The organism is Amycolatopsis melonis (genome assembly GCF_040064235.1).
Taxonomy (GTDB): Bacteria; Actinomycetota; Actinomycetes; order Mycobacteriales; family Pseudonocardiaceae; genus Amycolatopsis; species Amycolatopsis melonis.
Genome location: NZ_JBDZYD010000011.1, coordinates 335727 through 384344, shown reverse-complemented (window position 1 = coordinate 384344; position 48618 = coordinate 335727). Strand labels below are relative to the sequence as shown.

The window sequence follows — 48618 nt, the reverse complement described above, 5'->3', positions numbered from 1 at the left end:
CCGGGACCGGGATCCGACCCGGCCGGGCGCGGTCGGCCGGTCGGAAAGAAGGTGGTTTCGCATGGTTTGCCCCTGGGGGTACGCCGGACGCGCGCAAGGGCGTCACGAGACGTGAATGAGTCACGGATTGCGTACTGGAGCAGGAGATCCGCGACGTCCAGTTGATCTTGATCTGGACGCACGTGTCCCCGGCTGCCCGGTGACGGGTCAGTCGGGGGAGGTGGTGGGCAGGGCGGCTTCCCTGCCGGCGCCGTCGACGTCGTGGTCGCGGCTGGTGCCCATCAGCTTGAGCTGGGTGGTGGTGACATCGTCGGTGTGGACGGCGAAGGGGTGGCGCGCACCGCCGGGGCCGTCGTGGCCCGCCGAGGCGGTGGGAGCCGGCGCGCTGGGGGCGGTGCTGCCCCCGGGCAGGCCGGGAGTGGAGTCGCCGCCACCGTCCCGCGCGTGAACGCCGGAGTCCCGCGGCTGGTCCGGAACCACAGGCAGCGACGCCCGGTGCCGGACAACGGGCCGCACGACCACAGCCCGGCCGGTGGTGGCCTGCGGCGCCGCGGTCACAACGACAGTCTCGACAGGCGCGGCGGCGGCGGTTTCGGCTGCGGGGACGACCCCGCTGACGGTGCCGTTCACCAGGCCCGGGACGGTCACGACGACGCCGCCGGAGTTCGAGCTGCCGCCGAAGACGGGACCCAGCACGTCGTCGAGCGGAAGCAGGACGGGCGCATCGGGCTGCCCGGCGGGCGGCTGGGTGAGCGGCGCGAGCACGGTGTGGGAGAGGGTGTCGGTGACGACGCCGACGGTGCTCGTGACGGTGTGCAGCGTCCCGCCGACGACGTCCAGGACGCCGCCGAGGAGCCCGCCGAGCAGGCCACCGTCGGTGGTCTTCTCGACGGCCGGTTCCTCGGTGACGGGGGCGGGCTTTTCGGTTGCCGGCGAGGTTGCCTTCGCGGGGGCGATCTGGAGGATCGCCGGGGCTTCGCTCGCCGGTTGCGTTTGGTCGGCTGCGGGGACTTCGCTCGCCGGGCCCGTGGAGTCGGGCTGGTCGGCTGCCGGGGCGTCGCTCGCCGGGCTTCCGGCCGCCGACTGGGTCTGGTCAGCTGCCGGGCTTTCGCTCGCTGGCTGGGTTTGGTCGGCTGCCGGGCTTCCGCTCGCCGACTGGGGCTGATCGGCCGCTGGGCTTTCGCTCACTGGCCGGGTTTGGTCAGCCGCCGGGTTTTCGCTCGCCGGCTGAGTCTGATCGGCCACCGGACTTCCGCTCGCCGGCCGGGTCTGGTCGCCCGCCGGACCCGTGGACCCGGGTCGGCCGGTCGACGGAACTCCGCTCGCCGGGCCCGTCGACTCCGGTCGCCCGGTCGCCGGGGTGTGTCCGCCTGGCTGGGTTCCGTCGACCACCGGGCCCGTAGGCCGCGTCCCCTCAACCTCCGGCGTCGAGCCGATGTCCGTCTTCGGCGGCGCCGCGCACGTGGCAGCGTCGGTGTCGCGATGGCTCTTGCGGTACTTGCCGTGCCCGACCGGCTGCCCACCATGGTCCACAGTGGAGATTGCGGGCGCTTCCGGGCACGGCGGCTGCTGAGTGGCCGCGGCGGTGCTGCCGGACAGCGCGGCCCCGAGCAACCAGCCCGCGAGCGTCAGCCCACCGGCGACAAGGATCTTCGTGGCGGGCCGCTGCAAAGCCACGGCCCATGGCCGCGGCGCGCGCCCGCGCGCGTGAACGAAGTGTCCTTCACCCGCAGTGAGCGCAGGCTGAGCGGAAGCGCTGCGGCGTGCGTTCGCCGTGCTGCTCACCGCCACCACCACCGTCCGCGCCTGAAGCTCTCGCGATGCACGCTCGAGTCTGTTGTTGCTGGGGTCTTTCTCCGGCCAGGTCGCAGTTCCCCCGGGGCTGCACTCTTTCTAGCACCGCTCGGGAGTCTTTCATCTCTCCCGCCTTCGATCCAGCCCGTAAGGCCCAACGGCCCTACCGGGCAAGGTATCTGCGGCCGACAAGTTGATCACTCTCAGTGCCGTTCGGCGGCTTGCTTGCGGCCATTCGGAGGAGTGCCGTCTGGTGCCCGTCCGGTGGTTGACCTGATGTTTCCCCGTCGCCCTATCGCGGTGCGTGCCGGTTCGGTGGCTTTCCGTGCCAGTGCTTCACATTCGGGCACGTCTTCCGCCTACCGTCCGCATCGTGGGACGACTGGGCCGATCGGGGACGCCCATCGGCTGCAGTCCGTGATCATGAACCGCCGTCGTGGACGTCGGAGCGGTCGCGGATGATCGCTCAGCGTCACCACGGCGCCGGGCAAACGGCGGACCCGTCGCCGCCCGCCCCCGCGGAACCGCCGCGAGGGCGTCCCGGCGGTCGTCAGACCAGTTTGCGCAATCGGGTGACGCCCTCGTCGATGACCTCGTTGCGCTTGCAGAACGCGAAACGCAGCAGATGTTTCCACTCGTCCGGGTGATCGGTGAACACCTTCACGGGAACCGCGGCGACACCCACGCGGCCCGGCAGCTCCCAGGCCAGGTCGGCGGCGTCGGTGAAGCCCAGCGGCCGCACGTCGACGCAGACGAAGTACGTCCCGGCCGTCGGCCGGACGGTGAAGCCGGCGTCCGCGAGGCCCGCCGACAACCGGTCGCGCTTCTCCCGCAGCGAGTCGCGCAGGCCGTCGACCCAGGGCAGCTCGTGGTCGAGCGCGTATGCGACGGCCGGCTGCAGCGGCCCGCCCGAGACGAAGGTGATGAACTGCTTCGCCGCCTTCACCGCCGCCACGAGTTCCGGCGTCGAGCACACCCAGCCGATCTTCCAGCCGGTGCAGTTGAACGTCTTGCCCGCGCTCGAGATGCTCACCGTCCGCGGCCGCATCCCGGGCAGCGTGACCAGCGGGATGTGCTCGGCGTCGTCGAACACCAGGTGCTCGTACACCTCGTCGCAGATCGCGATGAGGTCGTGCTCGACGCACAGCGCGGCCAGCGCCTCCAGCTCGGCGCGGGTGAACACCGTCCCGGTCGGGTTGTGCGGCGAGTTCACCAGGATCGCCCTGGTCCGCGGCGTGACCGCGGCGCGCAGGCCCGCGACGTCGAGGCCGAACCGCCCGTCCGGGCCTTCGACCAGCCCGACGACCCGGCGCTGCGCACCCGCCATCGCGACCGCGGCGGCGTAGGAGTCGTAGTACGGCTCGATGACGATGACCTCGTCGCCGGGCTCGGTGAGCGCCAGCAACGCCGCGGCAATGGCCTCGGTCGCGCCCGCGGTGACGAGGATCTCCGTGTCCGGGTCGTACTCGGTGCCGTAGCGCAGCCGGTGCCGCGCGATCGCGGCGCGCAGCTCGGGCCGCCCTGGCCCCGGCGGGTACTGGTTCGCCCCGCCGAACAGCGCGTTCTTGGCGGCTTCGAGCATGCCGGCCGGGCCGTCGGTGTCGGGGAAACCCTGGCCGAGGTTGACGGCGTCGTGCCGGACCGCCAGCGCCGTCATCTCGGCGAAGATGGTCGAGGTGAACGGCCGGAGCCGGGGGACGAGAGCAGGTTCGCGCACGATCAGCCATCCTCACGGACAATGGCGTCGTGGAGCAACTGACCCCCGCGAAGGTGACGCCCGCCGACCCACCGGGCGGCGCGGCCGGTGAAGAGCAGAAGCGGCGCGCGCTGCGCAAGATGAAGCTCGTCGCGCTGTCGTTCCTGCTCGGCGCCACGCTGGTGTTCCTGCTGACCAGCTGGGCGCAGGCGAGCGGCTGGCCGGGCTGGGTCGGCTACGTGCGTGCCGCGGCCGAGGCGGGCATGGTCGGCGCGCTCGCCGACTGGTTCGCCGTCACGGCGCTGTTCCGCCATCCGCTGCGGCTGAAGATCCCGCACACGGCGATCATCCCGAACAAGAAGGACGCGCTGGGCAACAGCCTCGGCGACTTCGTCGGGTCGAACTTCCTGTCCGAGGAGGTCGTGCGCGACAAGCTCCGGCGCGTCGAGATCGCGCGCCGGCTCGGTGCGTGGCTGGCGCAGGAGGAGAACGCCGAGCGCGTGACGTCCGAGCTGGCCACGGTCGTGCGCGCGGCGGTGAAGGTGCTCCGCGACGAGGACGTCCAGGCGATCATGGAGCAGGCCGTCGCGCGGCGGATCATCGACAAGCCGTGGGGCCCGCCGCTGGGCAAGATCCTCCAGGGCGTGTTCGCCGACGGCGCGCACCACAAGCTGGTGGACCTGATGTGCGACCGCGCGTACGAGTGGGTGCGCGACAACCACACGACGATGCTGCGCGTGGTGTCCGACCGGGCGCCGAGCTGGTCGCCGAAGTTCGTCGACGAGATGCTGGCCGACAAGGTCTACGGCGAGGTCCTGTCGTTCGCGTGGGCGGTCAAGACCGACGTCAACCACCCGATGCGGCTGGCGCTGGACAAGTTCCTCGCCGAGTTCGCCCAGGACCTGCAGACCGACCCGGACGTGATGGCCCGCGCGGAGCAGGTGAAGGGCCAGATCGTGCACCACGAGGAGGTGCAGCGGCTGATCGGCTCGGCGTGGAGCACAGCGAAGGAGATGCTGCTCACCGCGGCCGAGGACCCGTCGAGCGAGCTGCGCCGCCGCGTCCGCCGCGGCCTCGTGTCGCTGGGCGAGCGGCTGATCTCCGACGACCACCTGCGGTCGAAGGCCGACGGCTGGGTCGAGGGCGCCGCGGCGTACCTGGTGCGGAACTACTCGCGGGAGATCACCACGATCATCACCGACACGGTCGAGCGCTGGGACGCCGAGGAGACGTCCCGCAAGATCGAGCTCCAGGTGGGCCGCGACCTGCAGTTCATCCGGATCAACGGCACCGTCGTCGGCGCGCTCGCCGGGCTCGTCATCTACGCGGTGGCGGAGCTGCTGTTCTGACCAACCTGGCGCTATACCACACCTGAAGCGGGTTGAAACCAGTTGTCCACAGGAAGCTGAGTTATCCCCGGGGTTATCCACAGGTTTTCACGGTGATGGCCTAACGGCTGTCCACAACGTGTGGGGGCAGCGGGGGCCGGGGCGTGGATATGTGGTGCTTTGTCCCCGAGTTGTCCACAGCCGTTCGAGGGTCCGCCGCTCGGATGAGGCTCAGCCGGCGGCGGCGCGGGCGCGCCAGCCGCGTGCCTTCTCGCGGTTGCCGCAGACGCGCATCGAGCACCACGTCCGCGAGCGGTTGCGCGATTCGTCGTAGAACGCCCACAGGCAGGTGTCGGCCGGGCAGATCTTCAGCCGGATCCAGTCGCCCCGGACGACCAGCCGGGCGCAGGCGGCGAAGACCGCGCCCACGACGTCGTCGGCGACCAGCACCGGCCCCTTGTCGGTGAGGGAGATCCGCGTGCCGACGTCGACGCTGCCGGCGGTCAGCCGCGGGTCGCCGATCGCGGCGCGCAGGGCGTCCCGCGCCGCACGCGCGTCGCCCGCCGGATTGGCCTGCAACCCGCGCGCGGTCGCCCACTCGTGCCACTGCCCGGGGTCTTCGAGCAGGTCAGTGCCTTCTTCGACGTTGACCGTGTTGAGGAACTCCACCACGAGAGAGGCGTCGGTGTGCACGAAACCAGTGTACGGCGGAGAGTGGTTGCCTCCGCGTGTGCTAACCCACATAATGCCTTTGATGGTTACTCGTGATCGAAGGGAGCGACGATGAGTGCGGTACCGACGCTGGGTGTGGTGGCCCTCGACTGCCCGGACCCGGTGGCGCTGGCCGGGTTCTACCGCGCGGTGCTCGAGTGGGACGCGCCCGAAGTCGCCGAGGACGGACACTGGGTGACGCTGCCCAACCCCGCGGGCGGCGCGGGCATCGCGTTCCAGCGCGTGCCCGACTACCGGCCGCCGGCGTGGCCGTCGGCGGAGAACCCGCAGCAGCTGCACCTGGACCTGAACGTCACCGACCTGGAGGCGGCGCACGAGCGGGTGCTGGGGCTCGGCGCGAAGCTGCTGGACGACACCCCGAAGACGTTCCGCGTCTACGCCGACCCGGCGGGCCACCCGTTCTGCCTCTGCGCGTGCTGACGCGTTTTTGCGTAGGCTCGGCTGCGTGATTTGTCCGAAGTGTCAGAACCGGATGCAGACCGTCGACAAGAACGGCATCCACATCGACCAGTGCGAAGGGTGTCGCGGGATCTTCCTCGACCGCGGTGAGCTGGAGGCCATCGCCGGTGCGGAGAGTTCCTTCTACGGCCACCAGCCACCGCCGTACCAGGCCCCGACGGCGCACTACGGCCGTCCCGACTCGCCCCGCCCCTACCGCGGCGGCTACGCGGACTCGCCGCGTCCGCACCGGGGCTACGCGGATTCGCCGCGTCCGCACCGGGGGTATTCGGACTCGCCGCGCCCGTACGGGCACGGCCACCGCAAGCGCAGCTTCCTCGAGAACCTCTTCGACTGAGGTGGGCCTCGACCTGCGGATCTGCCCGGCCTGCGGCGACCGGGCAGACCGCCCGGTCGTCGTAGGCGACCTGCTGCGGTGCACGCGCTGCGGCCACGAGTGGCCGTTCCGGAAGCTGCCGCTGTTCGCCCTGACGGGCCCGAGCGGCGCGGGCAAGTCGACGCTCGGCCCCCTGCTGGCGTCCCGCTTCGCGGGCGAAGCGGTGGTCCTGGAACAGGACGTCCTCTGGGCGGGCGCGCTGCGCGACGACGTCCCGGCCTTCCGCGCGACGTGGCTGCGCATGGCGGCGATGCTGCACCAGAACGGCCGCCCGGTGGTGCTGTGCGGAACGGTGGCACCCCCGGAGTTCGAGCCCCTGCCGGAGCGCGCGTTCTTCAGCGACATCCACTACCTGGCGCTGGTAGCCACACCGGCATCCCTGCGTGCCCGGCTGCGGGCGCGTCCGGCGTGGCGGGAGTGGGACGAGCCGCGGATCGAGGAGATGCTGGAGTTCACCGCCTGGCTCCAGGAATCGGCCCCGGAGCTGGGTGTCGACCTGTTCGACACGACAGACGTCCCCGCCGAGGCGGCGGCCGACCACGCGGAGAAGTGGATCCGGGCTCGGCTCCCCGCATGACATGAATGACTCGTTCATGTCGCCGGACGAGGTGAACGAGTCGTTCACGACACCGCGGCGCGGCTACCCGGTCCTGCCGGGCTGCACTCGCGTGGCGACACCGCGTCGGCGCGGCCGCCCGGTCCCGCCGGGCTGCACTCGCGTGGCGACACCGCGGCGGCGCGGCCGCCCGGTCCCGCCGGGCTGCACTCGCGTGGCGACACCGCGGCGGCGCGGTCACCTGGTCTCGCCGGGCCGCACTCGCGTGGCGACACCGCGGCGGCGCGGCCGCCCGGTCCCGCCGGGCCGCATTCGCGTGCCAACGGCGTTGCCGGGCCGGGGTCAGCCGAGCGGCCAGCGGCGGCCGTCCGGTGAGTCGAGCCAGAACTCCTGCCGGTCGCCGTCCACCGTCACGCCGAACCGGTCGCGTTCCGGCTTGCCCAGCTCGCACCACTCGACGTAGGCCGCTTCGGCGAGTTCCCACAGCGCCCGCGGGCCGCCCTGCGCCACCTCGTCGGCGCCGCCGCGCTTGCGGTGGCGGACCCACGAGCCGTCCGGGTGGACCAGCGCGATGCTCGGCGCCTCCTCGTCGCCGCCGTCCCGCACCACCCGGACGCCGGGCAGCGCCAGGCCGGCGAAGAACTCGAACTGCCTGCGCGGCTGGACCACCGTCGACATCGGCAGCCGCGTCTGCTCCCAGTCACCGCGCGAAGGCATGGGCAGCGGCACCGTCTCCGGCAGCCGGTGCGCGCGCAACGGCATGAACCGGCCGTCACTGGCCAGGACCCGGCCCTCTCCGGTGCCGTCGTCGCCGGCGACGAGCCGGATCAGCCCGGCGCCGATCGGCCGGTTCAGCGTCGTCACGATCAGCCCGCCCGGTTTCGTCTGCGCGAGCCAGGCCGGCGGGATCGACGACACCGAAGCAGTGCACAGCACCCGGTCGAAGAGCGTCCCGGCCGGGAAGCCGAGTGCGCCGTCGCCGACCGCGCACGCCGGGCGATAGCCCGCCTCGGCCAGCCGCTCGCGCGCCTGCGCGACGATCACCGGGTCGATGTCCACTGTGGACACCCGATCGGCGCCGCACCGGTGGCTCAGCAGGGCGGCGTTGTACCCCGTGCCGGTGCCGATCTCGAGCACGCGCTGCCCGTCGCGCACCCGCAGTTCCTCCAGCATGATGGCCATGATCGACGGCATGCTCGACGAACTCGTCGGCGTGCCCGCCACCGGCCCGGTGCGCCGGGCGAGCGCCCAGCGGTCCGGGTCGTCGTCCAGCTGGGTCACCAGGACGTCGCGCGAGTAGACGGTCTCCAGCCAGCCGGGATCACCGCGCTCGACCGCGGCCCACAGCCCGCCCGCCGGCGCGAAGAACCGCGGCAGGAACACGTGGCGCGGCACCGCGCGGAAGGCGGCGATCCACTCCGGGGCGTGCAGGACGTCCTCGTCGAGCAGGTGCTCGACGAGGCGCCGCCGCAGCCGGGCCGAGCGCGTCATGGGTCCACGGTAGCGGTGCGCATCACACCCGATGGTTGCAAGCAGAGTGCTTGCAATTGCTAGCACGTCGGCGTAGCGTCGGAGATGTCGCGAGGAGGTGACCGGATGGCAGAAACCGGTGGGAACCAGCACGGATCCGGCGGTCCCATGGAGAAGGTCGCGGACATCGCTTCCGACATCGGCGAGTACATCCGCCAGCAGCGCAGCAACGCGAAGATCTCGCTGCGCCAGCTGTCGAAGCTCGCCGGCGTGTCCAACCCGTACCTGAGCCAGATCGAGCGCGGGGTGCGCAAGCCCAGCGCGGAGATCCTGCAGCAGATCGCCAAGGGCCTGCGCATTTCGGCGGAAGCGCTGTACGTGCAGGCCGGGATCCTCGATCTGCCCACGGGTGGTCCGGTGGGCGACGCGATTCGCGCCGACGCCGAGCTGACCGAACGGCAGAAGCAGGTCCTGCTCGACGTCTACGAGTCCTTCCGCAGGGAGAACGCCGCGGCACGGCCGGCCGCCGAGTCCGCTCCCGCCACAGACACCCCAGACACCACTTCAGCCGCAGCCACCAAGGAGTCAGCATGACCACCCCGAAGACCGAAGACGTCAAGAAGGCCGTCGCCACCGCACTGGACCAGGTCCGCACCCCGCTGCTCGCCGCGCTCGGCGCCGGCAACCTGGCCACGCACGCCGTCACCGACGCCGTGGCGAAGGCGAAGGAGAACGTCGCCAAGGGCAGCGAGACCGCCCGCAAGAACCTGCAGGAGCTGCCGACCGACGTCGAGAGCCTCCGCGAGAAGCTGGACCCGGCCGAGCTGCGCAAGGTCATCGACGAGTACACCGAGGCCGCGCTCAAGCTGTACAACAAGCTGGCCGAGTCGGGCGAGCAGGCGTGGGACAAGATCGCCGCGCAGCCGCAGGTCAAGAAGGCCATCGAGCAGCTCGAGGAGGCCCTGACCGCCGCGCAGGGCCAGGTCGAGGACGTCACCAGCGAGGTCCGCGAGCGCGTCGACGGCGTCCTGGCCAAGGTGACCAAGCGCACCCGGTCGGCAGGCGAGAAGGCCGCCCGCAAGGTGACCGAGGTCGCCGGCGAGACCGCCGACGCCATCGAGGAGCTGGGCGACGACGTGGCCCACGAGACCCGCTCGGCCAGCCGCAAGGTCGCGAACAAGACGGCCCCGAAGACGGCCGCCCCGGCCCGCCGGACGACCACCAGCGCCGCCGCGAAGAAGCCGGCCGCGCCGAAGACCGACAAGTGACGACACCGTGAACACCCGGCCCCGCCCCCGGACCTCCGGCGGCGGGGCCGGGGTCGTTCGCGCGGTTTGCCGTAAGCTGTCGCTGTGCTTGTTGCCTACTGGATCCTCGAAGTCATCCACTGGGGCAGCGCGCTGGTCGGGCTCTTCGCCTTCGTGCACGCGCTGCTTCAGCGTGCCGACGCCTATTCCGCCGCCGACCGCAAGACCAAGCCGATCTGGATGCTGATCACCGGCGGCGCGACGCTCGCCCTGGTGCTGTTCCCGGTGATGGGCCCCGGCATGATCTTCTGGGTACCGGCCATGGCCGCGGCCCTGGTCTACATCGTGGACGTCCGCCCCAAGCTCATCGAGGTCCAGCGCGGCGGCTCCAGCTGGTGAGTTCCTGCTTGCTCCTTTCCCGCCCCCGCCCGCCGTGGCGGGGGCGCTGTTTTAATGGGGTCGTGACCTGGACGATCGCCGGGAGCCTCACCGTCGTTCCCGCCCCCACGCGTACTGACCTGCTCGCCGAGCCCGTCGCCAAGGCGCTGGCCGCGCTCGCCGAGCCGGACGCCGTCGGCGTCGCCGAGATCGACCCGTCGCTGGCCGACACCGCCGCCTTCTGCGAGGCGTACGGCTCTCCGCTCGAGGCGTCCGCGAACTGCGTCGTCGTCGCCGGCAAGCGCGCCGGCGAAGTCCGCTTCGCGGCCGCGCTCGTGCTCGCGACCACCCGCGCCGACGTCAACGGCGTCATCAAGCGCCGCCTCGACGTCCGCAAGGCGTCGTTCGCGCCGATGGACGAAGCCGTCTCGCTGACCGGGATGGAGTACGGCGGCATCACGCCGGTCGGCCTGCCCGCCGAATGGCCCATCCTGATCGACAAGCGCGTCGCCGACGCACCCGAGCTCGTGGTCGGCAGCGGGATCCGGGGCAGCAAGCTGCTGATCTCCGGCACCGCGCTGGCCGCCCTGCCCGGCGCGGAGGTCGTCGAGGACCTCGCCCGGTGACCTCCGTCCGGCTCCGGTACCTGACCGGTGCCGACATCGAGTCACTCGGCATCACCGGCGCCGACATCGTCGGCGCGGTCGAGGACGTGCTCGCCGACCACGGCCGTGGTCAGGTCGTCTTCGAGCCGCGCACGCACCTCGTGCCGGACAACGGTGGCAAGGGCCACTTCAACATCCTCCGCGGCCACCTGTCGTCGAAACAGGTCAGCGGCGTGAAGGTCGTCGGTGACTTCGTGGGGAACTTCGAACGGGACCTCCCTTCGGAAATGGCGTTGATCCTCCTGCTGGACCCGGACACCGGCATGCCGCGGGCCATCGTCGACGGCACGATGATCACCGAGGCCCGCACCGGCGCGATGACCGCTGTCGGCGCGAAGTACCTGGCGCGCCCGGACGCCCGGGTGCTCGGGCACATCGGCGCCCGCGGTACCGCCTGGTGGAACGTCGTGCTGCTGGACTCCTTGTTCGACTTCGCCGAGATCCGCGTGACCAGCAAGCGCCCGGAGTCGCGCGAAGACTTCGGCCGCCGGCTGTCCGAGCGGCTCGGCAAGGACGTCCGCGTCTGCGCCACGGCCGAGGAGACCCTGGACGGCGCGGACATCCAGGTCGAGGCCTCCCGGCTGGTCGAACCCGAAGCGCTGGTGCGCCGCGAGTACCTCCGGCCGGGCACCTTCCTGGTGCCCTACGGCACGATCAGCGCGCTGGAGCTCACGCTGCTCGACGACATCGACAAGCTCGTCGTCGACGACTGGCGCGAATCGCAGTCCGGCAACCCACGGTTCGGCGCCCTGCGCCCACAGCTCAACGCCGGCCTCCTCACCGCGGACGGGGTCCACGCCGAGATCGGCGACATCGTGGCGGGCAAGAAGCCCGGCCGTGAGCACGACGCCGAACGGATCCTGTTCTGGCACCGCGGACTGTCCACAACGGACATTGCGGTGGCGGACATGATCCTCGCCCGTGCCGAGGCTTCCGGCGTCGGCACCATGTTGCCCTACCGATGATCGTCTCCGACAGGGGTTTCCCCGACAGCGAACGGCTGGTTCTGGACAAAGCGCTGGTAGCGGCCCTGTCCGAGCGCCGCAAAGCACTCTTGACAGCACTCGAACGAGGGAACGGGCCGGTCTACGGCGTCACCACCGGGATGGGCCGCCTCGCCGGCGTCACGCTCGACGCGGGGCAGCAGGCCGAACACCAGCGCACCCTGCTGATCGGCCGCGCGGTCGGCGGGCCGCCGTGGCTGCCACCCGAGGACGTCCGCGCGTTGCTCGTCATCCGGCTGCGCGACTTCCTGCAGCCGTGGTCGGGAGTGAGCCCGGAGCTGGTGCAGTTCCTGGTGGACCGCCTGAACGACCGCTTCACGCCGGCCGTCCCGCGCTTCGGCCTTGGCAGCTCGGGCGAGATCATCCCGCTGGCGCACGCCTTCCAGACGTTTCTCGGCATCGGCACGGTCCTGGAGGACGGCGTCGAGGTCCCGGCCGCTTCGGCACTGGCTGCGCGCGGAGCCGCGCCTTTCGTGCTCGGGCCGAAGGAAGGAGCTTCGCTGCTGCAGGGGTCCCCGCTGGCGATGATGCACGCGCAGCGCGGCTGGGCGGAGACACAGCAGCTCATCGACCTGCAGACGCTCACCGAGGCGATGGCGATCGACGTGCTGGGCGCGCCCCGTGAGGTCTTCTCGCCGGTCATGGCAGGCGGCGATGACCATTTGCGCACGCTGCTGCACGAGCTGACCGGGCTGGCCGGCACCGGCCCGGTCCGGCCCGGGCTGGTGCAGGCTCCGCTTTCGGTGCGGGTCGCGCCGCGGGCGCTCGCGCACGCGGACCGCGTCAACGGCGACCTGCACGCGACGTGGCGGCGCTGGGAGACGATGCCGGGCGATTCGCCGTCCTTCGTCGAAGGTTCGTTCGTGCCGGGAACGGGCTACCACGCGGTGGATCTGGGGCTGCGCATGGACGCGGTGACGGCGGCGCTGGTGCACCTCGGCGAGATCGCGGTCCAGCGGATGCACCGCCTGCTGGACGAACGGTTCAGCGGGCTCCCGCCACAGCTGACCGCCGATCCCGGCCCGCAGGCGGGGCTGGCGCCCCTGCACAAGAGGGCGGTCGGCGAGCTGCACGCGTTGCGGCGCCTGGCCACGCCCGCGACGCTCGGTTCGATCGACACGTCCGCGGGCCAGGAGGACGTGCAGGCGTTTGCGGGAGCGGCGGGCGAGCAGCTCCGGGCGGCGGCTTCACGCCTTTTCGCGATCACGGCGTGCGAGCTGATTGCGGGTTCTCAGGCGCGGTATCTCGCCGGGGGTGACGGCGCTGCGGGTCTTCGTGCGGCTTATGAGTGGGTGCGGTCGGTGGTGCCGCCGGTGGGGGCGGATCGGTCGCTGGGGCCCGAGGTCGAGCGGTTGATCGCCGCTTGCCGGGCCGGCTGGTTCAACGACCTGTCGACGCTGGACTGAACTTTTTCCTTGACCGGCAACGGGAAGGTCGTTCGCGGCATCGGCCGGGACCTCGACGGAATCGCTGGAACGATTTCGCCCGGGTCCGTCCCGGCTTCCGGCCGCGGCTCGCTTGCTCGGCCGCGCTGAACTTTCCTTGCATGAGAGGAAGGTGCCCTTCAGCACGGTGGTACCGCCCGACTTTGCCCCACCCGCGGCAGGATCCCGGCTAAGTCGCTGTGCCGCGGGGTGACCGGACGTCATGAACGAGTCGTTCACCTCGTCTGACGACAGGAAAGAGTCCTTCACCTCGTCGAGGCGCAGGGCTCACCCGGGTCTTCGGGGCCGCCGGCTCATGCTGAGCTGAAGGGCACCTTGCTTACCTCAGATGCAGTGAAGGCGCCCTTCACCGCATCAGATACACCGAAGGACACCTTCAGCGCGACGGCACAGCGCGACTTTGCCGGGCCCCTGACCCGGGCCCGCGGGGGCGCCCCCGTCTCGATCCTATCGCGCGGCACCGACAGTTTCCGGTCCCTGCAAGGGAATCCACTGAGTTGTCCACAGGGTTGCCCACTTGTGGACAACCTGCCGCCGAACGCCGCCGAATTGGACGGCCGGGCCGGCGGGCGCGCTACGTTCGTTGGCATGCGCCCTTCGGGGACGCGGGCCCCGGGGAAGGAGGGATACGACGGCGGGTCCGCGTGAAGGTGAGGGTGCGTGCGTAGGGGCGGAAGCCCAGGTTTCGATACAACGGGAGGGCAGCAACGGACTTCGGATGACCGATCACCGGATACACGACGGCTTCGCGAGCACCCGCGTGGTGTGCCGCGTGCAGCGCGGCGAGGCACACCGCACGGCCGAGCCCGGCGCGACGGAACTCCGGCAAGGTTCCGACGGGCTCCAGCTCGCCGACGGCATTGCGGTCGTCGAGCCAGATCAGGCACTGGGCGGCGAACCGGCCGTCGGGTGCCTCGGCAACCCAGTCCAGCCCGGAGCGGTACGGCCAGGCGGCCATGACGTTCCGGTAGCTCGGTCCGGTCACCCGTGACGGGTGCCAGACCGCGCGGTGCACGGCGACACGCCGAGCGAGATCGTCCGGGCCGGCCGGCCGGACGGTGAACCCGCCGGGGACCACCGGCGCGGGCAGATCCACGAGGAGGCGAGACATATACGACTGGAAAACAGAACTCTGCTGAAGCGCGTAACCGCTTCGCTCCAACGCGGCGATGACATGCTTCTCGGCGTCGAGCACGGTGACAGCGAGCTCGGCCGCGGAGGCGGTGTCTTCGAACCAGCCGAGCACCTCGGACGCGAGTCCGGGCCACGCCGGATCCACGAGCAGCATCAGTTCACCGGGTAGCGAAATCCAGCCCCACGCGACGACTTCGCCGCCCGCTTCCCACAGCACGGTCGGCCATTCGGCTTCCCGGCCGGTGTGCTGGAACCGCTGCCACGCGAGGTCCCCGACGTGCAGTGAACTCGCCTTCGACCAGATCCGCTGGGCGAGGCCCTGCATGGCTCGCAGGTCCTCCGGACCGGTGTAGCTGCGGCGCGTGACGGCGGGCATGGGCAGAATCGTCCTGTGCCGCGCCGGCCGTCGCCAAGCGGTTTACCGGGAGGGGGAAGCTTGGACGTCGGACTGCTCGGGCGGGCGGCCGCGATGTTCGCGGTGACGAACGTCGACGACCTCGTGCTGCTCGCGGTGTTCTTCGGCCAGGCGGCCGGACGGCGTGGCCGGCTCGCGGTCGTGGCCGGGCAGTTCCTCGGCTTCGCGGCGATCCTCGCCGTGTCGGTGGCGGGAGCGCTCGGTGCCGGGCTGCTGCCGGACGGTGCTGTCCGCTGGCTGGGCGTGCTGCCGGTGCTGCTCGGGATCCGTGCGGGCCGGCAGGCGTGGCGCCGGGACGACGGCGAGCCGTCGGCGCCGTCGGCGGGACTGCTGGGGATTGCCCTGGTGTGTTTCGCCAACGGTGGTGACAACGTCGGCGTCTACGTCCCCGCCTTCGCGGCGACCGGGCCCGCGGGCCTGGTGGGCTACGTGGTGGTGTTCCTGGCCGGGGGTGGCGGTGTGGTGCGTTGCCGGGCGGTTTCTCGCGACCCGGCCGGGCGTCGCGCGGGTGCTTGCGCGGTGGGGGCACGTGGTGCTGCCGGTGGTGCTGATCGCGCTCGGCGTGTTGATTCTCGTCGGTGCGTTCTAGCGCTGCCGGTTGTCCGAAGTGGACATCCGAAAGGCGCTGGCTCTCCGGGTGCCTCCGGCTCTACGGTGACGGCATGAGCAACCACGCTGAAGCGCCGGTGGGGGCTTTCGAGCCTCCGTACTACGTGGCTGTCTTCACCACGGTGCGCACCGAGGACCAGGACGGCTACCGCGAGACCAACGCGCGCATGGAAGAACTGGTGCGGGCCATTCCCGGGTACCTCGGGATGGACCACGCGCAGACACCCGGTGGGCTGGGCATCACCGTCGGGTACTTCCGGGACGCCGAGGCCCTCGCGCAGTGGCGGTCCAACGCCGAGCACCGGGCGGCGCAGCAACGCGGCCGGGCCGAGTGGTACCAGAGCTACACGCTGCACGTGGCGAAGGTGGAGCGGAGCCACGGGTTCGTGCGGGCGTAGACCCCGGCGGCGTCAGCGGCGTGCGGTCTGCAACGCGAGGCCGCGGGGCGTGGCCAGGCGGGTGATCAACGCGAACGCGCCGTCGCAGAGCAGCGCCAGCAGGACCGCGGCCAGGCCGCCGGCGAAGATCTCGCCGTAGCCCTGGGCGCCGATGGCGAAGCCGTCGACGATGTAGCGGCCGAGGCCGCCTCCGTCGTTGACGATGGCGCCGATGGCCACCGTGGCGATCAGCTGGAGGAACGCCACCCGGGCGCCCGCCAGGATCACCGGGGACGCCAGGGGTAGTTCGAGCTTCAGCATGATCTGCCACTCGCGGTGGCCGGTGCCGCGGGCTGCGTCCACTGTGTCCTGCTCCAGGGACACCACGCCCGCGTACGTGTTGGTGAACAACGGCGGCAGCGCCAGCGCGACCAGGGCGAGCAGCAACGGCCAGAACGTCGTGTCCAGCTCCCAGCGGCTCGCCAGGTACCAGAACAGGATGATCAGCCCGAAACTCGGGATCGCGCGGCCGATGTTCACCGCGCTGCTCGCGAGGAACGCACCACGGCGGTAGTGGGCCAGCCAGAGCGCGGCCGGGATCGTCAGCACCGCCGCGATGACCAGCGCAAGGAGGGAAAACCTGAGGTGCTCCAGCGTCCGGTACGGGACGCCTGCCTTGTCGGTCCAGCTCCAGCGGTTCGGGTCCGCGAGCCAGGCGTCCAGCTGGTCGAGGAAGCTCATCGCGTCCGTGCCTTCCGCGCCCAGGGCGTCAGCACGCGCTCGCTGAGCCAGAGAAGGAGGTCCACGACCACGGCGAGAGCCACCGACAGTCCCATGCCGACGATGATCTCCGTCGGGTTGGGCGTCGGCGTCTGGATGCCGTGGCGGATGAAGTAGCCCAGGCCGCCGAGGCCGAGCATCGACGTGACCGTCACCAGGCCGATCGTCGTCACCGCGGCGACGCGCAGGCCCGCGATCACCACCGGCAGCGCGAGCGGCAGCTCGATCCGCCAGAGCAGCCTGCCGCGGGTGTAGCCCATGCCGACCGCGGCTTCGCGGACCTCGTTCGGCACCTGGTCGACGCCCGTGACGATGTTGCGGACGAGGATGAGCAGCGTGTACGTCGCGAGGGGAATCATCGCGGAGACGAACGTCAGCCCGAAGAACGGCACCAGCACCGCGAACGCACCGAGGCTGGGGATCACGTACAGGGCGCCCGCCGTGCTCAGGATCACCGGGTACGACCAGCGGTAGCGCAGCGAGACCACCGCGAGCCCGACCGAGACGACCAGGCCGATGCCCAGTGCGGCGCCGGTCAGGGAGATGTGCTCGACCAGGCGCTGGACGATGTCGTCGGCGTTGCGGTCCACCCACTTCCACTGGAAGATCGGCGGTCCGCTGTCGGCGGACAGTGGCGTCACCGCGGTCACGTGCACCGGCCGACCTTACCCCGATCGGGCGGTGAAATTCCGCTGGCTGGGAATCCGGGACACTCCCTCCCAGTATGTGGATTCTTGTCGGTGGCCAGGGCTAGGGTCCCTTTGGTCTGTTCGAGTGACGAAGGAGTGGGGATTCGTGCGCTGGTTCCGGAACGCGTCCGTGGCGGCGGTGGCCGTCGCGGCGACGCTGGGCTTGGCCGCCTGTGGTGGCGGCAGCGACAGCGGTGACAAGCCCGCCGCGCAGAGCAAGGGCGGGGCGCCGATCGTCGTCGCGTCCTTCAACTTCACCGACAGCCAGATCCTCGCCGAGATCTACGCGCAGGCGCTGGAGGCCAAGGGCTATCCGGTGACGCGCAAGCTGAACCTCGGCTCGCGGGAGCTGATCTACCCGTCGCTGAAGTCGGGTGAGCTGCAGTTCATCCCGGAGTACCAGGGTGCGGCGATCACCACCGGCTTCGGCAAGGAGGCCGGGAAGACCGCGCAGGAGGAGCACGAGCAGCTGGCGAAGCTGTTCGAGCCCAGCGGGATCTCGCTGCTGAACTTCGCGCCTGCCGAGGACAAGAACACCTACATCGTCAAGTCCGACCTGGCGAAGGACAAGGGCATCGCGTCGATCAGCGACCTGAAGAAGCTGGACAAGGTCGTCATGGCGGGCCCGCCCGAGTGCGAGAAGCGGCTTCCCTGCTTCAAGGGCTTCACGGACGTCTACAAGCTGACGAACGTGACCTTCCAGACCATCCAGGAGGCCGGGCCGCGCGTCCAGCAGCTCAAGTCCGGTGCCGTCACGGTCATCCCGGTCGACTCGGTCAGCCCGCTGACCGCCGACCCGGGCTACACGGTGCTCAAGGACGACCTGAACATCGTCCCGACCGAGAACGTCGTGCCCGCGGTGAACAAGAAGGTGCTCGACGAACGCGGCGCCGACTTCGCCAACGCGGTCAATGCGGTCAGCGCCAAGCTGACCACGGACGTCATGCGGGACCTGAACAAGCGCGTCGACTCCGACGGCGAGAAGGCCGCGGACGTCGCGAAGGACTGGCTGGCCCAGGCCGGCCTCTGAGGAGCAGCGGGGCCCTCGGAACGGCTGTTCCGAGGGCCCTCGCTCCGCTAGCCGGTCAGCAGTACGCCCTCGGGGACACCGGCCACCTCGATCCGGCGCCAGATCGTGCGCCAGTTCGCCAGCTCGTGGTAGCGCCGCAGCTCGGCGAGGCCGCCGAGCCAGCCGCCCCAAGCCGAGTACGGCGGGTTCGACGGGTCGAAGCCGCTGTGCACGATGGTGAGCCGGGTCTTGCCGTCCGAACCGTCCAGCTCCCAGGTGGTCGTCTCGTTGTCGATGAAGCGCAGCGCCGCCTTGCGACCCGGCTCGAACTCGACGAACCTGGCGCCGCCGGGGTCGACGTCGAACCCGCCCATGGCGAACCGGCCGCCGAGGCGCGGCTCGATGTCCACGTTGGCGCGGAACCAGTTGCGGAAGTGCTCCGGCTGGACCATGGAGTCGAACACCGCGTCCGGTGCCGCGTCGATGACGACCGACGCGCGCAGCTCGCTCGACGTGAAGTCCACCTTCGGGGTCAGCTCGCGGCCGGCCAGGTAGTCGGCCAGGTTGGCGATCGCCAGCGACCAGAACGTCTGCACCGCGCCGCGGGCACCGGCCTTGTCGTTGATGATCTCGTCGAAGCCGGGCAGATCGCTGTGGCTGAGCGTGACCAGCGTGCCGTCCGCGTCTTCGTCCACCTCGAACTGCACCGTGTCCTCGACACCCTCCACGGTCCAGCCGAAGCGGATGCTGCGCTCGTCCACGTGCAGTACGCGCTGGTGCGGCTCGGCGCCGTCCGGGGTGGAGGGGCCCCAGAACTCGTACCTGCCGGGCAGGTCGACCTCGGCGTGCTCGGTCAGCCAGACGCGCAGCGCGGCCGGGTCGGTCAGCGCCTCCCACGTGACCTTCGGCGGGGCCGGCACGACCGCGCTCAGGACCAGGTCAGGTTCGGTCATCGGGATTTCCCTTCGGGTAGCAGGCGACGGCCAGGCGGAACGCGTCGCCTTCGGCGCCGCCGTAGCGGGTGAACAGGTCCTGCAGCGTCTGCTGCAGTTCGTCGAGGAACGCCTTGCGCTGGTCCGGGCGCACCCGGATCTCGCCGGACACGCCGATCGAGGGCAGGTCCGGCCGGGTGCGGTCGAGGGCGGCGACGTCGGCCTGCACGTCCTCCATCAGGTCGACGAGGTAGCCGAGGCTGAGCCGGTCGCGCGCCTGCCGCAGCCCGATCCGCCCCACCAGGCCGGGGGAGAGCCAGTAGGACCGGGCGGTGGCCTGGTAGATCCCCTCGTGGATCCCGCGCACCCGGCGCTCGGCGACCTGACCGACCAGCCCGGCCTCCAGCAGGCGTTTGACGTGGTAGTAGACCCGCTGGGGGGTCTGGTCGAGCTCGACGGCGACCTCGGTGCACGACCGGGGCTCGGCGAGCTGCCGCAGCACTTCGATCCGCTGCGGCTTGAGCAGGGCCTCGGCCTGCTCGATCTGTTCGAGGTAGACGACGTCTCTCATGGCGAAAATCAGCTTGTACGTAAAAAATATTTTTGTCAATGGGCGGGCTGCCACCGCGCGGTGGCTTTCCCGGCGGCTAAGCGGTCCCGCTGACGACCCACGCGCGGGCCGTCAGCGGGATCGACCCGTCCGGGTTCACCGGCAGGCGGTCGCGCAGCAGCTCGCGGATCCGGTCGCGCCGGTCCTCGGGGAGGGTGGCCAGGTAGGCCGGCGCCGGACCCTGCGCGCCGAGGAACGGCCGCCAGTAGTCGTCGAAGTCCGCGAACACCGTCGGGATGGTGATCTCCCCGACCGACACCGCCGAGAAGCTGGCCTCGGTCCACAGCCGGCCGAGCGGCTCGGGGCGGCACAGCGTGAACTTGCGGCCCTCGTCCAGCTCGGCGACCGTCTCCGGGTCGAGCTCGGCGGCCGCGTCCCAGAACCGGCGGATCAGCTGCATGCCTTCGGCGAGGTCCCAGAAGTAGGCGGCGGCCCGGCCGCCCGGCGCGGTCACCCGGGCGATCTCCGCCGCCGCGCGGGGCGGCTCGGGAACGAAGTTCAGCACCAGGCCCGAGACCACGACGTCGAACCGGGCATCCGGGAACGGCAGCGAGCGCGCGTCGGCGACCGTGAACGTCGCCCGCGGATCGGTGACGCCCGCGCGAGCCGTCTCCAGGAAGCCTTCGGACGGGTCGACCCCGACGACCTCGGTGGGGTCGGCCGCCGCCAGCACCGCCTCGGTCAGCGCGCCCGTGCCGCAGCCGACGTCGAGCCAGCGCCTGCTCGGCGGGGCGCCGAGCTGACGGACGAACGTCTCCGCGATCCGGCGGCTCCACCGCCCGATGTACGCCTCATACGCGTCGCCTGACTGCCACATGCCCCCGAGTACAGCACAGAAACCGCTGGTCAGCCCTTGGCCAGCTCACCGGTGGCCGTGTGGCCCGCCGACGTCGCCCGGCTCAGGAACCCGGCGATCAGCGCCAGCTCGTCCTCGCTGTACCCGGCGCAGAGCTCGTCCAGCGCCGCGTTCATCCCCGAGTACAGCCGGAACAGCTCCGCGTTGCGGCCGCGGACCGCGCGCACCGTGACCGAACGGCGGTCGGCCGCCTCCGGGTCGCGTTCCCGGACGATCCAGCCGCCCTTCTGGAGCCGGTCGAGGATGCCCGTCACCGTCGCCGGGTGCAGGCCCGCGCGGCGGGCCAGCGCGCTCGGGCTCAGCGGGCCGTGGCGGGCGATCAGCTCCAGGCAGTCCAGGTCGACGTCCTTGAGCGCCAGGTGCGCGCCGACCTGGTGGTTCAGCAGCGACAGCTGGTTGCGCAGCTCGCGCAGCGCCTCCTTCACCGCCACCGTCGACCGGCGGTGCGCTCCCGGACCCATGCCGGGCAGCCTAACCGCCGAGGGCCATCCGCGTGTACGCGCGGACGTCGGCGTCCGAGTCGGTGCGCCGCGCCCGCAGCCGGGCCGCGACCTCGGGGGCCTCCGCCCACTGGCCGAGGGCCTGGACGGCGGCCCGCCGGACGTTCGGGTGCTCGTCCTCCAGGGCCGCGAGCAGCGGTTCCGTCGGCCCGGCCAGCGCACCCAGTGCCGTCGCCGCGCCGCGGCGGACCTGCCACGCCGGATCCGCCAGCGCCGCCGACGCCAGCCGCGGCAGGTCGCCGCCGCAGCCGAGGCCGGCCGCGGCCGTCAGCGCCGCCGCCCGCACCAGCGGGTCCGGGTCGGCGGCGAGCGCGGCCACCGTCCCGGTGGCGCGCGGGTCGCCGATCGTCCCCAGCCCGGCCGCCACCGCGACCCGGACCTCGCGCGCGGTGTCCGGTGCCGCGCCGGCCAGCGCCGACGCCGCGTCCAGCGAGACCAGGCCCCGCACCGCCTCCAGCCGGACCGCGACCGCCGGGTCCGCCAGCGCCGCGGTGAACAGCGCTTCGTCGCCGAGGCGCAGCGCCCGCAGGACGTCCAGGGCGACCGAACGCACGTCCGCGTCCGACACCGCCAGTGCCGACCGCAGTCCCGCGCCCACCGCGGACGACGGCGCCAGCACCTCCACCAGCTCCCGCAGCCCGGCCGCCGCCGCGGCGCGCACCCGTGCGTCGATGTCGTGCAACGCCGTGACCAGTGCGTCCCCGAAACCGTCCGGGGCCGACTCGGTGAGGACCGCGATGGCCGTCGTCCGGACCTCGGCGTCCGGGTCGGCCAGGTACCGAGCCAGCGTGGCCAGTGACGACTGCTCCTCCGCCAGCGCGACGACTTCGAGGACCCGCGGCGACGAATGCGTCCGCGCCGGGGCGGCCGTGGCGACGTCCGGCGGGGTGTGCCCGCTGAACGCCGTGTGGGTACCGAGGACCTCGACGGGGAAGTCCGGCACCGAGAACTCGGGCACCGGCACCAGGTAGGGCGCCACGGGCCGTTTGACGAACTCCATCTCGCCGTCGGCGGTCTTGCGCAGGTTCAGGTGCGCCAGCCACGAGACGTCGTCGCGGCCGGGGTGGTCGCTGCGATCGTGGTAGAGCCCCCAGCGGCTCTCGGTCCGCACCAGCGACGCCCGCGCCGCCATCTCGGCGCAGTCCCGGATGAACGTCACCTCGGCGCAGCGCATCAGCTCGTGCGGCGTCCGCGCGCCCATCGCCGCGATCTCGCCGGTCATCCGCGCGAACGTCTCCAGCGCGATCTCCAGCTTCGCCGTCGTCTTCGGCGGGGCGACGTAGTCGTTGACGAACCGCCGCAGCTTGTACTCCACCTGCTGCTGCGGCGGACCGTCCGGAGTGGACAGTGGCCGGTAGATCAGCGCATGCGCCGCGGCGATCTGGTCTTCGGGCAAGGGCACCGGAGGACGCCGGGAACCCGCGGCATGAGCACCCGCGAGGTCGCCGTAGACGAACGCGCCGATCATGTAGTTGTGCGGCACGCAGGCGAGGTCACCCGCCGCGTACAGGCCCGGCACGGTCGTCGCGCCGTTCTCGTCGACCCAGACGCCGGACGCCGAATGCCCGCCGCACAGGCCGATTTCCGAGATGTGCATCTCGACGTCGTGGGTGCGGTAGTCGTGGCCGCGGGTGGCGTGGAACGTGCCGCGCGTCGGCCGTTCGGTCGTGTGCAGGATGTTCTCCAGCGCGCCGAGCGTCTCCTCCGGCAGGTGCGTCAGCTTGAGGTAGATCGGCCCGCGCGCCGAGGAGATTTCGCGCGCCACCTCGGCCATCATCTGCCCGGACCAGTAGTCGCAGTCGACGAAGCGGTCACCGGCCGCGTTGACCTGGTAGCCGCCGAAGGGGTTGGCGACATAGGCGCAGGCCGGGCCGTTGTAGTCCTTGATCAGCGGGTTGATCTGGAAGCACTCGATGCCGGACAGCTCCGCGCCCGCGTGGTAGGCCATCGCGTAGCCGTCGCCCGCGTTCGTCGGGTTCTCGTAGGTACCGTACAGATAACCGCTGGCGGGCAGGCCCAGCCGTCCACAAGGGCCGGTCGCCAGGATCACCGCGGACGCCGAAACCGTGACGAACTCCCCGGTCCGCGTGTTGAAGCCCACGGCGCCGACCGCGCGCCCAGAAGACGTCAGCACCCGCACCGGCATCACGCGGTTCTCGATCGTGATGCGCTCGCGCATGTGCTTGGCCCGCAGCACGCGGTAGAGCACCTTCTTGACGTCCTTGCCCTCCGGCATCGGCAGGACGTAACTGCCGGACCGGTGCACACGGCGCACGGCGTACTCGCCGTACTCGTCCTTTTCGAACTTGACGCCGTACTTCTCCAGCCGCTGCACCATCGCGAAGCCGCGGCGCGCGGTCTGGTACACAGTGGACTGGTTGACGACGCCGTCGTTGGCGCGGGTGATCTCGGCGACGTAGTCCTCCGGCGTCGCCTTGCCCGGGATGACCGCGTTGTTCACCCCGTCCATCCCCATGGCCAGCGCACCCGAGTGCCGGACGTGCGCCTTTTCCAGCAGCAGCACGTTCGCGCCGTGCTCGGCGGCGGTCAGCGCGGCCATGGTCCCGGCCGTGCCGCCGCCGATCACGAGCACGTCGGTCTCGAAGTGCGTCCGCGCCGACAGCGGGGGTGCCTCGAACGTCATGCCGCCACCAGCCCGTCCAGGACCTCGGCGCGCTCGGCCGCCACCGCGGGTCCGGCCGTCCGCGGCCGTGACGACTCGACGACCTTCGCCAGCCGCCCGTCGCGGGTCAGCACGGCGACGCGGTCGGCGAGGAACAGCGCCTCGTCGACGTCGTGGGTCACGAACACCACGGTCGTCGGCCGCTTGCGCCAGACCTCCACGAGCAGCCGCTGCATGGCCGTGCGCGTCTGGGCGTCGAGGGCACCGAACGGCTCGTCGGCCAGGATCACCCGCGGCGACCCGGCGAGGGTGCGGGCGAGCTGGACGCGCTGCCGCATGCCGCCGGACAGCTCGCGCGGCAGGTGGTCCTCGTAGCCGGACAGCCCGACCTGCGTCAGCCACGACTCGGCTTCGGCCCGCCGCCGGGCCCGCGGGACGCGCCGGATGGCCAGCGGCAGCTCGACGTTGCGGCGCACCGAACGCCAGGGCAGCAGGCCGTCGTCCTGGAACACCAGCGCCCGCTCGGCGGACGTGCCGGTCACCGGGGTGCCGCCGCTCACCACGCGCCCGGACGACGCCGGGAGCAGGCCCGCGAGCGCGCGCAGCAGGGTCGACTTGCCGCACCCCGACGGCCCGGTGACCGCCAGGATCTCGGCGTCGGCGACCGCGAGGTCGAGTCCGGACAGCACCGTCCGCTGTCCATAGTGGACGACCAGGTTCTCGATGCGCAGGCTCATGAGTTCTCCCCTCGGGGCAGCCAGCGGGTGGCGCGGCGGCCCAGCAGTTCGACGGCGGCCGAGGTGACCCAGCCGAGCAGGCCGATGGTGAGCATCCCGACGATCACGCCGGGGTAGTCGACGACGGTGTAGGCCTGCCAGGTCCGGTAGCCGACGCCGAACTCGCCGGAGATCATCTCCGCCGAGATCACGCAGATCCACGAAACGCCCATGCCGACGGACAGCCCGCCGAACACCCCGGGCAGCGCGCCCGGCAGCACGACGTTCCACAGCACGCGCCGCCGCGAGCCGCCCATCGTGCGGATCGCGTCCTCCCACACCACCGGCAGCGCCCGCACCGCGTGCCGCGTGCTGACCACGACCGGGAAGAACGCCGCGAGGAACGTGATGAACACGATGCCCTGCTCGTTGGTGGGGAAGAGCAGGATCGCGATCGGCACCACCGCGATCGCCGGGATCGGCCGCACGACTTCCAGCAGCGGCTGGACGACGTCGGACGTGCCGCGGGAGCGCGCGATCGCCGTGCCGAGCGCGATCCCGAGCACCGCGGCGAGCGCGAACCCGGTGACGATCCGGCGCAGCGAGTCGAGCAGGTCCTGGTAGTAGACGGCGGTGCCGAGCTGGTAGCCGAGGTCGCGGGCGACCTCGACCGGGGTGGGCAGGCGGTCGAAGTGCAGCCACAGGTCGACGTCGAACGCGGTCAGCAGCTCCCACACGACCAGCGCGGCGAGGATGCTGCCTGCGCGGACGGCGAGCCTGCCGAACCGCCGTCTCGGCGGCGCGGGCGGGGCTTCGACCGCGGTCGGTTCGTGCTCGAGGGTCTGGGTCATCGGGACTCCTCCACGGCTTGCGCGTAGCCGACGATCGCGCCGGGGTGGGTGGCGAGGTGGGCACGGGCGCCGTCTTCGGTGGTGAAGGGCAGCAGCGCGCCGCCCGCGTCGCGCACCCAGACGGCCTTGTCGGCGAACCAGCGGGTGCCGGTGGCCGCGTCGGGGACGTAGGCCGCGCGGACCGGCTTACCCGCGTGCGCAACGGCTTTGAGCAGGCACGACGGCGTGGCTGCGGGATGCGTCACGGTTTCCCCGGCGAGCCACAGCTCACCGGCGGTCCGCGGATCGGTGGCCGGCCGCGAGCACGTCGTGTCGAAGCCCGTCACCGGGGCCGGATTGTCCAAAGAGGACGCAGCGGTGTCGTAGGCCGGGCCGTAGATCTCCCGCAGGTAGCGGTCGTCGACGAACGCGCCGAGGTCGAGCCGCTTGATGTTGCCGATCGAGCGCAGGAACGGCGCGTCGGTCTCCAGCGCGCCGATCAGCGGGCGCTTCAGTGGCAGGTCGAAGGTGACCATGCCGCCGGCGCCGTTGTAGAGGTAGACGACCTCGGGCGGGAGCTTCGTGGCGGAGGCGACCTTCAGTGCCGCGTCCATCGGGTGTGCGTGCAGGTAGTCCGTCGCGTCCCGCTGGGCACGCAGGAACTCCGTGACTACGTCGTGGTGAGTGTCTGCATAGGACTCCCGGACGACAACGCCGTGCCACGTAGGCAGTTTCAGCGCCGAGCCGTCGTAGAGCAGCCGCGCCTGGTTCGCGAACACCAGCTGACCCGGCCACGCGACGAACTGCCCGAGCGCGTCGACCGCGCCGGACTGCAGCCCGGACGCGCCGACCGCGGGTGCCTGGTTCTGCAGGTGGACGTCGCCGGGGCCGATCCCGATGTTCTGCAGGGCGTGCACGGTGGTGCCGTGCCCGGCGGAGCCGACGCTGGCGGAGATCTTCTTGCCGCGCAGGTCGGCCAGCGTGTGCGCGGGCGAGCCCGGCGGCACGACGACCATGTTGAGCGCGCCGAGCAGGTTGTAGCCGGTCGCGGCGACCAGCTTGGTGCGGCCGTCGCCGAACTCCTGCGTGCGGGAACCGTTGATGAGCAGGGGATAGTCGCCCATCGAGCCGATATCGATCTTGCCCGCGACCATCTGCGCGGTGATCGGTGCGCCGGTCGAGTAGTCCTGCCACGTGACGTGATAGCGCTTCCCGTCCCGCCGGCCGAGATCGGCGAGGCGCTTCTCGAAGTACCCCAGCGTGCGCAGCAACGTCCCCGCGGTGACCGTGTTGATCGTCTTCGACTGGTAGCCGACGACGACGCCGACTTCGTCCGATGTGGACGCGTTCGCGGTGCAGCCCGCGGCCAGCAGCGCGGCGGCGAGCGTGATCCGGACGGCCTTCATCGCAGCAGGTAGGGCATGTTGATGGTCACCGCGCCGGTCGGGCAGCGCGCCGCGCACGGCCCGCAGTACCAGCACTCGTCGACGTGCATGTACGCCTTGTCGGTGTCCGGGTCGATGGCCAGGGAGTCGAGCGGGCACATGTCGACGCACAGCCGGCAGCCGTCGAGGCACTTCGACTCGTCGATCGTGACCGGGACGTCGACCCGGCTGGGCACGAGGGGCACGGCGGTCTCCTTCAGGAACGGTCGAGGCGGGCCCGCATGGTCAGGCGGTCGCCCCGCAGGCGGATGTATTCGAGGTCGACGGGCCGTCCGTCGGCGAAGTGCGTCAGCCGCTCCCACCGCAGCAGCGCCGCGCCCGGCGGGACCGCCAGGACGGCCGCGGTTTCGGCGTCGGCGTTGAGGGCTTCGACGTCGATGTCGGCGTAGCCCAGCCGCTGCCCGGACGTCTCCTCGATGAGCGCGAAGACGTCCCGCCCGGCGAGGTCGTGGTCCAGCAGCGGCTTCCCGATCTCCGGCAGGAGGTAGGTCAGGTCGAGCGACAGCGGGACGCCGTCGAGCCGCCGCAGCCGTTCGAGGTAGACGACTTCGGAGCGCTCGGGCACCCCGAGCCGGTGCGCCACGACGGCGGGCGCGGGCACCACGTCCGCCGTCCGGACGTCGTTGGTGACCTCGCCGTGCTCGCGCAGCACCTCGGCGAGCCCGGCCAGCCGGTTGAGCCCGTGCGGGTACTTGTGCCCGACGACGACCGTGCCGACGCCGGGGTGCCGCGCGATCAGGCCGTCGTCGCGCAGCAGCGCGAGGGCTTCCCGCACGGTGTTGCGGGTCGCGGAGAACTCCACCGTGAGGTCCTCCTCGCACGGCAGCGTCTCCTCGGCCAGCACCTGACGGCGCAGCAGGTCGGCGACCTGCCGGGCGCTGTCGGCGCGGGTCCGCCGGGGTGTGGTGGGCATGGCGGGGAGGATGGCCAGCGGACGTTAACACCGTGTTACGCCACTTCTTTGCTCGTCAGCGGCGCGCTGACCTGCGGAAACGGCTGTCCAGGGTGGACTTGCGCCGCTCACTATCTGGGACGTCGCGAGGGCGCCCGCAGGACGTGCGGGCGGCGGTGAAATCGTGGAGCCTGTTCGCGAACCCCGGGAGAAGGAGTGAAATGGGCAAGGTCACGGCCACTGCGGAGCGGACGATCGACGCTCCGGCCGACAAGGTGCGCGCGCTCGTCGCCGACTACGCGGAAACGCGCCCGAAGCTGCTCACCGAGCACTACCGCGACTACCAGGTGACCGAGGGCGGCGTCGGCGCCGGGACGAAGGCGAGCTGGAAGCTGCAGGCGACGTCGAAGCGGGTGCGGGACGTGGCCGCGACCGTCACCGAGCCGCGGCCGGGGACGCTGGTCGAGACCGACGCGAACTCCAGCATGGTCACCACCTGGACGGTCACCGAAGCGGGTGAACGCAGTGTCGTGCGGATCGAGACGACCTGGGACGGCGCGGGCGGCATCGGCGGCTTCTTCGAGAAGACCTTCGCGCCGGGCGGGCTGAAGAAGATCTACGACGGAGTGCTGGGCAAGCTCGCCGAGATCGTGTAGCTCGTCACAATCGGAATCTACGCCCCGGTTAGCTGGTTGCATCGGGTGGAATCCGGGGCGCCTGCCCCGCTTCGAGACTGGAAAGGATCCGACGATGAGCACGGCGACCGAAATCCGGCTGGCTTCGCGCCCGGAAGGCGTTCCGACGCACGACAACTTCGAGATCGTCGACACCGAGGTGCCGTCGGCGGGCGACAACCAGATCCTGGTGCGCAACCTGATCATGAGCGTCGACCCCGCGATGCGCGGCCGCATGCGGGACGTGAAGTCCTACGCGCCGCCGTTCCAGGTGGGCGAGGTCATGAGCGGCGGGGCGGTCGGCGAGGTCGTCGAGTCGAACGTCGACGACGTCAAGGTCGGCGACCACGTGCTGCACCAGGCCGGCTGGCGCACGCACGCCGTGCTCGACGCCGGGCGCTACGTCAAGGTGGACGCCGCCGCCGCGCCGCTGTCGACCTACCTCGGCGTGCTCGGCATGCCGGGCCTGACCGCGTACTCCGGCCTGCTGGTGTCGGCCGAGTTCAAGCCGGGCGACACCGTGTTCGTCTCCGGTGCGGCCGGCGCTGTCGGCTCGCTGGTCGGCCAGCTCGCGAAGCTGAAGGGCGCCAAGCGCGTCATCGGCTCGGCGGGTTCGGCCGAGAAGGTGCGGCACCTGGTCGAGGACCTCGGCTTCGACGCGGCCTTCAACTACAAGGACGGCCCGGTCGCCGAGCAGCTCCACGCGGCCGCCCCCGAAGGCATCGACGTCTACTTCGACAACGTCGGTGGCGAGCACCTCGAGGCGGCCATCGACGCGATCACCCTGCACGGCCGGATCGCGATCTGCGGGATGATCTCCCAGTACAACGCCACCGAGCCGACGCCGGCGCCGCGCAACCTCGCGCAGGTCATCGCCAAGCGGCTCACCATCCGCGGCCTGCTGGTGCTCGACCACTGGCACCTGCAGCAGCAGTTCGTCGAGGAGATCGCGCCGCTGGTGAACTCCGGCGAGATCAAGTACTCGGAGACCTTCGTCGACGGCATCCGCAACGCGCCGGACGCCTTCCTCGGCCTGCTGTCGGGCGCCAACACCGGCAAGATGCTGGTCCGGATCGCGGACTGACTAGAGCAGCCCGGCCAGCTCGGGCAGGGTCGACGCGGTGTAGGTGGGCGCGGGCGAGCCAGGCAGCGGGTGGACACCGGGGCGGGTGAGCAACGCCGTCCGCAGCCCGGCCGCCTGCGCGCCCGCGATGTCCCAGTCGTGTGCGGCGATCATGACCGCCGTCCTGCCCGGGTAGGCGGCCAGGACCTGCTGGTACGGCTCGGGCGCCGGCTTGAGGCGCCCGGCCTGCTCGGCCGAGAAGATCCGGTCGAACAGTGTCGCCAGCCCGGCGTTCTGCAGCTGCGCCTCGGCGGTGGCCAGCGGCGAGTTGGTGAGGGCGACGATGTCGTGCCCGGCTTCGCGGAGCTTGGCGATGCCGGGCGCCACGTCCGGGTGCGCGGGCAGCGAACGCAGGCCCTCGCCGAGCTTCGCGACGTCGATCTCGCGGCCGTGCCGGGCGGCGACTTCGACGGCCGCGGCGCCCGCGATGCCCGCGAAGTCGCGGTAGCCGCCCGTCGCCGTGACCGTCAGCGCGGTGTGGATGACCAGGGCGAACCACTCGCGCCGCAGTTCGGCGCCGCCCACGGTGGCGTCGAGCCCGGCGACGTCGAGCAGCGTCTCGTTGACGTCGAACACGCACAGCACGGCGGCCTCCCGGAGGTTCGATGAAGTTCGTACCTCGCTGAAGGTACGACAGCTGCCGTACCATGTCCAGCATGCCCGGAGAACTGCCGATCCCGGAGATGGCCGACGTCGACCTCGGCACGGTCCTGTCCGCCCTCGCCGACCCGCACCGCCGCGCGGTGGTCCTGGAACTCGTCGACGGCGACGGCGCCGAGCGCGCCTGCTCGTCGTTCCCGCTGCCGATCGCCAAGTCGACCCGCACGCACCACTGGCGCGTGCTGCGCGAGGCCGGGCTGGTCCGCCAGCGCGACGCGGGGAACGGCACGTTCGTCCGGCTGCGGCGGGAGGAGTTCGACGCGCGGTTCCCTGGGCTGCTGGATGTGGTGGCGGGGATCAGTACTGCTGGGTCAGCGCCCGCTCGTTGAGTCGCGCGTCCAGCTCCTCCGCCGATGTCGGCAGCGCGATCTGGTCACGCAGGATCGTGCCCAGCGTCGGCAGGGCCGAGCGGTCCGGCCAGGTCTCCGGCTTCCACAGCGACGACCGCAGGAACGCCTTCGCGCAGTGCATGTACAGCTCTTCGACCTCGACGACCACCGCGAGCTGCGGCCGCTTCCCCTTGACCACCAGCGCGTCGAAGAACGGCGCGTCCGACACCAGTGTCGCGCGGCCGTTGACGCGCAGGGTCTCGTTCATGCCCGGCACCAGGAACAACAGCCCCGCGTGCGGGTTGTCGACGATGTTGCGGAAGCTGTCGACCAGCTTGTTGCCCGGCCGGTCGGCCAGCACCAGCGTGCGCTCGTCGAGCACCAGCACCGACCCGGCGGGGTCGCCCCGCGGTGAGACGTCGCAGCTGCCGTCCGGCGCCGACGTCGCCAGCAGCACGAACGGCGAGTGCGCGATCAGGTTCCGCGCGTGCTCGTCGATCCGGTCGATGACCTTCTTCTGCGTCAGCTCGGCGACCTCGCCGACCACCGCCCGCAGGGCCTCCTGCGAATCGACGACTGTCCCCTGGATGATCCCCATGCGCACAACCTAGCGGCCACCCCCGACAGTTCCGCCGGTTCTGCCCGCAATGGCGATCCGCGCCGCCTCGGTCGACTTCCGGACGACCAGGTCCACCGAGTAGCCGTGCTTCACGAAGACGCCGTCGAGCTGGAACGTGCCGTAGCCGTGGGCCTGGGTGAACAGCTGCTCCAGCAGCTCCAGCGCCGTCGCCGGATCGGGGGCGACCGCCAGGCACCGCACGAGGAACTCGTCGCTCAGCCGCCGGGTCTGCTCGTGCAGCTCGACGTACTGCGGGCCGTGGAGGCCGTCGGCGTACAGGACGTTCATCCCGGCCCGCCGCTCGATCAGGTAGCGGGTGTACGCGCCCGCGGCGGCGGCCAGCGCGTCGGCCGGGTCTTCGTGCTCGCCCGCCGCGGCGGCGACGCGCTCGGTGAGCTGGCAGGCGATGTGGCAGGCCACCTCGGCGAGCAGGCTCTCGCGGTCGGCGAAGTGCCGGTACGGCGCGCCGGGGCTGACCTTCGCCCGGCGCGCGACCTCCGCGACCGAGAACCCGGTGAGCCCCTGCTCGGCGATCAGGTCCAGGGAGACGCGCACGAGCTCGCCCCGGAGATCGCCGTGGTGGTACTTCCCGCCCATGACGTGGATCACATCTCTCGATCGAAATATGTAAGACGCCTCTTACGTAGAGAGGATGTAAGAGGGCTCTTACGCACCGACAGTACCCGTACTTGGAGGGTTTCATGAGCACGACCACGCACGCCATCGCCGCCGCGGCGCCGGGTGCGCCGCTCGCGCCGACCACGATCGAGCGCCGTGACCTGCGGCCCGACGACGTGCTGATCGACATCGCCTACGCCGGCATCTGCCACAGCGACATCCACCAGGTCAAGGAGGACTGGGGCCAGGCGATCTTCCCGATGGTGCCGGGCCACGAGATCGCCGGCGTCGTCGCCGCGGTCGGCTCGGCCGTGACGAAGTACCAGGTCGGCGACCGCGTGGGCGTCGGCTGCATGGTCGACTCCTGCGGCGAGTGCGAGTACTGCCGGGCCGGCACCGAGCAGTTCTGCGTCAAGGGCAGCGTGATGACCTACAACGGCGTCGGCTACGACGGCGAGAACACCTACGGCGGCTACAGCCGCCAGGTCGTCGTGAAGGACGCCTTCGTCTGCCGCATCCCCGAGGGCCTCGGCCTGGACGTCGCCGCGCCGCTGCTGTGCGCGGGCATCACCACCTACTCGCCGCTGCGGCACTGGGGTGCCGGTCCCGGCAAGAAGGTCGCCGTCATCGGCCTCGGCGGGCTCGGGCACCTGGCCGTCAAGTTCGCCGCCGCGATGGGCGCCGAGGTCACCGTGCTGAGCCAGAGCCTCAAGAAGCAGGAGGACGGCCTCAAGCTCGGCGCGACCGGCTACTACGCGACCAGCGACGAGTCGACGTTCGAGGTGCTCAAGGGCACGTTCGACATCATCATCAACACCGTCTCGGCCCAGCTGCCCCTCGACGACTACGCCGGGCTGCTGCGCGTCGGCGGCGCGATGGTCAACGTCGGCGCACCCGGCGAGCCGCTGTCGTACAACGCGTTCTCGCTGCTGCTCGGCAACAAGGTGCTGGCCGGGTCGATGATCGGCGGCATCGCCGAGACGCAGGAGATGCTGGACTTCTGCGCCGAGCACGGCATCGGCGCGGAGATCGAGACGATCTCGGCAGGCCAGGTCAACGAGGCCTACGAGCGTGTCGAGAACTCCGACGTGCGCTACCGGTTCGTCATCGACGCCGCGACCATCGGGGCGTGATCCCGGGGCACGGCAACCGCGTCAGAAGACCACGGTGCGGTTGCCGTGCACCAGTACCCGGTTCTCCAGGTGCCAGCGCAGGCCGCGGGCCAGCGTGACCTTCTCGATGTCACGGCCCTTGCGGACCATGTCCCCGACCGAGTCGCCGTGGTCGACCCGGATGACGTCCTGCTCGATGATCGGGCCCGCGTCGAGGTCGGCGGTCACGTAGTGGCAGGTCGCGCCGACCAGCTTCACGCCGCGCGTGTGCGCCTGGTGGTACGGCTTCGCGCCGATGAACGACGGCAGGAAGCTGTGGTGGATGTTGATCGCCCGGCCTGCCCACTCGCGGCACAGGCCGGCGGGCAGGATCTGCATGAACCGGGCCAGCACCACCGCGTGCGGCTCGTGCTCGCCGACCAGCTTGCGGACCTCCTCGAACGCCGCCGCCTTGTCCCCGGCCGGGAACGGCACGTGGTGGAACGGGATGCCGTGCGCGCGGGTGATGTCGGCGAGGGAGTCGTGGTTGCCGATCACGGCGGCGATGTCGACGTCCAGCTCGCCGGACGCGACGCGGCCGAGCAGGTCGTACAGGCAGTGCCCGGCCTTCGAGACGAGGATCACCACGCGGCGCCGCTCGCCGGTGTCGCTGACCTGCCAGCTGGAGTCGGCCGACAGGTCCGCGGCCACCTCGCCGAAGCGGGCGCGCAGCCCGGCGGCGTCGAACGGCAGCGAGTCGGCCCGGACGACCTGGCGGGTGAAGAACCAGCCCGTGTCCGGGTCGGTGTGGTAGGCCGCCTCGACGATCCAGCCGCCGTGCTCGGCGAGGAACCCGGAGATCCGGGCGATGATGCCGGTGCGGTCGGGGCAGCCGAAGGTGATGACGTAGCGGCGTTCAGGAGCGGTCACGCCTGGCATTGTCCCTGGCGCTGGTCAGGGCGCCGCGAGTGGTGCGAGGTCGCCGGTGGCCGATGCCCGGTGGGGGCGGCCCCACAGTGCCCGGTAGACGTCGTCGGCGGTGCCGTCCAGTTCGGCCGCCGGCTTGCCGAGTGTCCAGGTGCGCTCCGGAGGGGTTCCGGCCGCAGCGGGGCAGGTCACGCCTGGCATTGTCCCTGGCGCTGGTCAGGGTGCCGCGAGTGGTGCGAGGTCGCCGGTGATCGACGCCTGGTGGGGGCGGCCCCACAGTGCCCGGTAGACGTCGTCGGCGGTGCCGTCCAGTTCGGCCTCCGGCTCGCCGAGTGTCCAGGTGCGCTCCGGCGTCGTGACCCGCACGCCGGGGTTCCGGCCGAGGCGGGGCAGGAGGTAGGTCAGGAACTCGTCGATGCCGTCGGCGGCGAACGCGGGCGAAAAGCGGGTCGGCGGGACGTCGGCGAGCGCCGATTCGGCGTCGAGGCGGTGGATCGCCGTCTCGTGGGCCATCCGGCGCGTCCAGTCGCCGACCGTTGCCGTGAAGCCCGGGTACGGCGAGAACGCCGGGGTTTCCGGGGCGCGGCCGAGAGCTTCGCGCAGGGCCAGGCGCTGGCCGTCCCACCAGCCGAGGACGTCGTCCCAGCCCGTCGGCGGTGTCGGCCGCACCGGCCGGTTCGTTGCCAGGCCGACGGCGAAGCCGTGCACGAACGCGATGTGCGTCACCAGGTCATGGACAGTCCACTTCGGACAGTTCGGCACCGGCGCCTGCGGCCCGGCGGCCAGCGCCGCCCGCTTCAGCCCGTCGGCGTGGACGTCGATCGCTTCGAGCATGCGCCGACCGTAGCCGCCGCCCGGCCTCGATGGCGAAGACCAGGCTCAGGCCGAGGCCGAACGACAGCAGCAGGCCCTTGGCCGGTTCGCCGGCGAAGGTGGCGCCGCCGGCGAGACCGATCAGCACGCTGTACACCGCCCAGAGCGTCGCGCCGGCGGCGTCGAGCGGCACGAACCGGCGCAGCGGGTAGCCGAGGCTGCCGGTCGCCAGCGCGCTGGCGACACGCCCGCCCGGCAGGTAGCGCGCGGCGACGATGAGCAGCCCGCCGTGGCGGCGCACCTGGTCACGGGCCCATGCATAGCGGCGCCGCCCGTCCGGCCCGCGCTGCAGCCGCGCGATCGCCCGCGGCCCGGCCGAGCGCCCGACGGCGTACCCGAGGCAGTCGCCCGCCCACGCACCCCCGGCGGCCACCGCGGCGAGGAACGCGAGTGCCGCGGGGTCGGGCCCGAGCAGCACGGCGACGGTGACGACGGTGGTCTCGCTGGGCATGAACGGCAGCAGCGCGTCCAGCCCGGCGACGGCGAAGACGAGCAGCCACAGCCACGGCGAGCCGAGCGCGTCGCGCAGCAGCTCGGTGACCTGCCCCAGGAGTTCCACGGCTCAATGGTGATCACCGCAGGTCACTCCGGGGTGACGCAGCGGGGGTGCCCCGGTGAACGTTCAGGCGGGGGCGACCGCTTCCCAAGGCACGGTCAGCTCGCCCAGCCGGATCCGGGACGGCGGTCCCAGCACCGGCCAGCCCCGGGCGGCCAGCAGCCGGACCGTCTCCAGCCAGCGGAAACGCACGCCGAACGCCTGGTGCGGCGCCGCCGTCGCCCAGCAGGTGTCCAGCGTCGACAGCAGCGTGTGGACCCGCTCGCCGGGGACGTTCCGGTGGATCAGCACCTTCGGCAGCCGCTCGGCCACCGTCGACGGCTTCTCCAGCCCCGCCAGGCGCATCGACAGCGTCAGCGAAACCGGCCCGGAAGCCGACACCAGGACCCACGACGACAGCCGCCCGATCTCGTCGCACGTGCCCTCGACCAGCAGGCCCCCGGCGGGCATCGAGTCCAGCATCAGGCCCCACGCGCCCGGGACCTCGTCCTCCGCGTACTGCCGCAGCACGTTGAACGCCCGGACCAGCACCGGCCGCGTCCCGGCCAGCTCGAACCCGCCCCGGCGGAACTCCAGCAGGGGCGGCGAAGCGGCGGGCTGCGCGAAGGCGACCCGCTCGGGATCCAGCTCCAGGCCCAGCACGCGGACGTCCGGCCGGACGCGGCGCAGCCACCGTGCCAGCTCGACCGTCGTCACCGGGGAAGCGCCGTACCCGAGGTCGACGACCAGGGGATCGGCCGCCGAGCGCAGCAGCCGGGCGGTCGCCGGGGCCGCCGCGATCCACCGGTCGACGCGGCGGAGGCGGTTCGGGTTGGTGGTGCCGCGGGTCGGCGCGCCGACCGGGGTCAGCCTGCTTCGGTGAGCCACTTCGCGGTGAATTCGGCCTCGCGCTCCAGCAGCTTGGTGACCTGCTCGGCGATCACGCTCTCCAGCTTCCCGCCGAACAGCGGGATCCGGACCGTCACCTCGCCGCTCGTGCGCAGGACCGTCTTCTCGCCGTCGGCCAGCAGCGCCGTCCGCGCTTTGATCTCGCCGGGCACGCCGCCGACCTCGACCGACGCCTGGCCCTGGTACTCCGCGCCGGAGGGGCGCCACAGCTGCGTCCGCGTCACCAGCAGGTCACCCTTGTGCAGCGTCCGCACGGCCGACGGCAGCTTGTCCGCACTGATGCCCTGCCGCAGCTGGTAGCGCAGGCCCGCGTCGGACACCTCGTACGACAGCAGCGCCGCGTCGTGGCCGCCGAGCTCCTCCAGGCGCGCCCGCAGCGCGTCCTCGCCCGCGACGGCCGCGTACGTCGACGCGACGTCGGCGGAGAACGCAGCACGGTGCTCGATCCGGGATCCCATGAGCCGGACAGTACCGTCAGACGCGTGAACACCGCCCGAACTCCCGCCCTTCCGAAGCTCGCCGCGTACACCACGCTGCGTCTCGGCGGCCCGGCCCGCCGCTTCGTCAGTGCCGTGACCAGCGCAGACCTGGTCGAAGCCGTCCGCGCGGCGGACGCGGCGGGCGAGCCGGTGCTGCTGCTCGGCGGCGGCTCCAACCTGGTGGTCGGCGACGCGGGGTTCGACGGCACGCTCGTCGAGGTGGCCACCACCGGCTGGCGGCGCGACGGCGACGTCGTCGAGGCGCAGGCCGGCCAGAACTGGGACGCGTTCGTCGCCGCGCTGGTCGAGGCCGGGCTGGGCGGACTCGAATGCCTCTCCGGCATCCCGGGCAGCGTCGGCGCGACGCCGATCCAGAACGTCGGCGCGTACGGCTGCGAAGTCGCGGAGTCGATCGTCTCGCTGGAGCTGTACGACCGCGTGACGCGCGAAGTGCGCGCGCTCAAGGCCGACGACCTCGGCTTCGCCTACCGCACCAGCGTCCTCAAGGGCACCGACACCGGCGTCGTCCTCTCGGTCCGCTTCGCCGTCCGCGAAGACGGCCTCTCCGCGCCCATCCGCTACGCCGAGCTGGCGCGCACGCTCGGCGTCGGGATCGGTGCCCGCGTCCCGGCCGCCGAAGCCCGCGAAGCCGTGCTGAAGCTGCGTCGCGGCAAGGGCATGGTGCTCGACCCGGACGACCACGACACGTGGAGCGCGGGGTCGTTCTTCACCAACCCGATCGTCCCGTCGGCCGAGGCGGAGGCGGTCCTCGCGCGGATCACCGAGGCCGTCGGCGCCGAGGTGCCGCAGTACCCGGCCGACGGCGGCGTCAAGCTGTCCGCGGCCTGGCTGATCGAGCGCGCCGGCTTCGCCAAGGGGTACCCCGGGCCGGGGAACCGCGTCTCGCTGTCGACCAAGCACACGCTCGCGCTGACCAACCGCGGCGACGCGACCACCGACGACCTGCTCGCCCTGGCCCGCGAAGTCCGCGACGGCGTGTACGCGCGCTTCGGCGTCCTGCTGCACCCCGAACCTTTGCTGATCAACTGCGTGATCTGAGCCGGATCGGGCAACCCGTCCGTGTCTGGGACGTCTTGTCGACAAAGGCGATGCCCACCTGATCGGTTGGTCTTTTCCTTTCGGCAGGTAACGTCGAACGGGTCACCAGCGCTATGGGCTTGTGCCCTGCTGGTCAGTGGGGGTTTCCCGGCTTCGGGGGGTCCGGGGGGCGGAGCCCCCACGGCGGGGGTGCGGGGGCCCGGCCCCCGCAGTTACACAGGAGGTTTTTCGGTGATCGAACGGCGTACGGTCTTCAAGGCCGCTCTCGCGGCGGGGGCCGCACTGGTCGCCGCGGCGTGTTCCAGCGAGAACAGCGGTACCGCGCTGCCCACGGGTGCCGCGGGTGCCGACGGGCAGGGCGGCGCGCAGCCCGTGGCGAAAATCACGGCCGAGCCCGCGGTCAACGCCAAGGACGCGCCGGTCCTCAAGCCGGTCGTGATCAAGGTGACCGACGGCAAGCTGACCGAGTGCAAGGTCACCGCCGAGGGCGGCAAGGCCGTCAAGGGCGACACCGCGCCCGACGGCCTCACCTGGACCAGCTCCGAGCCGCTCGGCTACGGCAAGACCTACACCTACGCGGCGAAGGCGACCGGCAGCGACGGCAAGCCCGTCGAGCTGACCGGCAGCTTCAGCACGCTCAACCCGGCCAAGCAGGTCCGCGCCACGCTCAACCCGGCCGACAACCAGACCGTCGGCGTGGCCATGCCGATCAGCGTGAAGTTCGCTTCGCCGGTGAAGAACCGCAAGGCGGTCGAGCAGGCGCTGTCGGTGAAGACGGACAAGGACGTCGAAGGTGCCTGGGGCTGGCTGTCCGACAGCCAGGTCGACTACCGGCCGAAGGAGTACTGGCCGGAGAACATCACCGTGCACGTCGAGGCGAAGCTCTACGGCGTCGAGCTGGGCGGCGGCGCGTACGGCAAGGCCGACGTCACCACGAAGTTCAAGATCGGCCGCAACCAGGTGGTCAAGGTCAACACCCCGGACCACCAGATGCGCGTCTACCGCAACGGCGCCCAGGTCAAGAGCTACCCGTGCGCGAACGGGCTGGACGCCGAGGTCGACCGCAACACCCCGAACGGCACCTACATCATCATGAGCAAGGAGCCGTCGGCGATCTTCGACAACGCCCGCTACGGCTACACGAACGTCAACAAGAAGTGGGCCTGCCGGTTCTCCAACCACGGCGAGTTCATCCACGAGAACCAGGACAACGCGGCCAACATCGGGAAGAACAACAACTCCCACGGCTGCGTGAACCTGCTGGAGGCCGACGCCAAGGACTACTTCGACTCCGCGCTGATCGGCGACCCGGTCGAGATCACCGGCTCGAAGCTCGGCCCGCCGATGGCCTCGGACGTCAAGGACTGGAACTACAGCTGGGCGGCCTGGCAAGGGCTGGGTGCGAAGTAAGCGGTGCGCACCGAAGTCGTCGGCCACGGCGGGGTCCGGCTCGGCCTCCGGGTCGAAGGCGCCGGGAACAGCACGCCGATCGTGTTCGTGCACGGCTGGGCGCAGTCGGGCGGGTGCTGGGCGGCGCAGCTGGCCGACCCGGCACTGACCGGGCGGTTCCGGCTGGTCGCGATGGACCTGCGCGGCCACGGCGCCTCCGACGTCCCGGCGTCGGGGTACGACGACCCCCGCGTCTGGGCCGACGACCTCGCCGCGGTCCTCGACTTCGCGGGTCCCGACGCGATCGTCGTCGCCTGGTCGTACGGCGGTCTCGTGCTCACCGACCACATCCGCGTGCACGGCACCGCACGGCTGCGCGGCATCGTGCTCGTCGGCGCGATCACCGAGATCGGCCGGGACCGGCCGGGCGGCCGCGTCGGCCCGCTGATGCGGCAGCACATGCGGGCGATGCTGGCGGACGATCCGGACATCGCGGTCCCCGCGCTGACCGCGTTCAGCCGCGAGATGGTCGCCACGCCGGTTCCCGGCACGCAGGCCCAGGCGCTGCTCGGCGCGTCGCTGAGCGTGCCGCCCGCCGTCCGCTCGGCGCTGTTCCGCCGGGATATCGGCAGCGAAGACGTGCTGACCGGCCTCGACAAGCCGGTCCTGGTCGTGCACGGCACGGCCGACCGCGTGATCGAGCCCTCGGCGGCCGAGCACGCTCTCGGGAAGATTCCGGGTGCCACCGCGCGTTGGTTCGTTGACGGGGGGCACGCGCCCTTCGCCGAGTCCGCGGCCGACTTCGACGCGGTACTGCGGCAGTTCGCCGAGGAATGCTGACGTACGCAGGAGACGTGACCAGGTGACCAGCAACATCCGGAGGTTCCGCGCTGTCCCGCGCCGGATCGCGGTGCTGTCCGTGCACACTTCGCCGCTCGAGCAGCCCGGGACCGGCGACGCCGGCGGGCTGAACGTCTACGTCAGCCAGACCGCGACCGAGATGGCCCGCCGCGGCGTCGAGGTCGAGGTCTTCACCCGCGCGACCGCGTCCGACCAGCCGCCGGTGGCCGAGCTGGCCCCCGGCGTCACGGTGCGGCACGTCCAGGCCGGGCCGTTCGAACCGCTGGGCCGCGACGAGCTGCCCGCCCAGCTGTGTGCGTTCACCTCCGGCGTGCTGCGGACCGAGGCCTTCCACGAGCCCGGCCACTACGACCTCATCCACTCCCACTACTGGCTGTCGGGCCAGGTCGGCTGGCTCGCGCGCGACCGGTGGTCGGTGCCGCTGGTGCACACCGCGCACACGCTGGCGAAGGTGAAGAACGCCGCGCTCGCCGACGGCGACAAGCCCGAGCCGCGCACCCGCGTGATCGGCGAGGAGCAGGTCGTCGCCGAGGCGGACAAGCTGGTCGCCAACACCGCGGTCGAGGCACGCCAGCTCATCGAGCTGTACGGCGCCGAGCCGCACGCCGTGCACGCCGTGCCGCCGGGCGTCGACCTCGAACGGTTCACGCCGGGTTCCCAGGCCGCCGCCCGCGCTTCCCTCGGCCTGGCCGGCGACGACGTCGTGCTGGCCTTCGCCGGGCGCATCCAGCCGCTCAAGGCGCCGGACGTGCTGCTGCACGCCGCCGCGGCCCTGCTGCGCCGCCGTCCCGAACTGGCTTCGCGCCTGGTCGTGCTGATCGTCGGCGGCCCGTCCGGCACCGGACTGGAGCAGCCGCAGGCGCTGCGCGAGCTGGCGGTTTCGCTGGGCATCGAGCCGCAGGTGCGGTTCCTGCCGCCGCAGCCGGGCGAGGCGCTCGCCCGCGTCTTCCGCGCCGCCGACGTCGTCGCGGTGCCCAGTTACAACGAGTCGTTCGGCCTGGTCGCGCTGGAGGCACAGGCCTGCGGGACTCCGGTGGTCGCCGCCGAGGTCGGCGGGCTGCCGGTGGCGGTGCCGCACGGCGTCTCCGGGCTGCTGGTGCCCGGCCACGGCGCCGAGGAGTGGGCGGACGCGCTGGCCGCGGTCGCGCTGCGCCCGGACCGCCGCGCCGAGCTGGCCGCCAACGCCGTCGTCCACGCGCGGCGGTTCTCCTGGCGCCGCACGACCGACGCGCTGCTCGACATCTATGCTCAGGCCACGAGCGCGTTTTCCCGCGCGCTGGACCTGCGCGCGGAGGTGGCGGTGTGAGCCTGGACCAGCTGATCCAGTCCACTTTGGACGCAGCCGGGCTGAAGTACGACAAACGCGGTCCCGGCAAGTACTTCGTCACGCTGCCGGGGACGAAGAAGCTGCAGACGAACGTGTGGCTCGTCGACGGCGACCACGCGTTTTCGGTGGAGGCCTTCGTCTGCCGCCGTCCCGACGAGTCCCATGAGGACGTTTACCGGTTCCTGTTGCAGCGCAACGCGAAACTGTACGGCGTTCACTACACAGTGGACAGTCTCGGCGACATCTACCTGGTCGGCCGGTTCGGCAGGGACACGATGACCGCCGACGAGCTGGACAAGGTGCTCGGCCAGGTCGTCGAAGCCGCCGACGGCGACTTCAACCCGCTGCTGGAACTGGGCTTCGCGACGTCCATCAAGCGCGAGTGGGACTGGCGGGTCTCCCGCGGCGAGTCGCTGGCCAACCTCCAGGCGTTCAAGCACCTGGTGACGCCGGAGAAGCCGCACGAACCGGGCTTGACCGAGTCGTGACCGGACCCGTGCAACGGGGCTGAACCGGATGTCCGTCTCACCGCCAGTCGATCTGGAGGGAGACGCAGGATGCGGACTCGAGGGAGAGCGGCGCTCGCGCTGGCGGGGGTGGCGTTCGTGCTGGCCGGCTGCACGTCGGCGGGGCAGGGAGCGTCCACGGCGGACAACGCGGTCGTCGCGCCGGCGGCGCCGCAGCAGGGCGCGGGCAAGACCGAGAAGGGCGGCTCGGTGACACCGCCCCAGCCGGGCGCGACCGAACGCAAGCTGGCCCGCAGCGCCCGGCTCGAACTGACCGCCACCAAGGTGACCGACGTCGTCGCGCAGGCCCGCGGCATCGCACAGGGCGCGGGCGGCTACACGGGCCAGGAGAGCACCGGCGACGAGCTGGCGACGCTCAGCCTCGCGGTGCCGGCCGACAAGCTCGACGGCGTGCTCGACCAGCTGTCGCACCTGGGCAGCAGCCTGGTGAAGCGCGAGCTGTCCACCCAGGACGTGACCGAGCAGGTGGTCGACGTCGAATCCCGGCTGGCCACGCAGCGGGCGTCGGTGGAGCGCATCCGCGCACTGCTCGCGCGGGCGACGTCGGTGTCGGAGATCGCGTCGGTGGAAAGCGAGCTGACCAGCCGCGAGTCGACGCTGGAGTCGCTCGAACAGCAGCGGAACTCGCTGGCGGGCAGCGTCGCGATGGCGACGGTGGCGATGACGGTCCGCGGCGTGGCCGCGCCCCCGCCGGCGGCCGAGGACCACAGTGGATTCCTCGGCGGGCTCGCTGCGGGATGGGACGCGTTCCTGGCCTTCGGGGGCGGCCTGCTGACCGTGCTGGGAGCGCTGGCGCCGTTCCTGCTGATCCTGGGACCGCTGGGCTGGCTCGGCTGGTGGGCGTACCGGCGGCGGCGGGCGGCGAAGCCGGTGCCGACCGAGAGCTGAGGCGGCCCGGGTGCCGTGAAAGCCTCCGGCCCCACGACATGAACGACTCTTTCCTGTCGCCGGACGAGGTGAACGACTCGTTCATGACGTCCGGTGTGAGCGGGAACAGGCGGGACGGCTCGAGGGAGGGGGAGTCGCGATCTCGAGCCGCCCCGCTGAAGTTCCCGCCGATCAGGACCCGGTGACGAGGGGGATGCCAACGGGGCCGGCGGGCCGCGGCTCGGCAGGGGGGAGACGAGCCGCGGTCGAAGCCCGAATCCGGCCGGGGAGTGCGTGGAATCCGGCCGCTCGGGACCTAGCCAACCTGTCAGATCTCGACGGGTAATCACAAGACTACTGACTACGCCGTTCGGGTGAACTTTCGAAAGATCGATAACGGTCCGCAGTCCGTTGCGGGGATTTTGCGCGTTGTTGGCCGTTGGACTTGTCGAAGAGTGAGGTGTTACTGATCGGTAACGCACTCTGGGTAGGTCGAGGTCAGCGACGGGCCGGGTGGCCCGTTCTGGCAGGCTGGGCACATGGCTGAACTCGGGACGTTGGTGCTGCTGCGGCACGGGCAGAGCACGTGGAACGCGGAAAACCTGTTCACCGGCTGGGTGGACGTGCCGCTGTCGGAACTGGGCGAGGGCGAAGCCCGCCAGGGCGGCAGGCTGCTCGCCGACGCCGGGCTGCTGCCGGACGTCGTGCACACCTCGCTGCTGCGGCGGGCCATCTCCACCGCGAACATCGCGCTGGACGCGGCCGACCGGCACTGGATCCCGGTGAAGCGCGACTGGCGCCTCAACGAGCGCCACTACGGCGCGCTCCAGGGCAAGAACAAGAAGCAGACCCTCGACGAGTTCGGCGAGGAGCAGTTCATGCTCTGGCGCCGCTCGTACGACACCCCGCCGCCGGCGATCGACCCGAAGGACGAGTGGAGCCAGGCCGGCGACGCCCGGTACGCGAACCTCGGCGACGACGCGCCGCTGACCGAGTGCCTCAAGGACGTCGTCGAGCGGCTGCTGCCGTACTGGGAGTCCGCGATCGTGCCGGACCTGCGTGCGGGCAAGACCGTGCTGATCGCCGCGCACGGCAACTCGCTGCGCGCGCTCGTCAAGCACCTCGACGGGATCTCCGACGCCGACATCGCCGGCCTCAACATCCCGACCGGCATCCCGCTGCGCTACGACCTCACCGACGACCTCAAGCCGGTGAAGCCGGGCGGCGAGTACCTCGACCCCGAAGCCGCCAAGGAAGCGGCCGCCGCGGTCGCCAACCAGGGCCGCTGACGCCCGTTCCGCAAGCCTCTGAAGGCCACCATCACAGCACTGGATGCCGTGATGGTGGCCTTCACCGCGTCCAGTGCCCTGATGGTGGCCTTCGGAGGAAGTTCAGGAGGCGGTGACCGGCCGGACCGCGGTCGCCTTCCAGGTGGTGCCCTGGCGGACGAGGACCAGCTCGACCGTGAAGGGGCGGTTCGAAGTGCCGGTGGGGCCGGTGACCTGCAGGGACGTGAAGAACAGCACGGTCGCCTCACCGCCCAGCAGGACGGTCACCCCGGCCAGCGGGTCCGGGCCGAGGGCGACCTTCGTGCCGCTCTTGCGGATCGCGTCGAGGTAGCCGGCCTTCTTGGCGTGGTAGTCGTCCAGCAGCGGCCCGGCGACGACCGCTTCGGCCCGCGCGTACGAGCCTTCGGGGTCGGTGCTGTCGGTCGTGAACAGGCCGCCGGCGACGGCGCGGGCTCCGGCGAGCGCCGAGTCGCGCAGGCCGGCGAGGCTGCCGTCGTCCGGGTGCGGGGCCGGTGCCGGCTGGGCCGGGTTCACCGCGACGTCCGAGATCCGCCACCGCCCGCCCTCTTCGAGCGCCGTGAACGCGGCCGTCGCCAGCCCCGTGCTGGTGCCGTTGACCTGCTGGAGCACGGCCAGCTCGCGCAGCCGGTTCCCGGTCAGCTCCACCGCGGCCGCCTGCCGCACCTGCGTGGTCAGGTGCACCGGCTGCGCGTTCTTCCTTATCGCCTCGAACAACGTCGCGAGCTGGGTCTTCGCCGCCCCGGTGACGTGCGTGGCGACGGCCTGGTCGAACGCCGCCGGGTTCGCCGAGTCGTAGCTGAACACGGCCTCGGCCGCCGTCTTCACGCCCGCGAGCGCGGCGGCCGTCCCGGGCCCGTTGACCACCGCGAGGTTGCCGGTCAGCGGGGTCGCCGTCCCGGACACCGCCGAGGTACACGCCGACGTCGCGAGGACCAGCGCCAGCAGCGCGCGCTTCACAGCAGCCCGGCTTCGCGGGCCCGGGCCCCGGCCTGGAACCGCGAGGTCGCGCCGAGCAGCTCCATCAGTTCCGCCACCCGCCGCCGGTAGGTCCGCAGGCCGACGCCCAGCGCGCGGGCCGCCGTCTCGTCCTTGCAGCCCGAAGCCAGCTGCTCCAGGATCTCCCGCGCGCCCAGCTCGGTGAACCGGGCCTGGTAGGCGGCCAGGTCGGTGGCCGCGTGCCAGGCGGCCTCGAACAGCGACTGGATGCCGTGCACCAGGTCCGGACTGCTGATCACGGTGTAGCCGCGGACGCCGCCGACGCGGTCGCCCGCCACGATCGCGAGCCGCCGGTCGAGCAGGATCGTCTCGTTGATCTCGCGCTCGGTGATCCGGATGCCCGCGCCGCTGCCCGCCAGCCGCCGCAGGTGCCCGGCCAGCGCCGGGTCGAACAGCACGCCAGGCTGGTACACCTTGCGGATCGTCATGCCGCGCACCGACTGCTCCCGGTCGGGCGCCGCGGGGTGCGCGACCGACCACGTGTGCAGGTCGCGGGCCGCGCACGAGATCTCCGTGGCCGCGGCGAACAGGTGCGCCGTCCGCTCGAACAGCTCGGCCTCGCCGCGCACCATGACGACGTCGGTCACCTTCTCCACGTGGTCCAGTGTGGCAGCAAGGTGCCATTTCCGGCGGCGGAACGGCCGCGCCGGAAGGCTGGCGGCATGACCACGAACACCCTTCCCGCCGCGGCGGCGGGCACCTGGCAGCTCGGCTCCCTGACCGTGAACCGGCTCGGCTTCGGCGCGATGCGCCTGACGACCACGCCGGACTGGCAGGTCCGCGACCGCGAGCCGGCGCTGGCGGTGCTCCGCCGCGCCGTCGAACTCGGCGTGAACCACATCGACACCGCCGCGTTCTACTTCCAGGGCCCGCGCTCGGCGAACGAGCTGATCAACCGGGCCCTCGCGCCGTACGACGGCCTCGTGCTCACCACCAAGGTCGGTCCCGGCCGCGACTTCGAGGGCACCTTCCACACCGCACGCCCCGACCAGCTGCGTGCCCAGGTCGAGGAGAACCTGCGCCAGCTGGGCCTCGACCACCTCGACGTCGTCAACTACCGGATCGGGCAGAGCCTCGACCGCGGCACCGGCTCGCTCGCCGAGGGCTTCGGCGTGCTCGCCGGGCTGCGCGAGGCCGGGATGATCCGCGAGCTGGGCATCTCCAACGTCGGCCCGGAGCACCTCACCGAGGCCCTCGCCATCGCGCCGGTCGTCTGCGTGCAGAACCAGTACGGCCTGACCACGCGCCGCGAGGACGACGAACTGGTCCGGATGTGCGCCGAGCGGGGCATCGCCTTCGTGCCGTTCTTCGCCGTCACCAGTGGCCCGGCCGAGGACACGCGGGTGGCCGAGGTCGCCCGCCGTCACGACGTCACCCCGGCCCAGGTGCGGCTCGCGTGGACGTTGCACCAGGGCCCGCACGTCCTCGCCATCCCCGGCACGGGCGATCTCGCGCACCTCGAGCAGAACGTCGCCGCGGCGGCGCTGAAGCTCACCGACGATGATCTGAAAACCCTCGACGGGGAAGGGTGATTCACCCGGAAGGTCTCGGTCGGGAATCGACCGGGTGAACGCGGGCTGACACCCCGGCGAACATGTCCTCCGCAGGTGTCGCGGTGCTCACGACAAGGCGGACAACGCTAGGCCGGAAGCCCACTTCTCAGCTTACGATCGGCCCGTGACCACGCCTGTTTCACTCGCACTGGCCATCGGCGCACTGGTGGCCGGTGCGGTGGCCGGCTTCCTCTTCGCGCGGGCCCGGACCCGCCGGGTGGTGGCCCGGCCGCCGGGCCCGACCGTCGCGGAGCTCCTCGAACGGCTGGTCCGCTCCTCGAACAACGGCATCGTCGTCCTCAACCGCTTCGGCGACATGGTGCTGCACAACCCGCGCGCGTACGAGCTGGGGCTGGTCAAGGTCAACCAGGCCGACGCGCGGGCCCGCAAGGCGGCCGAGCAGGTCGTCGAAACCGACGAACCCGCGGAGATCGACCTCTCGCCGCTCGAAGCACGCGGCCGCCAGCCGGAGGCCGTGCTCGGCCAGGTCCGGCCGCTCGGCGACGGCTTCACCGTCGTGGAGGCCGTCGACCACTCCGAGGCCATCCGGCTGGAGGCCGTGCGCCGCGACTTCGTCGCCAACGTCAGCCACGAGCTCAAGACGCCGGTCGGCGCGATCGCGCTGCTCACCGAGGCCGTGCTCGACGCGGCCGAGGACGTCGACGAGGTCCGCCGCTTCGGCGGCAAGATCCTGCGCGAGTCCACGCGCCTCGGCCAGCTCGTCACCGAGCTGATCGCGCTCTCCCGGCTGCAGGGCGCCGAGCGGCTGCCCGACCTCAACGTCGTCGAGGTCGACGCGGTCGTGCGCGAGGCACTCGGCCGCACCACGCTGTCGGCCGAGTCCGCCGACATCAGCATCACCACCGACGCGCCCAGCGGCCTGCTCGTCGAGGGCGACCGGACGCTGCTGGTCACCGCGCTGTCGAACCTGCTGGAGAACGCGGTCAACTACTCGCCGGCGGGCAGCCCGGTGTCGATCTCGCGACGGCTCGCCGACGGGATGGTCGAAATCGCCGTCACCGACCGCGGCATCGGGATCGCCGAAGACGAGCAGCAGCGCGTGTTCGAGCGCTTCTACCGCGCCGACAAGGCCCGCTCGCGCGCGACCGGCGGCACCGGGCTCGGCCTGGCCATCGTCAAGCACGTCGCGGCCAACCACGGCGGCTCGGTCGGGCTGTGGAGCCGTCCCGGCACCGGCTCGACGTTCACCCTGCGCATCCCCGCGCACGTCCGTCCCGACCCGGCCACGGAGCCGGCGCGGACGGCAAGGACCTCGCCGGCACCGCGGCAGGAGAAGACCCCCGAGCGCACCCCGAGGCTCGTGGTTACCGGGCAGGACAGCCCAGATCATGGAGGAAACCTGTGACCAGGGTTCTCATCGTCGAGGACGAGGAGTCGTTCGCCGACCCCCTCGCCTTCCTGCTGCGCAAGGAAGGGTTCACCGCAGCCGTGGCCGGCACCGGCCAGGCGGCGCTGGAGGAGTTCGACCGCAACGGCGCCGACATCGTGCTGCTCGACCTCATGCTGCCCGGGATGAGCGGCACCGACGTCTGCAAGCAGCTGCGCCAGCGCTCGGCCGTGCCGGTGATCATGGTGACCGCGCGCGACAGCGAGATCGACAAGGTCGTCGGCCTGGAACTGGGCGCCGACGACTACGTGACCAAGCCGTACTCGGCGCGGGAGCTGATCGCGCGGGTGCGCGCGGTGCTGCGCCGCGGCGGCGAGCCGGGCTCGGACGGCGAACTGGCGCCGCTGGTGCTCTCGGCGGGCCCGGTGCGGATGGACGTCGAGCGGCACGTGGTGACCGTCGACGGCACCGAGGTCTCGCTGCCGCTCAAGGAGTTCGACCTGCTGGAGTACCTGCTGCGCAACGTCGGCCGGGTGCTCACCCGCGGCCAGCTCATCGACCGGGTGTGGGGCGCGGACTACGTCGGCGACACGAAGACGCTCGACGTCCACGTGAAGCGGCTGCGGTCGAAGATCGAACCGGACCCCGGCTCGCCGCGGCACCTCGTCACGGTCCGCGGCCTGGGCTACAAGTTCGAGTCGTAAGTCCGTTTCGGGCGGTACCGCCCCGGCGTGGAGGCGCGCCGGAGCGGTACCGCACCGAGTGTTGTTGGTTACAGGTTCGAGACCTGGCGCTCGGGCCGGTACCCTGGACCCCCGTGCGCCTAGGGGTACTCGACGTCGGTTCCAACACCGTCCACCTGCTCGTGGTCGACGCCCACCGGGGCGCCCACCCGACGCCGATGCATTCGGAAAAGTCCGTGCTGCGCCTGGCCGAGCAGATCACCCCCGGTGGCGAGCTGTCCAAGGCCGGGGCCG

Annotated in this window: 55 protein-coding genes and 1 pseudogene (1 of these 56 cut by a window edge); 28 read left to right on the top strand and 28 right to left on the bottom strand. The window is 71.7% G+C overall.

Annotation, left to right across the window (positions count from 1 at the left end):
* Nucleotides 1-207: 207 nt before the first annotated feature.
* Both ABJI51_RS29690 and ABJI51_RS29685 read right to left on the bottom strand, forming a co-directional pair.
* Complete coding sequence (locus ABJI51_RS29690) at nt 208-1188, bottom strand: hypothetical protein (RefSeq protein ID WP_348954326.1); 981 nt, start codon at nt 1186-1188, stop codon at nt 208-210.
* 1156 nt (nt 1189-2344) lie between these two features.
* Nucleotides 2345-3511, bottom strand: a complete 1167-nt coding sequence (locus ABJI51_RS29685) for a pyridoxal phosphate-dependent aminotransferase (protein ID WP_348954325.1) — start codon at nt 3509-3511, stop codon at nt 2345-2347.
* Nucleotides 3512-3540: 29 nt separating this feature from the next.
* Here ABJI51_RS29685 and ABJI51_RS29680 point away from each other — a divergent pair, with 29 nt between their 5' ends.
* The gene (locus ABJI51_RS29680) at nt 3541-4839 is read left to right on the top strand and encodes a DUF445 domain-containing protein (protein ID WP_348954324.1); all 1299 of its coding nucleotides are present in this window, start codon (nt 3541-3543) and stop codon (nt 4837-4839) included.
* Nucleotides 4840-5049: 210 nt separating this feature from the next.
* Here ABJI51_RS29680 and ABJI51_RS29675 read toward each other — a convergent pair whose 3' ends face one another.
* Nucleotides 5050-5511 (bottom strand): CGNR zinc finger domain-containing protein, encoded by a 462-nt coding sequence (locus ABJI51_RS29675; RefSeq protein WP_348954323.1) that lies wholly within the window; start codon nt 5509-5511, stop codon nt 5050-5052.
* 90 nt (nt 5512-5601) lie between these two features.
* Here ABJI51_RS29675 and ABJI51_RS29670 point away from each other — a divergent pair, with 90 nt between their 5' ends.
* Genes ABJI51_RS29670 through ABJI51_RS29660 form a run of 3 tightly spaced genes read left to right on the top strand, consistent with a single transcriptional unit; the run spans nt 5602 to nt 6962 of the window.
* Nucleotides 5602-5970, top strand: coding sequence for a VOC family protein (locus tag ABJI51_RS29670; protein ID WP_348954322.1), 369 nt, complete (start codon nt 5602-5604; stop codon nt 5968-5970).
* A gap of 7 nt (nt 5971-5977) precedes the next feature.
* On the top strand, nt 5978-6346 hold the full coding sequence (locus ABJI51_RS29665; protein WP_348954321.1) for a TFIIB-type zinc ribbon-containing protein: 369 nt from the start codon (nt 5978-5980) through the stop codon (nt 6344-6346).
* Between the two features lies 1 nt (nt 6347).
* Nucleotides 6348-6962 carry a P-loop nucleotide/nucleoside kinase family protein gene (locus tag ABJI51_RS29660; protein WP_348954320.1) on the top strand — a complete coding sequence of 205 codons (615 nt, stop codon included), beginning with the start codon at nt 6348-6350 and terminating at the stop codon, nt 6960-6962.
* Between the two features lie 321 nt (nt 6963-7283).
* Here the strand turns inward: ABJI51_RS29660 and tgmC are convergent, their stop codons facing one another.
* Complete coding sequence (gene tgmC, locus ABJI51_RS29655; RefSeq protein ID WP_348954319.1) at nt 7284-8432, bottom strand: ATP-grasp peptide maturase system methyltransferase; 1149 nt, start codon at nt 8430-8432, stop codon at nt 7284-7286.
* A gap of 147 nt (nt 8433-8579) precedes the next feature.
* Between tgmC and ABJI51_RS29650 the strand changes: the two genes are divergently transcribed.
* The 6 genes from ABJI51_RS29650 (at nt 8580) to ABJI51_RS29625 (ending at nt 13111) form a co-directional block, all read left to right on the top strand.
* Nucleotides 8580-9005: a helix-turn-helix domain-containing protein gene (locus ABJI51_RS29650; protein ID WP_348954344.1), complete on the top strand. Its 426-nt coding sequence runs from the start codon at nt 8580-8582 to the stop codon at nt 9003-9005.
* Nucleotides 9002-9679 carry a hypothetical protein gene (locus ABJI51_RS29645; RefSeq protein WP_348954318.1) on the top strand — a complete coding sequence of 226 codons (678 nt, stop codon included), beginning with the start codon at nt 9002-9004 and terminating at the stop codon, nt 9677-9679. The genes ABJI51_RS29650 and ABJI51_RS29645 overlap by 4 nt, the downstream gene beginning before the upstream one ends.
* A gap of 84 nt (nt 9680-9763) precedes the next feature.
* Nucleotides 9764-10057: a DUF2516 family protein gene (locus tag ABJI51_RS29640; protein WP_348954317.1), complete on the top strand. Its 294-nt coding sequence runs from the start codon at nt 9764-9766 to the stop codon at nt 10055-10057.
* Between the two features lie 62 nt (nt 10058-10119).
* Entirely contained in the window at nt 10120-10662 is a 543-nt protein-coding gene (locus ABJI51_RS29635; protein ID WP_348954316.1) for a YbaK/EbsC family protein, read from the top strand.
* Nucleotides 10659-11666 carry an ornithine cyclodeaminase family protein gene (locus tag ABJI51_RS29630; protein ID WP_348954315.1) on the top strand — a complete coding sequence of 336 codons (1008 nt, stop codon included), beginning with the start codon at nt 10659-10661 and terminating at the stop codon, nt 11664-11666. The genes ABJI51_RS29635 and ABJI51_RS29630 overlap by 4 nt, the downstream gene beginning before the upstream one ends.
* Nucleotides 11663-13111 (top strand): aromatic amino acid lyase, encoded by a 1449-nt coding sequence (locus tag ABJI51_RS29625; RefSeq protein WP_348954314.1) that lies wholly within the window; start codon nt 11663-11665, stop codon nt 13109-13111. The genes ABJI51_RS29630 and ABJI51_RS29625 overlap by 4 nt, the downstream gene beginning before the upstream one ends.
* 613 nt (nt 13112-13724) lie before the next feature.
* Here ABJI51_RS29625 and ABJI51_RS29620 read toward each other — a convergent pair.
* On the bottom strand, nt 13725-14660 hold the full coding sequence (locus ABJI51_RS29620) for a GNAT family N-acetyltransferase (protein ID WP_348954313.1): 936 nt from the start codon (nt 14658-14660) through the stop codon (nt 13725-13727).
* A 60-nt stretch (nt 14661-14720) separates the two neighbouring features.
* Between ABJI51_RS29620 and ABJI51_RS29615 the strand changes: the two are divergent.
* Together ABJI51_RS29615 and ABJI51_RS29610 are read left to right on the top strand one after the other, a co-directional pair.
* Nucleotides 14721-15288, top strand: a pseudogene (locus tag ABJI51_RS29615) (cadmium resistance transporter).
* Nucleotides 15289-15361: 73 nt separating this feature from the next.
* Nucleotides 15362-15706, top strand: a complete 345-nt coding sequence (locus tag ABJI51_RS29610; RefSeq protein ID WP_348954312.1) for an antibiotic biosynthesis monooxygenase family protein — start codon at nt 15362-15364, stop codon at nt 15704-15706.
* A gap of 12 nt (nt 15707-15718) precedes the next feature.
* Here ABJI51_RS29610 and ABJI51_RS29605 read toward each other — a convergent pair whose 3' ends face one another.
* Both ABJI51_RS29605 and ABJI51_RS29600 read right to left on the bottom strand, forming a co-directional pair.
* Entirely contained in the window at nt 15719-16426 is a 708-nt protein-coding gene (locus ABJI51_RS29605; RefSeq protein WP_348954311.1) for an ABC transporter permease, read from the bottom strand.
* Nucleotides 16423-17121: an ABC transporter permease gene (locus ABJI51_RS29600; protein WP_348954310.1), complete on the bottom strand. Its 699-nt coding sequence runs from the start codon at nt 17119-17121 to the stop codon at nt 16423-16425. Before ABJI51_RS29600 ends, ABJI51_RS29605 begins: the two co-directional genes overlap by 4 nt.
* A 139-nt stretch (nt 17122-17260) precedes the next feature.
* Here ABJI51_RS29600 and ABJI51_RS29595 point away from each other — a divergent pair, with 139 nt between their 5' ends.
* On the top strand, nt 17261-18184 hold the full coding sequence (locus tag ABJI51_RS29595; protein WP_348954309.1) for an ABC transporter substrate-binding protein: 924 nt from the start codon (nt 17261-17263) through the stop codon (nt 18182-18184).
* A gap of 47 nt (nt 18185-18231) precedes the next feature.
* Here the strand turns inward: ABJI51_RS29595 and ABJI51_RS29590 are convergent, their stop codons facing one another.
* The 10 genes from ABJI51_RS29590 to ABJI51_RS29545 form a co-directional block, all read right to left on the bottom strand.
* The gene (locus tag ABJI51_RS29590) at nt 18232-19116 is read right to left on the bottom strand and encodes an SRPBCC family protein (RefSeq protein ID WP_348954308.1); all 885 of its coding nucleotides are present in this window, start codon (nt 19114-19116) and stop codon (nt 18232-18234) included.
* Entirely contained in the window at nt 19103-19666 is a 564-nt protein-coding gene (locus tag ABJI51_RS29585) for a helix-turn-helix domain-containing protein (RefSeq protein WP_348954307.1), read from the bottom strand. The genes ABJI51_RS29590 and ABJI51_RS29585 overlap by 14 nt, the downstream gene beginning before the upstream one ends.
* A gap of 76 nt (nt 19667-19742) precedes the next feature.
* Entirely contained in the window at nt 19743-20522 is a 780-nt protein-coding gene (locus tag ABJI51_RS29580) for a class I SAM-dependent methyltransferase (RefSeq protein ID WP_348954306.1), read from the bottom strand.
* A gap of 29 nt (nt 20523-20551) precedes the next feature.
* Nucleotides 20552-21022: a MarR family transcriptional regulator gene (locus ABJI51_RS29575; protein WP_348954305.1), complete on the bottom strand. Its 471-nt coding sequence runs from the start codon at nt 21020-21022 to the stop codon at nt 20552-20554.
* 10 nt (nt 21023-21032) lie between these two features.
* A complete protein-coding gene (locus tag ABJI51_RS29570) occupies nt 21033-23705 on the bottom strand; it encodes a fumarate reductase/succinate dehydrogenase flavoprotein subunit (RefSeq protein WP_348954304.1) in 2673 nt (890 codons plus the stop codon).
* Nucleotides 23702-24421, bottom strand: coding sequence for an ABC transporter ATP-binding protein (locus ABJI51_RS29565; RefSeq protein ID WP_348954303.1), 720 nt, complete (start codon nt 24419-24421; stop codon nt 23702-23704). Before ABJI51_RS29565 ends, ABJI51_RS29570 begins: the two co-directional genes overlap by 4 nt.
* Complete coding sequence (locus ABJI51_RS29560) at nt 24418-25251, bottom strand: ABC transporter permease (protein WP_348954302.1); 834 nt, start codon at nt 25249-25251, stop codon at nt 24418-24420. The genes ABJI51_RS29565 and ABJI51_RS29560 overlap by 4 nt, the downstream gene beginning before the upstream one ends.
* Nucleotides 25248-26636, bottom strand: a complete 1389-nt coding sequence (locus ABJI51_RS29555) for an ABC transporter substrate-binding protein (protein WP_348954301.1) — start codon at nt 26634-26636, stop codon at nt 25248-25250. The genes ABJI51_RS29560 and ABJI51_RS29555 overlap by 4 nt, the downstream gene beginning before the upstream one ends.
* Nucleotides 26633-26860, bottom strand: coding sequence for a 4Fe-4S dicluster domain-containing protein (locus tag ABJI51_RS29550; RefSeq protein WP_176173465.1), 228 nt, complete (start codon nt 26858-26860; stop codon nt 26633-26635). Before ABJI51_RS29550 ends, ABJI51_RS29555 begins: the two co-directional genes overlap by 4 nt.
* 11 nt (nt 26861-26871) lie before the next feature.
* Nucleotides 26872-27588, bottom strand: a complete 717-nt coding sequence (locus ABJI51_RS29545; protein WP_348954300.1) for a GntR family transcriptional regulator — start codon at nt 27586-27588, stop codon at nt 26872-26874.
* A gap of 200 nt (nt 27589-27788) precedes the next feature.
* On the opposite strand from ABJI51_RS29545, the gene ABJI51_RS29540 reads away from it, so the two are divergent.
* The gene (locus tag ABJI51_RS29540) at nt 27789-28223 is read left to right on the top strand and encodes an SRPBCC family protein (protein WP_348954299.1); all 435 of its coding nucleotides are present in this window, start codon (nt 27789-27791) and stop codon (nt 28221-28223) included.
* Nucleotides 28224-28317: 94 nt separating this feature from the next.
* Complete coding sequence (locus tag ABJI51_RS29535) at nt 28318-29325, top strand: NADP-dependent oxidoreductase (RefSeq protein ID WP_348954298.1); 1008 nt, start codon at nt 28318-28320, stop codon at nt 29323-29325.
* Here ABJI51_RS29535 and ABJI51_RS29530 read toward each other — a convergent pair whose 3' ends face one another.
* A complete protein-coding gene (locus tag ABJI51_RS29530; protein WP_348954297.1) occupies nt 29326-29949 on the bottom strand; it encodes a haloacid dehalogenase type II in 624 nt (207 codons plus the stop codon).
* A gap of 71 nt (nt 29950-30020) precedes the next feature.
* Here ABJI51_RS29530 and ABJI51_RS29525 point away from each other — a divergent pair, with 71 nt between their 5' ends.
* Nucleotides 30021-30353 (top strand): ArsR/SmtB family transcription factor, encoded by a 333-nt coding sequence (locus ABJI51_RS29525; RefSeq protein ID WP_348954296.1) that lies wholly within the window; start codon nt 30021-30023, stop codon nt 30351-30353.
* On the opposite strand, the gene ABJI51_RS29520 is transcribed toward ABJI51_RS29525, so the two are convergent.
* Together ABJI51_RS29520 and ABJI51_RS29515 are read right to left on the bottom strand one after the other, a co-directional pair.
* Nucleotides 30322-30951 carry a pyridoxamine 5'-phosphate oxidase family protein gene (locus ABJI51_RS29520; protein ID WP_348954295.1) on the bottom strand — a complete coding sequence of 210 codons (630 nt, stop codon included), beginning with the start codon at nt 30949-30951 and terminating at the stop codon, nt 30322-30324. The genes ABJI51_RS29525 and ABJI51_RS29520 overlap by 32 nt on opposite strands.
* Before the next feature lie 9 nt (nt 30952-30960).
* Nucleotides 30961-31569, bottom strand: coding sequence for a TetR/AcrR family transcriptional regulator (locus ABJI51_RS29515; RefSeq protein WP_348954294.1), 609 nt, complete (start codon nt 31567-31569; stop codon nt 30961-30963).
* A gap of 104 nt (nt 31570-31673) precedes the next feature.
* Between ABJI51_RS29515 and ABJI51_RS29510 the strand changes: the two genes are divergently transcribed.
* Complete coding sequence (locus ABJI51_RS29510) at nt 31674-32723, top strand: NAD(P)-dependent alcohol dehydrogenase (protein WP_348954293.1); 1050 nt, start codon at nt 31674-31676, stop codon at nt 32721-32723.
* Between the two features lie 21 nt (nt 32724-32744).
* Here the strand turns inward: ABJI51_RS29510 and purU are convergent, their stop codons facing one another.
* From purU to ABJI51_RS29480, 6 genes are all read right to left on the bottom strand, one after another.
* Nucleotides 32745-33620, bottom strand: a complete 876-nt coding sequence (gene purU, locus ABJI51_RS29505; RefSeq protein ID WP_348954292.1) for a formyltetrahydrofolate deformylase — start codon at nt 33618-33620, stop codon at nt 32745-32747.
* A 15-nt stretch (nt 33621-33635) separates the two neighbouring features.
* On the bottom strand, nt 33636-33800 hold the full coding sequence (locus ABJI51_RS29500; protein WP_348954291.1) for a hypothetical protein: 165 nt from the start codon (nt 33798-33800) through the stop codon (nt 33636-33638).
* Between the two features lie 24 nt (nt 33801-33824).
* Entirely contained in the window at nt 33825-34442 is a 618-nt protein-coding gene (locus ABJI51_RS29495; RefSeq protein WP_348954290.1) for a maleylpyruvate isomerase family mycothiol-dependent enzyme, read from the bottom strand.
* Nucleotides 34339-35040 (bottom strand): DedA family protein, encoded by a 702-nt coding sequence (locus ABJI51_RS29490; protein WP_348954289.1) that lies wholly within the window; start codon nt 35038-35040, stop codon nt 34339-34341. Before ABJI51_RS29490 ends, ABJI51_RS29495 begins: the two co-directional genes overlap by 104 nt.
* Nucleotides 35041-35103: 63 nt before the next feature.
* Nucleotides 35104-35904 carry a class I SAM-dependent methyltransferase gene (locus tag ABJI51_RS29485; RefSeq protein ID WP_348954288.1) on the bottom strand — a complete coding sequence of 267 codons (801 nt, stop codon included), beginning with the start codon at nt 35902-35904 and terminating at the stop codon, nt 35104-35106.
* Nucleotides 35883-36383 carry a DUF2505 domain-containing protein gene (locus ABJI51_RS29480; RefSeq protein WP_348954287.1) on the bottom strand — a complete coding sequence of 167 codons (501 nt, stop codon included), beginning with the start codon at nt 36381-36383 and terminating at the stop codon, nt 35883-35885. Before ABJI51_RS29480 ends, ABJI51_RS29485 begins: the two co-directional genes overlap by 22 nt.
* 24 nt (nt 36384-36407) lie before the next feature.
* Between ABJI51_RS29480 and ABJI51_RS29475 the strand changes: the two genes are divergently transcribed.
* The 7 genes from ABJI51_RS29475 to ABJI51_RS29445 all read left to right on the top strand — a co-directional run bounded on the left by ABJI51_RS29475 (nt 36408) and on the right by ABJI51_RS29445 (nt 43723).
* Nucleotides 36408-37463 (top strand): UDP-N-acetylmuramate dehydrogenase, encoded by a 1056-nt coding sequence (locus tag ABJI51_RS29475; protein WP_348954286.1) that lies wholly within the window; start codon nt 36408-36410, stop codon nt 37461-37463.
* Nucleotides 37464-37694: 231 nt separating this feature from the next.
* Entirely contained in the window at nt 37695-38873 is a 1179-nt protein-coding gene (locus ABJI51_RS29470; protein WP_348954285.1) for a L,D-transpeptidase, read from the top strand.
* Nucleotides 38874-38876: 3 nt separating this feature from the next.
* Complete coding sequence (locus tag ABJI51_RS29465) at nt 38877-39692, top strand: alpha/beta fold hydrolase (RefSeq protein ID WP_348954284.1); 816 nt, start codon at nt 38877-38879, stop codon at nt 39690-39692.
* A 22-nt stretch (nt 39693-39714) separates the two neighbouring features.
* On the top strand, nt 39715-41019 hold the full coding sequence (mshA, locus tag ABJI51_RS29460) for a D-inositol-3-phosphate glycosyltransferase (RefSeq protein WP_348954283.1): 1305 nt from the start codon (nt 39715-39717) through the stop codon (nt 41017-41019).
* Nucleotides 41016-41528, top strand: coding sequence for a type III secretion system chaperone family protein (locus ABJI51_RS29455; RefSeq protein ID WP_348954282.1), 513 nt, complete (start codon nt 41016-41018; stop codon nt 41526-41528). Before mshA ends, ABJI51_RS29455 begins: the two co-directional genes overlap by 4 nt.
* Nucleotides 41529-41597: 69 nt before the next feature.
* The gene (locus ABJI51_RS29450) at nt 41598-42455 is read left to right on the top strand and encodes a DUF4349 domain-containing protein (RefSeq protein WP_348954281.1); all 858 of its coding nucleotides are present in this window, start codon (nt 41598-41600) and stop codon (nt 42453-42455) included.
* Nucleotides 42456-42973: 518 nt separating this feature from the next.
* Nucleotides 42974-43723 (top strand): phosphoglyceromutase, encoded by a 750-nt coding sequence (locus ABJI51_RS29445; protein ID WP_348954280.1) that lies wholly within the window; start codon nt 42974-42976, stop codon nt 43721-43723.
* Nucleotides 43724-43825: 102 nt separating this feature from the next.
* Here the strand turns inward: ABJI51_RS29445 and ABJI51_RS29440 are convergent, their stop codons facing one another.
* Together ABJI51_RS29440 and ABJI51_RS29435 are read right to left on the bottom strand one after the other, a co-directional pair.
* On the bottom strand, nt 43826-44701 hold the full coding sequence (locus ABJI51_RS29440; protein WP_348954279.1) for a hypothetical protein: 876 nt from the start codon (nt 44699-44701) through the stop codon (nt 43826-43828).
* Nucleotides 44698-45336 carry a DNA-binding response regulator gene (locus ABJI51_RS29435; RefSeq protein WP_348954278.1) on the bottom strand — a complete coding sequence of 213 codons (639 nt, stop codon included), beginning with the start codon at nt 45334-45336 and terminating at the stop codon, nt 44698-44700. The genes ABJI51_RS29440 and ABJI51_RS29435 overlap by 4 nt, the downstream gene beginning before the upstream one ends.
* A 66-nt stretch (nt 45337-45402) precedes the next feature.
* Between ABJI51_RS29435 and ABJI51_RS29430 the strand changes: the two genes are divergently transcribed.
* The 4 genes from ABJI51_RS29430 to ABJI51_RS29415 all read left to right on the top strand — a co-directional run.
* The gene (locus ABJI51_RS29430; protein ID WP_348954277.1) at nt 45403-46272 is read left to right on the top strand and encodes an oxidoreductase; all 870 of its coding nucleotides are present in this window, start codon (nt 45403-45405) and stop codon (nt 46270-46272) included.
* A gap of 145 nt (nt 46273-46417) precedes the next feature.
* A complete protein-coding gene (locus ABJI51_RS29425) occupies nt 46418-47659 on the top strand; it encodes a sensor histidine kinase (RefSeq protein WP_348954276.1) in 1242 nt (413 codons plus the stop codon).
* Complete coding sequence (locus ABJI51_RS29420; protein ID WP_348954275.1) at nt 47656-48345, top strand: response regulator; 690 nt, start codon at nt 47656-47658, stop codon at nt 48343-48345. Before ABJI51_RS29425 ends, ABJI51_RS29420 begins: the two co-directional genes overlap by 4 nt.
* 113 nt (nt 48346-48458) lie before the next feature.
* Nucleotides 48459-48618: the start of a Ppx/GppA phosphatase family protein gene (locus ABJI51_RS29415; RefSeq protein WP_348954274.1), read on the top strand. The gene runs 824 nt beyond the window's last position; only the first 160 of its 984 coding nucleotides appear in the window; its start codon is at nt 48459-48461; the stop codon falls past the right edge of the window.

What these genes read in the sequence shown, in the direction of transcription:
- ABJI51_RS29570 (WP_348954304.1), bottom strand. Translation starts at nt 23,705, where the DNA reads ATGACGTTCGAGGCACCCCCGCTGTCGGCGCGGACGCACTTCGAGACC.
- ABJI51_RS29535 (WP_348954298.1), top strand. Translation starts at nt 28,318, where the DNA reads ATGAGCACGGCGACCGAAATCCGGCTGGCTTCGCGCCCGGAAGGCGTT.
- ABJI51_RS29430 (WP_348954277.1), top strand. Translation starts at nt 45,403, where the DNA reads ATGACCACGAACACCCTTCCCGCCGCGGCGGCGGGCACCTGGCAGCTC.
- ABJI51_RS29560 (WP_348954302.1), bottom strand. Translation starts at nt 25,251, where the DNA reads ATGACCCAGACCCTCGAGCACGAACCGACCGCGGTCGAAGCCCCGCCC.
- purU (WP_348954292.1), bottom strand. Translation starts at nt 33,620, where the DNA reads ATGCCAGGCGTGACCGCTCCTGAACGCCGCTACGTCATCACCTTCGGC.
- ABJI51_RS29540 (WP_348954299.1), top strand. Translation starts at nt 27,789, where the DNA reads ATGGGCAAGGTCACGGCCACTGCGGAGCGGACGATCGACGCTCCGGCC.
- ABJI51_RS29480 (WP_348954287.1), bottom strand. Translation starts at nt 36,383, where the DNA reads ATGGGATCCCGGATCGAGCACCGTGCTGCGTTCTCCGCCGACGTCGCG.
- ABJI51_RS29620 (WP_348954313.1), bottom strand. Translation starts at nt 14,660, where the DNA reads ATGCCCGCCGTCACGCGCCGCAGCTACACCGGTCCGGAGGACCTGCGA.
- ABJI51_RS29510 (WP_348954293.1), top strand. Translation starts at nt 31,674, where the DNA reads ATGAGCACGACCACGCACGCCATCGCCGCCGCGGCGCCGGGTGCGCCG.
- ABJI51_RS29545 (WP_348954300.1), bottom strand. Translation starts at nt 27,588, where the DNA reads ATGCCCACCACACCCCGGCGGACCCGCGCCGACAGCGCCCGGCAGGTC.
- ABJI51_RS29565 (WP_348954303.1), bottom strand. Translation starts at nt 24,421, where the DNA reads ATGAGCCTGCGCATCGAGAACCTGGTCGTCCACTATGGACAGCGGACG.
- ABJI51_RS29555 (WP_348954301.1), bottom strand. Translation starts at nt 26,636, where the DNA reads ATGAAGGCCGTCCGGATCACGCTCGCCGCCGCGCTGCTGGCCGCGGGC.
- ABJI51_RS29520 (WP_348954295.1), bottom strand. Translation starts at nt 30,951, where the DNA reads ATGGGGATCATCCAGGGGACAGTCGTCGATTCGCAGGAGGCCCTGCGG.
- ABJI51_RS29445 (WP_348954280.1), top strand. Translation starts at nt 42,974, where the DNA reads ATGGCTGAACTCGGGACGTTGGTGCTGCTGCGGCACGGGCAGAGCACG.
- ABJI51_RS29645 (WP_348954318.1), top strand. Translation starts at nt 9,002, where the DNA reads ATGACCACCCCGAAGACCGAAGACGTCAAGAAGGCCGTCGCCACCGCA.
- ABJI51_RS29670 (WP_348954322.1), top strand. Translation starts at nt 5,602, where the DNA reads ATGAGTGCGGTACCGACGCTGGGTGTGGTGGCCCTCGACTGCCCGGAC.
- ABJI51_RS29495 (WP_348954290.1), bottom strand. Translation starts at nt 34,442, where the DNA reads ATGCTCGAAGCGATCGACGTCCACGCCGACGGGCTGAAGCGGGCGGCG.
- ABJI51_RS29580 (WP_348954306.1), bottom strand. Translation starts at nt 20,522, where the DNA reads ATGTGGCAGTCAGGCGACGCGTATGAGGCGTACATCGGGCGGTGGAGC.
- ABJI51_RS29585 (WP_348954307.1), bottom strand. Translation starts at nt 19,666, where the DNA reads ATGAGAGACGTCGTCTACCTCGAACAGATCGAGCAGGCCGAGGCCCTG.
- ABJI51_RS29575 (WP_348954305.1), bottom strand. Translation starts at nt 21,022, where the DNA reads ATGGGTCCGGGAGCGCACCGCCGGTCGACGGTGGCGGTGAAGGAGGCG.
- ABJI51_RS29590 (WP_348954308.1), bottom strand. Translation starts at nt 19,116, where the DNA reads ATGACCGAACCTGACCTGGTCCTGAGCGCGGTCGTGCCGGCCCCGCCG.
- ABJI51_RS29625 (WP_348954314.1), top strand. Translation starts at nt 11,663, where the DNA reads ATGATCGTCTCCGACAGGGGTTTCCCCGACAGCGAACGGCTGGTTCTG.
- ABJI51_RS29525 (WP_348954296.1), top strand. Translation starts at nt 30,021, where the DNA reads ATGCCCGGAGAACTGCCGATCCCGGAGATGGCCGACGTCGACCTCGGC.
- ABJI51_RS29610 (WP_348954312.1), top strand. Translation starts at nt 15,362, where the DNA reads ATGAGCAACCACGCTGAAGCGCCGGTGGGGGCTTTCGAGCCTCCGTAC.
- ABJI51_RS29650 (WP_348954344.1), top strand. Translation starts at nt 8,580, where the DNA reads ATGGAGAAGGTCGCGGACATCGCTTCCGACATCGGCGAGTACATCCGC.
- tgmC (WP_348954319.1), bottom strand. Translation starts at nt 8,432, where the DNA reads ATGACGCGCTCGGCCCGGCTGCGGCGGCGCCTCGTCGAGCACCTGCTC.
- ABJI51_RS29450 (WP_348954281.1), top strand. Translation starts at nt 41,598, where the DNA reads ATGCGGACTCGAGGGAGAGCGGCGCTCGCGCTGGCGGGGGTGGCGTTC.
- ABJI51_RS29605 (WP_348954311.1), bottom strand. Translation starts at nt 16,426, where the DNA reads ATGAGCTTCCTCGACCAGCTGGACGCCTGGCTCGCGGACCCGAACCGC.
- ABJI51_RS29515 (WP_348954294.1), bottom strand. Translation starts at nt 31,569, where the DNA reads ATGGGCGGGAAGTACCACCACGGCGATCTCCGGGGCGAGCTCGTGCGC.